The 51,552-nt window shown below is 57.3% G+C and carries 49 protein-coding genes and 3 pseudogenes; 30 read left to right on the top strand and 22 right to left on the bottom strand.

All coding sequences use genetic code 11. From position 1 onward, the window contains the following. The 6 genes from Q4577_RS20095 to Q4577_RS20120 form a co-directional block, all read right to left on the bottom strand. The coding region (locus tag Q4577_RS20095) for an alcohol dehydrogenase catalytic domain-containing protein (protein ID WP_303472284.1) at positions 1 to 356 on the bottom strand (356 nt) is incomplete at its 3' end. A gap of 4 nt (positions 357 to 360) precedes the next feature. After that, entirely contained in the window at positions 361 to 1,203 is an 843-nt protein-coding gene (locus tag Q4577_RS20100) for an amidohydrolase (RefSeq protein ID WP_303472285.1), read from the bottom strand. Next, the gene (locus tag Q4577_RS20105; protein WP_244689135.1) at positions 1,200 to 2,033 is read right to left on the bottom strand and encodes a carbohydrate ABC transporter permease; all 834 of its coding nucleotides are present in this window, start codon (positions 2,031 to 2,033) and stop codon (positions 1,200 to 1,202) included. The genes Q4577_RS20100 and Q4577_RS20105 overlap by 4 nt, the downstream gene beginning before the upstream one ends. Before the next feature lies 1 nt (position 2,034). After that, positions 2,035 to 2,955, bottom strand: a complete 921-nt coding sequence (locus tag Q4577_RS20110; protein WP_244689133.1) for a carbohydrate ABC transporter permease — start codon at positions 2,953 to 2,955, stop codon at positions 2,035 to 2,037. A gap of 60 nt (positions 2,956 to 3,015) precedes the next feature. After that, positions 3,016 to 4,281, bottom strand: a complete 1,266-nt coding sequence (locus Q4577_RS20115) for an ABC transporter substrate-binding protein (protein ID WP_244689131.1) — start codon at positions 4,279 to 4,281, stop codon at positions 3,016 to 3,018. A 14-nt stretch (positions 4,282 to 4,295) separates the two neighbouring features. Continuing rightward, a complete protein-coding gene (locus Q4577_RS20120) occupies positions 4,296 to 5,477 on the bottom strand; it encodes a mandelate racemase/muconate lactonizing enzyme family protein (RefSeq protein ID WP_303472289.1) in 1,182 nt (393 codons plus the stop codon). Between the two features lie 153 nt (positions 5,478 to 5,630). On the opposite strand from Q4577_RS20120, the gene Q4577_RS20125 reads away from it, so the two are divergent. Both Q4577_RS20125 and Q4577_RS20130 read left to right on the top strand, forming a co-directional pair. Beyond that, positions 5,631 to 6,266, top strand: a complete 636-nt coding sequence (locus Q4577_RS20125; RefSeq protein WP_244689127.1) for a GntR family transcriptional regulator — start codon at positions 5,631 to 5,633, stop codon at positions 6,264 to 6,266. An 11-nt stretch (positions 6,267 to 6,277) separates the two neighbouring features. Next, entirely contained in the window at positions 6,278 to 7,357 is a 1,080-nt protein-coding gene (locus Q4577_RS20130) for an ABC transporter ATP-binding protein (protein WP_303472291.1), read from the top strand. A 105-nt stretch (positions 7,358 to 7,462) separates the two neighbouring features. Here the strand turns inward: Q4577_RS20130 and Q4577_RS20135 are convergent, their stop codons facing one another. The 3 genes from Q4577_RS20135 to Q4577_RS20145 are packed head-to-tail and all read right to left on the bottom strand — an operon-like array spanning position 7,463 to position 8,938. After that, positions 7,463 to 7,915 (bottom strand): nuclear transport factor 2 family protein, encoded by a 453-nt coding sequence (locus Q4577_RS20135; protein WP_303472293.1) that lies wholly within the window; start codon positions 7,913 to 7,915, stop codon positions 7,463 to 7,465. A 48-nt stretch (positions 7,916 to 7,963) separates the two neighbouring features. Continuing rightward, positions 7,964 to 8,362 carry a nuclear transport factor 2 family protein gene (locus Q4577_RS20140; RefSeq protein WP_303472296.1) on the bottom strand — a complete coding sequence of 133 codons (399 nt, stop codon included), beginning with the start codon at positions 8,360 to 8,362 and terminating at the stop codon, positions 7,964 to 7,966. A 36-nt stretch (positions 8,363 to 8,398) separates the two neighbouring features. Then, entirely contained in the window at positions 8,399 to 8,938 is a 540-nt protein-coding gene (locus Q4577_RS20145) for a peroxiredoxin-like family protein (RefSeq protein ID WP_303472299.1), read from the bottom strand. A 71-nt stretch (positions 8,939 to 9,009) separates the two neighbouring features. On the opposite strand from Q4577_RS20145, the gene Q4577_RS20150 reads away from it, so the two are divergent. Then, positions 9,010 to 9,621: a TetR/AcrR family transcriptional regulator gene (locus Q4577_RS20150; RefSeq protein WP_303472301.1), complete on the top strand. Its 612-nt coding sequence runs from the start codon at positions 9,010 to 9,012 to the stop codon at positions 9,619 to 9,621. 99 nt (positions 9,622 to 9,720) lie between these two features. Here Q4577_RS20150 and Q4577_RS20155 read toward each other — a convergent pair whose 3' ends face one another. Together Q4577_RS20155 and Q4577_RS20160 are read right to left on the bottom strand one after the other, a co-directional pair. Continuing rightward, a complete protein-coding gene (locus Q4577_RS20155; protein WP_303472303.1) occupies positions 9,721 to 10,320 on the bottom strand; it encodes a pyridoxamine 5'-phosphate oxidase family protein in 600 nt (199 codons plus the stop codon). 64 nt (positions 10,321 to 10,384) lie between these two features. After that, on the bottom strand, positions 10,385 to 11,419 hold the full coding sequence (locus Q4577_RS20160; RefSeq protein WP_303472305.1) for a carbon-nitrogen hydrolase family protein: 1,035 nt from the start codon (positions 11,417 to 11,419) through the stop codon (positions 10,385 to 10,387). Between the two features lie 177 nt (positions 11,420 to 11,596). On the opposite strand from Q4577_RS20160, the gene Q4577_RS20165 reads away from it, so the two are divergent. Then, positions 11,597 to 12,553 carry a helix-turn-helix domain-containing protein gene (locus Q4577_RS20165; RefSeq protein WP_303472307.1) on the top strand — a complete coding sequence of 319 codons (957 nt, stop codon included), beginning with the start codon at positions 11,597 to 11,599 and terminating at the stop codon, positions 12,551 to 12,553. A 2-nt stretch (positions 12,554 to 12,555) separates the two neighbouring features. On the opposite strand, the gene Q4577_RS20170 is transcribed toward Q4577_RS20165, so the two are convergent. Together Q4577_RS20170 and Q4577_RS20175 are read right to left on the bottom strand one after the other, a co-directional pair. Continuing rightward, positions 12,556 to 15,765 carry a reductive dehalogenase gene (locus Q4577_RS20170; RefSeq protein WP_303472308.1) on the bottom strand — a complete coding sequence of 1,070 codons (3,210 nt, stop codon included), beginning with the start codon at positions 15,763 to 15,765 and terminating at the stop codon, positions 12,556 to 12,558. A gap of 10 nt (positions 15,766 to 15,775) precedes the next feature. Next, positions 15,776 to 16,084 (bottom strand): hypothetical protein, encoded by a 309-nt coding sequence (locus Q4577_RS20175; RefSeq protein WP_303472309.1) that lies wholly within the window; start codon positions 16,082 to 16,084, stop codon positions 15,776 to 15,778. A gap of 164 nt (positions 16,085 to 16,248) precedes the next feature. On the opposite strand from Q4577_RS20175, the gene Q4577_RS20180 reads away from it, so the two are divergent. Then, a complete protein-coding gene (locus Q4577_RS20180) occupies positions 16,249 to 16,698 on the top strand; it encodes a MarR family winged helix-turn-helix transcriptional regulator (RefSeq protein WP_303472310.1) in 450 nt (149 codons plus the stop codon). 247 nt (positions 16,699 to 16,945) lie between these two features. Here Q4577_RS20180 and Q4577_RS20185 read toward each other — a convergent pair whose 3' ends face one another. Beyond that, positions 16,946 to 17,965 (bottom strand): LacI family DNA-binding transcriptional regulator, encoded by a 1,020-nt coding sequence (locus Q4577_RS20185; protein WP_303472311.1) that lies wholly within the window; start codon positions 17,963 to 17,965, stop codon positions 16,946 to 16,948. Positions 17,966 to 18,152: 187 nt separating this feature from the next. Here Q4577_RS20185 and Q4577_RS20190 point away from each other — a divergent pair, with 187 nt between their 5' ends. The 8 genes from Q4577_RS20190 to Q4577_RS20225 all read left to right on the top strand — a co-directional run bounded on the left by Q4577_RS20190 (position 18,153) and on the right by Q4577_RS20225 (position 30,050). After that, positions 18,153 to 20,057 carry an ABC transporter substrate-binding protein gene (locus Q4577_RS20190; RefSeq protein ID WP_303472313.1) on the top strand — a complete coding sequence of 635 codons (1,905 nt, stop codon included), beginning with the start codon at positions 18,153 to 18,155 and terminating at the stop codon, positions 20,055 to 20,057. Between the two features lie 182 nt (positions 20,058 to 20,239). Next, positions 20,240 to 22,270, top strand: coding sequence for a family 10 glycosylhydrolase (locus Q4577_RS20195; RefSeq protein ID WP_303472314.1), 2,031 nt, complete (start codon positions 20,240 to 20,242; stop codon positions 22,268 to 22,270). A 3-nt stretch (positions 22,271 to 22,273) separates the two neighbouring features. Beyond that, positions 22,274 to 23,260, top strand: a complete 987-nt coding sequence (locus Q4577_RS20200; RefSeq protein WP_244689116.1) for an ABC transporter permease — start codon at positions 22,274 to 22,276, stop codon at positions 23,258 to 23,260. A 10-nt stretch (positions 23,261 to 23,270) separates the two neighbouring features. Beyond that, positions 23,271 to 24,449, top strand: a complete 1,179-nt coding sequence (locus Q4577_RS20205; RefSeq protein ID WP_303472316.1) for an ABC transporter permease — start codon at positions 23,271 to 23,273, stop codon at positions 24,447 to 24,449. Beyond that, a complete protein-coding gene (locus Q4577_RS20210; protein ID WP_303472318.1) occupies positions 24,449 to 26,179 on the top strand; it encodes an ABC transporter ATP-binding protein in 1,731 nt (576 codons plus the stop codon). Before Q4577_RS20205 ends, Q4577_RS20210 begins: the two co-directional genes overlap by 1 nt. Before the next feature lie 12 nt (positions 26,180 to 26,191). Beyond that, positions 26,192 to 26,977 (top strand): 2-oxo-tetronate isomerase, encoded by a 786-nt coding sequence (gene otnI, locus Q4577_RS20215; RefSeq protein ID WP_303472320.1) that lies wholly within the window; start codon positions 26,192 to 26,194, stop codon positions 26,975 to 26,977. Beyond that, on the top strand, positions 26,974 to 27,846 hold the full coding sequence (locus tag Q4577_RS20220) for a 2-hydroxy-3-oxopropionate reductase (protein ID WP_303472323.1): 873 nt from the start codon (positions 26,974 to 26,976) through the stop codon (positions 27,844 to 27,846). The genes otnI and Q4577_RS20220 overlap by 4 nt, the downstream gene beginning before the upstream one ends. An 89-nt stretch (positions 27,847 to 27,935) precedes the next feature. Beyond that, positions 27,936 to 30,050, top strand: a complete 2,115-nt coding sequence (locus tag Q4577_RS20225; RefSeq protein WP_303472325.1) for a beta-galactosidase — start codon at positions 27,936 to 27,938, stop codon at positions 30,048 to 30,050. A 390-nt stretch (positions 30,051 to 30,440) separates the two neighbouring features. Here Q4577_RS20225 and Q4577_RS20230 read toward each other — a convergent pair. Further along, positions 30,441 to 30,578, bottom strand: a pseudogene (locus Q4577_RS20230) (IS6 family transposase); the annotation flags it as partial. Positions 30,579 to 30,725: 147 nt separating this feature from the next. On the opposite strand from Q4577_RS20230, the gene Q4577_RS20235 reads away from it, so the two are divergent. The 6 genes and pseudogenes from Q4577_RS20235 (at position 30,726) to Q4577_RS20260 (ending at position 36,158) form a co-directional block, all read left to right on the top strand. Next, positions 30,726 to 31,814 (top strand): mandelate racemase/muconate lactonizing enzyme family protein, encoded by a 1,089-nt coding sequence (locus Q4577_RS20235; protein WP_303472326.1) that lies wholly within the window; start codon positions 30,726 to 30,728, stop codon positions 31,812 to 31,814. Positions 31,815 to 31,837: 23 nt separating this feature from the next. After that, a complete protein-coding gene (locus Q4577_RS20240) occupies positions 31,838 to 32,827 on the top strand; it encodes a TRAP transporter substrate-binding protein (RefSeq protein ID WP_303472327.1) in 990 nt (329 codons plus the stop codon). A gap of 63 nt (positions 32,828 to 32,890) precedes the next feature. Next, on the top strand, positions 32,891 to 33,406 hold the full coding sequence (locus Q4577_RS20245) for a TRAP transporter small permease (RefSeq protein ID WP_303472328.1): 516 nt from the start codon (positions 32,891 to 32,893) through the stop codon (positions 33,404 to 33,406). A 2-nt stretch (positions 33,407 to 33,408) separates the two neighbouring features. Further along, on the top strand, positions 33,409 to 34,686 hold the full coding sequence (locus tag Q4577_RS20250; RefSeq protein WP_303472329.1) for a TRAP transporter large permease: 1,278 nt from the start codon (positions 33,409 to 33,411) through the stop codon (positions 34,684 to 34,686). A 9-nt stretch (positions 34,687 to 34,695) separates the two neighbouring features. Next, positions 34,696 to 35,442, top strand: coding sequence for a FadR/GntR family transcriptional regulator (locus tag Q4577_RS20255; RefSeq protein WP_303472331.1), 747 nt, complete (start codon positions 34,696 to 34,698; stop codon positions 35,440 to 35,442). Positions 35,443 to 35,751: 309 nt separating this feature from the next. Next, positions 35,752 to 36,158: pseudogene (locus Q4577_RS20260) on the top strand (DDE-type integrase/transposase/recombinase). 28 nt (positions 36,159 to 36,186) lie between these two features. Here Q4577_RS20260 and Q4577_RS20265 read toward each other — a convergent pair. Next, complete coding sequence (locus Q4577_RS20265; protein ID WP_303472333.1) at positions 36,187 to 36,405, bottom strand: hypothetical protein; 219 nt, start codon at positions 36,403 to 36,405, stop codon at positions 36,187 to 36,189. Positions 36,406 to 36,595: 190 nt separating this feature from the next. On the opposite strand from Q4577_RS20265, the gene Q4577_RS20270 reads away from it, so the two are divergent. Further along, on the top strand, positions 36,596 to 36,847 hold the full coding sequence (locus Q4577_RS20270) for a CopG family ribbon-helix-helix protein (protein WP_303472335.1): 252 nt from the start codon (positions 36,596 to 36,598) through the stop codon (positions 36,845 to 36,847). Next, entirely contained in the window at positions 36,844 to 37,152 is a 309-nt protein-coding gene (locus tag Q4577_RS20275; RefSeq protein WP_303472337.1) for a type II toxin-antitoxin system RelE/ParE family toxin, read from the top strand. The genes Q4577_RS20270 and Q4577_RS20275 overlap by 4 nt, the downstream gene beginning before the upstream one ends. 254 nt (positions 37,153 to 37,406) lie before the next feature. On the opposite strand, the gene Q4577_RS20280 is transcribed toward Q4577_RS20275, so the two are convergent. The 4 genes from Q4577_RS20280 to Q4577_RS20295 all read right to left on the bottom strand — a co-directional run bounded on the left by Q4577_RS20280 (position 37,407) and on the right by Q4577_RS20295 (position 41,387). Beyond that, positions 37,407 to 39,701: a calcium-binding protein gene (locus tag Q4577_RS20280; RefSeq protein WP_303472339.1), complete on the bottom strand. Its 2,295-nt coding sequence runs from the start codon at positions 39,699 to 39,701 to the stop codon at positions 37,407 to 37,409. 226 nt (positions 39,702 to 39,927) lie between these two features. Continuing rightward, positions 39,928 to 40,470 (bottom strand): IS6 family transposase, encoded by a 543-nt coding sequence (locus Q4577_RS20285; RefSeq protein WP_336623651.1) that lies wholly within the window; start codon positions 40,468 to 40,470, stop codon positions 39,928 to 39,930. Further along, entirely contained in the window at positions 40,455 to 40,625 is a 171-nt protein-coding gene (locus Q4577_RS20290) for a hypothetical protein (RefSeq protein ID WP_303472341.1), read from the bottom strand. Before Q4577_RS20290 ends, Q4577_RS20285 begins: the two co-directional genes overlap by 16 nt. A gap of 90 nt (positions 40,626 to 40,715) precedes the next feature. Continuing rightward, complete coding sequence (locus tag Q4577_RS20295; RefSeq protein ID WP_303472343.1) at positions 40,716 to 41,387, bottom strand: GntR family transcriptional regulator; 672 nt, start codon at positions 41,385 to 41,387, stop codon at positions 40,716 to 40,718. 192 nt (positions 41,388 to 41,579) lie between these two features. Here Q4577_RS20295 and Q4577_RS20300 point away from each other — a divergent pair, with 192 nt between their 5' ends. From Q4577_RS20300 to Q4577_RS20340, 9 genes and pseudogenes are all read left to right on the top strand, one after another. Continuing rightward, positions 41,580 to 42,359 (top strand): glucose 1-dehydrogenase, encoded by a 780-nt coding sequence (locus Q4577_RS20300; RefSeq protein ID WP_368397947.1) that lies wholly within the window; start codon positions 41,580 to 41,582, stop codon positions 42,357 to 42,359. 65 nt (positions 42,360 to 42,424) lie between these two features. Continuing rightward, entirely contained in the window at positions 42,425 to 43,657 is a 1,233-nt protein-coding gene (locus tag Q4577_RS20305; RefSeq protein WP_303472347.1) for an iron-containing alcohol dehydrogenase, read from the top strand. Then, positions 43,647 to 45,095 carry an NAD-dependent succinate-semialdehyde dehydrogenase gene (locus Q4577_RS20310; RefSeq protein ID WP_303472349.1) on the top strand — a complete coding sequence of 483 codons (1,449 nt, stop codon included), beginning with the start codon at positions 43,647 to 43,649 and terminating at the stop codon, positions 45,093 to 45,095. The genes Q4577_RS20305 and Q4577_RS20310 overlap by 11 nt, the downstream gene beginning before the upstream one ends. A gap of 6 nt (positions 45,096 to 45,101) precedes the next feature. Continuing rightward, on the top strand, positions 45,102 to 46,091 hold the full coding sequence (locus Q4577_RS20315) for a 3-hydroxyacyl-CoA dehydrogenase (protein WP_303472351.1): 990 nt from the start codon (positions 45,102 to 45,104) through the stop codon (positions 46,089 to 46,091). Next, positions 46,088 to 47,020, top strand: coding sequence for a 3-keto-5-aminohexanoate cleavage protein (locus Q4577_RS20320; RefSeq protein ID WP_303472353.1), 933 nt, complete (start codon positions 46,088 to 46,090; stop codon positions 47,018 to 47,020). The genes Q4577_RS20315 and Q4577_RS20320 overlap by 4 nt, the downstream gene beginning before the upstream one ends. Before the next feature lie 187 nt (positions 47,021 to 47,207). Then, the gene (locus Q4577_RS20325) at positions 47,208 to 48,269 is read left to right on the top strand and encodes a TRAP transporter substrate-binding protein (RefSeq protein WP_303472355.1); all 1,062 of its coding nucleotides are present in this window, start codon (positions 47,208 to 47,210) and stop codon (positions 48,267 to 48,269) included. A gap of 2 nt (positions 48,270 to 48,271) precedes the next feature. Beyond that, positions 48,272 to 48,913 (top strand): TRAP transporter small permease subunit, encoded by a 642-nt coding sequence (locus tag Q4577_RS20330; RefSeq protein ID WP_303472357.1) that lies wholly within the window; start codon positions 48,272 to 48,274, stop codon positions 48,911 to 48,913. Next, positions 48,910 to 50,271 (top strand): TRAP transporter large permease subunit, encoded by a 1,362-nt coding sequence (locus Q4577_RS20335; RefSeq protein WP_303472359.1) that lies wholly within the window; start codon positions 48,910 to 48,912, stop codon positions 50,269 to 50,271. Before Q4577_RS20330 ends, Q4577_RS20335 begins: the two co-directional genes overlap by 4 nt. Before the next feature lie 76 nt (positions 50,272 to 50,347). Then, positions 50,348 to 50,525 (top strand): annotated as a pseudogene (locus Q4577_RS20340) (IS6 family transposase); the annotation flags it as partial. Here the strand turns inward: Q4577_RS20340 and Q4577_RS20345 are convergent. Together Q4577_RS20345 and Q4577_RS20350 are read right to left on the bottom strand one after the other, a co-directional pair. Then, complete coding sequence (locus Q4577_RS20345; RefSeq protein WP_303567646.1) at positions 50,510 to 50,857, bottom strand: hypothetical protein; 348 nt, start codon at positions 50,855 to 50,857, stop codon at positions 50,510 to 50,512. The pseudogene Q4577_RS20340 and the gene Q4577_RS20345 sit on opposite strands and share 16 nt — an antisense overlap. A gap of 350 nt (positions 50,858 to 51,207) precedes the next feature. After that, a complete protein-coding gene (locus Q4577_RS20350) occupies positions 51,208 to 51,471 on the bottom strand; it encodes a hypothetical protein (RefSeq protein WP_303472361.1) in 264 nt (87 codons plus the stop codon). Positions 51,472 to 51,552: the final 81 nt, after the last annotated feature.

Genomic DNA, 51,552 nt, shown 5'->3' on the forward strand with positions numbered 1-51,552 from the left:
GTGTCGAGCCCGATGAATTTCAGGTTGTGGCTGATGTGATGATACCCCGCCTCGGTCGCCGGATTGGGCGCGCCGGGGTCCAGCGGGCGCACAACAATGGCGTCACCTTCGGACCAGCCCTCGACGCCATCGCCCACAGCCGAAATCACGCCGGACATCTCATGCCCGAGAATGCGCTCAAAGCCGACACGGGCGTCCATATTGCCGTGATAGGCATGCAGATCGGTGCCGCAGATGCCGCAATAGGCAACGCGCACCTGAACCTCGCCGGCCGCAGGGGGGCGGGCTTCGATCTCTTTTACTTCAAAGGTTTTGTTGCCGCGATAATAGGCGGCGGTGATGGTTGGGTTCGTCATGGTGTCAATCTGCTTTCGAAGTTTGTAGGTTCCCGGCGCGGTCGAGGCGGTAAATCCGCTCTGCCACGCCGCCGAAGATCTGTGCCCGCGCCGGGGGCAAAAGATCCGCCAGAAGATCGCGGCTTGTGGCGCACCAATCGCGGTAGGTCGATGTTTCGTTCAGCACCGGCCAGTCGCTGCCCCAGATCAGCCGCGCGGGGCCGAACAGGCGCACCAGGGTCGAGGTGACCTGAGTGAGCGATGGTCCTGACACACAGGCCGTCAGCCCGGACAGTTTGCAGCTCACATTGGAGCAACCGGCAAGCCGTTCCATGCCGTGTTCCCATGCCGCAAGATCGGCAGGATCGGGCTTGGCCGCATGATCCACCACCATCCGCACCCCAGGATGCGCTAGGGCCAGATCCAGCGCCGGCGCGAGGTGGTGCGGTTGCACCAGCAGGTCGAGCACCAGGTCCGCGGCCTCCAGCTGTTTCAGGACCGGAGAGCCGATCAACCGGCGCAGCCAATCCGCCTCTGGCTGCGGCTGGGCCATGGCGCGCACACCGACGAGCGCCGGATCTTGCGCCATCCGCATCAGATCATGTGCGCCTTCGGCGGTTTCAGGATCGACCCAGCCGACCACGCCGGCGATCCCCGGCGTGTCGCGCGCAAGGCCCAGCAGAAATTCTGTTTCCGCGACCTCTGGCACCGATTGCACCACGATGGTGCGTGCGATGCCATTGGTGATCAGTGACCCGGCAAGATCCTCGGGCATGTGATCGCGGTTCAGCACCGGTCTGTGCGGCCCGATCCAACCATATCCGCCGCGATCAAGCTGCCAGTAATGCTGATGCGCGTCGATGATCATTTTGTGGCCCCTGATGTCAGGCCCGAGACCAGCATGCGCTGCAATGGCAGGAACAAAAGCAGCGTGGGAACGGTTGCCACGACCGACCCGGCCATGACCGCGCCCCAATCGACCTGGACATCACCGAAATACTGGTAAAGCCCCAGCGGAATTGTCTTTTTGTCGTCCTTGGTGATCAGCGCCAGTGCCAAGAGATATTCCGACCAGCTTTGCAGGAAACCAAAGGTCGCCGCCGCCACCATGCCCGGCCACATGATCGGCAGCACGATGCGGGTCACCACAAAGAACCGCGAGGCACCGTCGACAATCGCCGCCTCGTCGAGGCTGCGGGGGATCGTCGTCAGATAGCCCACCAGCAAATAGATGGTGAAAGGCGTGATAAAGGCGGTGTAGCACAGGATCAGACCCACCTGGCTGTTGATCAGGCCCGCGCGCGCAAAGAGGATGAAGATCGGATTGACCAGGATGATCCAGGGAAAGAACTGCCCGCCCATGATCGAGCCGAACACCAGCATCCGGCCGGGAAAGCGGAACCGCGACAGGCCATAAGCCGCAAAGAGCGAGATCGTACAGGCCAGCAACGTCGCGGTGATGCAGACAAAGAGGCTGTTGATCACGTAGATCCAATACCCGTCGCTGAGCACGCGGATGTAATTGTTGAGGGTCCAGCCGCCCGAGGCCGCGCCGAGCGAGACCGAGATATTCTCGAACGAGCCTTTGAAGACGAACCAGGCGGGCGCCAGCAGGAAGACGGCGAACAGCGCAAAGAGCGCCAGCATGGAGCCATTCTCGATATACTTGGCGGCACCTTTCTTGTGGAAGGTCTGCATCTTATCCTACCTTGTCCTGCATGTCGGAAAGCCCGAAGAAGCGGAAATAGAGCGCGCCAAAGACGCCCATGACGATGGCCATTGTCACGCCGATGGCGGCGGAATAGCCGATACGCAGATCGACAAAGGCCTTGAGATAGACCTCGGTGGCCAGCACGTTGGTATAGGTGCCGGGGCCCGCGCCAGTGGTCAGCCAGACATAGACGAAGTTGTTGAAGGTCCAGATCACGCTCATCAACGTAAGCACCGAGATTGTCGGCATCAGGTAGGGCAGCGTCACAAAGCGGAACATCTGAAACCGGTTGGCGCCGTCGATCTCGCCCGCCTCATAAAGCTCGCCCGGCACGGTCTGAAGCGAGGCCAGCAGCGAGACACCGATCAGCGGCGTGGTGTTCCACACAACGATGGTGACAATCGAGGGCCAGACGGTAGCCAGATCTGCGGTAAAGGCGATAGGGTCGTCGATCAGCCCAAAGTTCAACAGCCAGCGGTTCAGCGGACCATTGGTCGGCTCAAACAGCCAGCGCCAGGCGATGACCGCGACAACCGGCGGCGTGGCCCAGGGCACCAGCAAGATCAACCGGGCAATGGTGGTCATCCTCATGTTGCGCAACACGTTGGAGTTCAGCAGCAACGCAAAGCCAAGTCCGAGGATCATGCGGATTGTGACCGACACCGCCGTCAGCCAGAAGATCGTGTTAAAGGCAATGTGGAAGGACGACGACGAGGTCAGGAATTCCCAGTAGTTTGCCAACCCAACCCAGTCGCCGCCCTGGCGCAGCTTGAGCAGGGTGATGTCGGTGAAGCTGAGTTCAAGGTTGTAGAGCGTCGGGTAGAGATAGAAGCCGACGAGTACCAGGAACGTCGGGAACAACATGGCAAAGACCGTCATCCGGTCGCGCATCAACGGGCTTAATTTCATCGGATCCGATCCTGATTGGCGTGTCGGGGGCCGGCGCGTATGGTCGGCCCCCCGGGGCATTTACTGGTCAAGCATCCGGTTGATCTCGCCCAGCAGGTCGGCAGCGGCCTGATCCAGCGAGGTTTGGCCCGAAAGCGCGGTGCCGAAGGCACGTGAGGTCACGTTCCACAGCGGCCCGACACCGACGCCGCTTTCGGCATAGGCGCCCCATGTGCGGGTGTGATCGGCCAACTGCTTGGCAAAGCCCATCTCTTCGTCACGGTATTCGATTTGCGACAGCAGGGTTTTCTGCGCCGGGAACTGATTGGTGTAGTATTTCTCGAACAGCGGTGCCGAAGCGAGGAACTGGACAAGTTTCCATGCGGCTTCCGGTTCATCGGTGTTGGAATTCACCACCAGCGTCCGCCCGCCCAAATGGGTCAGCGGAGCAGAGTCGCCAGCCATCATGACGGTCGACTGGAACGGCAAAGGTTGGCCGGGGTTGGTCTCTTCGTAGGCGCCCAGAAGCTGGCGGTAGGTGTTGGTGGGCATCGCAGCAAAGGCCTGATCGCCATCAAGCAGCGCCTGCATCAGCGCCGGGTCATGCGGCTGGTCGATCGACAGGATGGATTTCGGCGCCAGACCCTCGTCGATGTAGGTCTTGAAATAGCCCATCGCCGCAGCGAGCTGATCCTGCGACACGCCGATGTCATAGCCGCCGTTGCCGTCGGCGCTGATGAACTCAGCCCCGTTCGACCACAGGTAATAGTTCACCGGGAACCAGACCTGGTGCGCGGCGGGAAAGGCGAATCCGGTCTTGCCGGTCGTTTCCTTGATCGTGCGGCTGGCGGCCAGAAGTTCGTCCCAGGTGGTGGGGGCTGCGACACCGGCCTCTTCCAGCACGTCGGTGCGCATCACCATCGCCCAGGTGTCGGCGCTCCAGGGCAATCCCCAGTGCTGGCCTTCGTAGGCCGTCAAATCCGTGGCAATGAAATCATCAAAGCCGTTGGGCAGCGCGCCGTATTCCTGTAGCTCTTCGATGGGCAAGACGGCCTGGGCTTCGGCCATTTCCTGGGTCCAGACAAAGGCGATATGCACCACGTCCGGCCCCTGACCGACCGCGGATTCGCGCAGGAACTGGTCGCGGCTGTCCTTCCACGAGATGGTTTCCAGCTCGACCTTGATGTCGGGGTTTGCCGCTTCGAATTCGTCCAGGGCCGCGCGCATTTCCTCGCGCTCGCTGTCGTTGAAGCGGAATGTGATGTTGGTCTCGGCGGTGGCCGAAACGGCCATCAGCCCTGCCAGCGCCGTCGAGAGCGTTAATGCCTTCAGCGTGGTGCGTTTCATGATGTTTCCTCCCATCAGTTTCTTGTCACTGTCGTTTCCGCAACGCAGAATCTGCGCAGCGCATCGGGATCGGGTTCGAACCCGATCCCCGGTCCGTCCGGCACGGGCAATCTGCCCGCGTTCGGACGCAATTCCATGTCTCCCAAATCGGTGCGCAGCGGGTTGGGATTCGCGTCCAGCTCGACCCTGCCGTCACATTTTAGCGCCGACATGACATGTAGCGAGGCCGCAAGGCCCAGCGCCGTCCCCATATAGTGCAGCATCACCTGTGCCCCCTGGTCCAGCGCATCGCGCCCGACCTCCATCGCGCCAGAGATCCCGCCCCATTTCGCCACGTCCGGCTGGACCACGCCCAACCTGCCTTGCCCGACCATATCGGCGAACTGCCGGGCCGAGGTAATGTTCTCGCCCGCTGCAATCGGCACCGGGGTGCCCGATGCCACCTGGGCCCAGTCCCTGAGCGGGTCCAGCGCAAAAATCGGTTCTTCGACAAAAGCCAGATCATGGGCCGCGAGCAGGTTGATCACCTCCGCCGCCTCTTGTCCTGACCAGTTCTGGTTGGCATCGACCCCCAGCATCATGCCCGCCGGGTCGCCGGCGCGAAACCGTTCAAGCAGGCGCTTGTCGCCAGCCGCATCAAAGCCGACCTTCAGCTTGACGCCGGTGTGGCCCAATTCGATCAGCCGCTGAGCAAGATTGTCCGGGTTCTCGACCCGCGGCGAAGAGGCATAGACCGCCACATCGCCGGACGGATCTGTCGACAAGAGCCGCGCCAGCGGCACATTTGCCGTTTTGGCCGCCAGGTCCGCCGCTGCCATGTCGATCGCCGACAGACAATGGTTGAATGGCCCCGGCTCGCCGGTATGGACAATCATCCGGGCCCATTCCCGTTCCAGCCGGCCGCGCAGCGATGCCCAATCGCCGACATCTTTTCCCAAAAGGCTGTCACCGATCGGACCTTCGAACAGGGCGAGCTTTGCGAGATTGCCCTTGGGCGGATAGTTGCACCATGCCTCGCCCCAGCCAGTCAGGCCCGAATCCATCGTGAGTCGCACCAGCAACCCGTTGCGAACCGGCATCAGCGCCAGCGTCGAAACCGGCCCCTCTGGCACTTCACATGCAAGGGCAAAAACCTCGATCCGGTCGATGCGGCCTTCGACCATCTGGCTGGCCTTCAATGCGTTCCGAGCGTCCATGAAGTGTCTTCCCCGTTCAGTTGATGGGTGGATTAATTAGTGATTGACGAGTGATTGTCAACTGATTAATCAATAGTCCAACCAGTGAATGCTGGCCGATGCATCACGCGGCATGTTACCAAGGTTGCAAATTCAACAGATGGAATGAAGTCGATGTCACGTGCAGACGCCTATCATGAGTTTCGAGAACGCCTTCTGTCGGGCGAGCTTGCGCCGGGTCAGTTTGTTACCCAGAAGGAGCTGGCAAAGCTTGCCGGGGTTCCCGTGGGCACAGCCCGCGAGGCGATCCAGCGATTACAGCACGAATCACTGCTGAAGGTGCATCCGCAGCGCGGCATTCAGGTGATCGACCTGACCACCAAATTCATCCGCAATTCCTTTGGCTTGCGCATGGCGCTTGAACTGCACGCGGTAGACAATTTTGCCTCTGGCGAATTTGAGACCGAGGTGGACGCGCTGATCGATGCCACCGGGGCCATGCTGGAAGAAGCCCAGCGCACAACCGACCCAGAGGTTCTGAAACGTGCGGTGGATGTCGACTGGGACATGCACGACAAGCTGATCGAATGCCTGGACAATGCGCTGATCTCGGAGACCTATCAGATCAACGCCACCCGGTTGCGGCTGATCAAGGTCAGCAACCGCCTGTCGCCGGATCGCGTGCATTCGGCGCTGAAAGAGCACCTCGACGTCTTGCACCACTGCAAGGCGCGCGACGGAAACGGGGCCCAGAGAGCCCTGGCACATCATATGGACACGGCCCTGTCGCGCGCGCTTCAGGGAAAATAGGGAGCCTCGAAATGGCGCAGATCGAACTGAGTTCCGCCGTCAAGCGATACGGCAGTGTGGACGTTATCCACGGCATTGACGTGGATATCAAAGACGGCGAATTCGCCGTTCTAGTCGGCCCATCGGGCTGTGGCAAGTCGACCCTCCTGCGAATGATCGCGGGATTGGAGACGGTCTCGGACGGGGAAATCCGCATTGCCGACAAGGTGGTCAATGACCTGCGTCCAAAGGAACGCGGCATCGCGATGGTGTTCCAGAACTACGCGCTCTACCCGCACATGACGGTGCGCGAAAACATGGGGCTCTCGCTGCGACTGTCCAAGGTCGCGCCCGATACCATTCGCAGCAAGGTGGATGACGCGGCGGCGATTCTCGGGCTGGAGGCGCTTCTCGACCGCTATCCCCGCCAGCTTTCGGGTGGTCAGCGCCAGCGGGTGGCGATGGGACGCGCCATCGTGCGCGACCCTGCGGTGTTCCTGTTCGACGAGCCCCTGTCGAACCTCGACGCCAAGCTGCGGGTCAAGATGCGCACCGAGATCAAGGCCCTGCACCAGCGGCTGAAGACCACGATCGTCTATGTCACCCACGACCAGATCGAAGCCATGACAATGGCCGACAAAATCATCGTGCTGGAGGGCGGTCACGTCTCGCAGGTCGGCACGCCGCTCGATCTCTATGACAACCCGCGCAACCGTTTCGTGGCCACTTTCATCGGGTCGCCCTCGATGAATATTCTGCCCGCTACGACGGGTGAAAACGGCACCCTGGTTCTAAAGGACGGGGCAACGCTGACCATCGGGCATCACCTGCCGGCAGGGCAACAGGTCGAGTTTGGCATCCGCCCCGAGCACCTGAGCCTGACTGACACAGCCGACAACGCGCTGTCGGTGCAGGTCGTCGTGACCGAGCCGACCGGGGCCGAGACATATGCCGTGACCGACCTGCAAGACACCGAGGTTGTCGCCGTACTGCGCGAGCGGGTCACGCTCGAATCCGGCAGCCGGATACACTTTGCCATAGACACAAATCACTGCCATCTGTTCGATCCGGCGACAGGAGATGCCATCAATCGAAATCCGGGATTGCATTGACCTAATGGGATGAACGGCCTTCCCGTCAAACCCTCCAAGCAGCCAAAGCGGCCGACAGAATGAAGTAAAGAGGGCGGAACCAAGGTATTGCTTCCGCCCTGTTCATTATTGAGGCGCGTGTTGGTTGAACATGTCAACGACGATGTCCCACCCCTCGCCATTGCGCTGCAAAACGAACAGATACGTCCCTGCGGTCTCCATGCCGACAGCGGCAATACTGGCGTTGTATTCACCAATCATGACGGCCTGCGTGCCATCGGCTGACACGAGTAGCTCATCAAAGCTGTGAGTCAGCTTGCCTTCGTTTTGAATGATGAATCCAAACGTACCGCTGGGCACATCCAGCCCCACAATTGGTGCTTTGTCAGGTTCAATCCAGATTGGCGCATCGTTATAAAGTGCAACAAATGCTTCGAGGTCATAATCAGCAATAATCTGGTTATATGTGTCGTTGTAGGCTGTGAATTCAGCGCGCAGGTCATCCGCGGTATCTGCCAAAACTGACAGGCTGGTAAACAGCGTGAGGGCAAAGCCCGACAGGGAGGATCGCAAGAGCATGTCTTGTCCTTTCACGTTTAGATCAAATTTTTGGGGGAGTAAGAGGGTTCAGGCGGCTTCGGGCCGCAGGAAGATGACCTCTCGTTTGACTTGCCAGCGGTTGTCCTGAAATACGAGGTCGATGCTGAGGGTCAGATCCATGTCTGTTCCGTTCAGGTCATTTTTGCGTGACAATAATACATGGGCTGTGTCACCGCTTACGTCGATGCTGTGGTATTTTGCCCAGGTGTTCATCGGCGGATCATTGGCAGCGCGTTTGGACGCAAACAGACCTTTGAACGCTTCCTTGTTTGCGGTGTTCAGATTGTGTTCATGGTCGATCATGATGACGTGCAAATCGTCATGGTAAATGCGTTCAAGTGCGTCCACATCATAAGATGTCGCTGTTTCGATCAATTCATCAACGGCTTGGCGCACCTGGACATCGGTTTGGGTCTGCTCTGGCATTGGTCAGCCTCGTTTTTCAAAGATTGGGAATGGGCATTACGGGTGATTTACAGTTCCGCGGATCGGGTAGTTGTTGTCGGGGTTGCGCACAAAACGGAGACCCCCCAGCAGGACCTTAAGGTCAGGGCGCGCGAACGGCGCGTTCGAGATGTCGGTGATCTGCACCTTGCCCTCGTGGTTGATCACAAAGAGACCCGGCTCGGCAAAGTTACGGTCAGTCTCCTGCGCGGAACGCGGGGCAGACACGTACAAACCAAGGGTGTGCATTTGCGCCTCGGTCAGCCCGTAGCCGACGGGATAGTGCGGCGCGACCTCGGTCATTTGATCGGCGGCCTTGGTTTCAGGATCACCTGACACCGCAACCACATCAACGCCAAGGGCCTGAAAATCGGGCAGCAACGTGTTGAGCGTTTTGAGATAGCTGGTGCAAATCGGGCAATGTTTGCCACGGTATACAACAACCAGCCTCCAATCATGGCCGCCTTCGGGCTGACCGAGGTTCAATGTGCCGCCACCAAGACGGGGGACGTCTATATCGGGAAATTTGGCCCTGGCTTCCATTTTCTGAACAGTCATCCTGTTATCCTTGTCGTTTTGTTATGATCGTTATAAAACCTCCCCATCCAGCATGGTCAAGAGGTTTTGTAATGAGCACTACAAAAAAAGTCGGACGCCCCAAAAAATTCGACAGGGACGGTGCATTGCTCAAGGCGATGGGGGTTTTCTGGAAACTGGGATACGAGGGGGCATCAATGAAGCTGCTGACCGATGCCATGGGCATCAACAGCCCCAGTCTCTATGCGGAATTTGGCGACAAACAGGCTCTCTATCTCGAAGCGATTGATCGGTATTCCCTGAATGATGCTTGCGCTCCGCTTGTCGCCCTGGACGAGGAACCAGACATTACCTTGGCCGTGAGAGCGTTTTTCGAAGCGGTGATTGATTATTCAACCGAGCATGAAAGCGGTGCGCGCGGTTGTTTTCTGGCGTCATGTGTTGCGACCAGTGCGGGCCACATTGACGGCACGGCAGAAAAGTTGCGCAACGCGATTGAGGCGACCGATACCCGGATCGCCGCACGTTTTGATATGGAAAAGGCGCGTGGCACTTTGCCCGCAGACTTCCCGTCAATGCACCAGGCGCAAATTCTGTTCGACCTTCGACAGGGATTGGTGTTTCGCGCGCGTTCTGGCATTTCTGCCGAAGAATTGGCCGCCGCCATTGACCGGAATGTGCACGCTGTTCTGAAAACCGCCTAGGCCGCCATATCAAACCGCCCAGGGTTGTGGTGCACTTGGAAGGTTTCCCCGCGTATCCCGCCCGTCTTGGCCATGGTGTGGCGTCCGGCTTTGTTCAGCTCATTCCGAACCTTCCAACGCCTCTTTGATGCCAGGTTTCATTTTCCAGCTGGGCACTGGCTGTTCTTTTCCGTGTTGTGGAATGTGGGCGGACTGTTCCACCAGCGTCATCTCGGGAATGTAGCGTGGGCAGTTCAGGTAGATGTGCTGTGTTTCGACCTCAACGATACGTTTGGCACCTGCAAAATCCTGTTTGAGCGGATGATCGTCATGCACCGTTGCCTTGCCGTTGATGCGAACCCTCAAATAGCGATTGCCCTCTTCATTATCGAACCGCAAGAACAGCATGCCGATATTTGGATTGTCGATGATATTGCCCAGCGATTTATACATTCTGTTCCCGTCATAATCGGGAAAGATGATTGTGTTGGGTCCAGTGATCTTGATGAACCCTTCGGGGCCGCCTTTGAACGAGCAATCTGTGTTTTCACCCGATGACGTCGCAAGGAAAAAGTAGGTCGCGCTTTCGACAAAGTCGCGATAGCCGAACTGGTCGTCATCAAAGCTGCTGACGCATGTGGCCTTTTCGATTAGATCTGCGACATCGCGGGCATTGTAACGGCCCTGCAATGCGCGGCTGCCTTCGCCATACATAGCCATTGTCGTACTCTCCTTTGTAAATAAAAAGTCGCGCCCAGTTACGGGCGCGCAGGTGAGGGAGGTATTAATCCGTCAGGTCTTCGGCGGGTGAAAATCCCTTTGCGGTGATCTCTCCTGTCGGGTTTGTTGCATCCCCAAATCCGATAACGGGGCGGCGCGGGTTTTTGTTGTGCATCAATGCCAGCGCATCTGCCCGTGCATAATGTCCGGCGGGATCAGCAGCGGTTTTTGAATGTGAAATGAGGCCAAGATCAATGTCAGAGACGACAATGCCTTCTTTGTCGTGATCAATGTTTTCGCCAAATTCGGCGCCATTGGGCCCAAAGATGCGTGAATACCCGCCGCCGATCTCGACGAACTTTTCGTGCATCTCGTTTTTGACCAACAGATCATAGATCGGCTTGTCGATCACAGACGTCGCCGCGAGCACGAAGCACTGCCCTTCAACGCCGTAAATCTGGTTCACATTGATTGAGACCTCGGGGCTGAACGCCTTTGACAGCTTCGCATAGAGGCTGAACGCGGGCCAAGCGGCACAGTGGATTTCCTCGTCCTGGCTGAACATCGCATATTTCGACAACGGCTGAAGGTTTTCCCAGCAGCACAATGCGCCGATATTGCCCAATTCAGTTTTGTTGACGAACATGTCGGACCCGTCGCCTTCGCCAAAGACCGAGCGCTCCACATGGGTCGGCTTGAGCTTGCGACGGCGAGAGATCACCTGACCTTCGGGGCCGTAGTGCCATTGCGCCATATAAAGGCTACCGCCTTCGCGTTCGGAAACACCCATCACAACATGGATATTATTGCGACGGCAGGCAGCGCGCAGTTTCATGTCCTGTTCAGAGCCGGCCACCATGGCGTTTTGAAAGTAGGGTGCTGCAAATTGCATGTTGATGGCTGGCGGGTTGAACCAGATCCACCATGGATAACCGGGCAGCCATGTTTCCGGAAAGTTCAAAAGCTCAACGCCTTGTTTGCCCGCTTCGTCGATCAGCCCGATCGCCTTTTCGACACCAGCATCCAGATCCAGCAGGATCGGCGCGGCCTGTACGGCGCCAACTTTAACGATTTTACCTAGTGGACCGTGTCCAGCCATCTTAGTTCTCCCAGTGGTTTTATTTTCTCTAGCCAAGAGGATGGGCCATTTCAAAACGCGCCGCTTGCGTTTTCAGGCCAGAAAACATGCGTTTCCCGGCCAAAATACTAGTTATCAGTGGAAATTATTGCAAAGCTGCATTAAGGTACTTTGAGCCCGCTAAACGAAAGGTTTGCAATGCCCAAAGTTTACGCCACTGATCACCATCCCCGCGGCGAACGGTTCGCGTTTTGGCGCGATGTCATCTGCGAAGCCTATTTGCCGATCCATTGCGAAACACATGATACGCCCCGTTTTGAAGGACGTATCGAACTGGACCGTTTGTCCAAGCTCAACATTTCCCGCGTCAAAGGCAGCCCGCAGTGCGTGTCACGCCACAAAATGCAAATCGCGCGGAACACCGATGCGTATTTTATGCTTAGCCTCCAATTGACGGACCAAGGCCATCTGTCACAAAGGGGGCGTACAACAATGTTGCGTCCAGGCGATTTCGGGCTCTATTCCACGGCCGAACCTTACGAGATTTCCTGCAAGCAACCTGTGAACCAGTTAATCGTGCAAATCCCTGAAAAAGCCCTGCTGGAGCGGGTGCCGGATGCCCATGAATTGACCGGCTGCGGGGTCGCGGCCAACACGGAAATCGGGGGGTTGGTTTCGTCGCAACTGCGTGAAAATGCATCCAGAATCGCAGCGCAGAGCAGTCTCGTGCAATCGCATATGCAGGACATGATGGTTGACCTTGTGGCGACAGGCCTGTCGACCCTGATCAACCACAAGGTCGAACTGTCGCGCCCCGGTCATTTGTTGCTGACCCGCGCCAAGGAAAAAATCCGCGATCACCTGCGTGATGATGAACTTTCGCCTGCATTTATCGCCGCGTCGCTAGGGATGTCTCAGCGAAATCTTGCCCGCGTGTTCCAACGCGACGGCGACACCATTTCGAATTTCATTCGTCAGTCGAGACTGGACGCCATTGCAGCTGACCTGATTGATCCGCGTTTCGCGTCTCACTCGATTTCGCAGCTGGCGTGTAAATACGGCATCACAAATTTTCAGCACTTCTCGACGATGTTCAAATCGCATTTTGGGATGTCGCCGCGCGCGTTTCGGACAACAAAGCGTAACTTGCAGTAACGCTAGAGATCAATTTCGATTACGCCGTCCTTTTCTGCTGCGCGGGACTGGCAGAGGATAATCCCGCTTTCCCGCTGGCTTTTTGACAGCACGAAATCGCGGTGTTCGACATCACCGGACACCAGCCCGCACTTGCATACGCCGCAAATGCCATCGGCACATTTCACATCCACGCGCACCCCGTTTTCAATGAGAACATCCGACGCGGTTTTATCCGCAGGCACCAATAATTCCTTGCCGGATTTGGCAAGTTTGAGCGTAAAGGCATGGTTTTCATAATCGGGCTGTTCGGGCACCGAAAAATATTCCAGATGGCGCGCGTCTTCGGGATAGCCCGCGCGTTCTGCGGCCTCCATCACCGACGTCATGTAGCGGTCCGCGCCACATGTATAGACATGCCAACCGTCACGATAGCCCGCCAGAATTTGGTCCATATCCGCACGGCTGCCTTCCTCTGTGATATGCAAATGAACGCGGTCAGCCCAAGGGAAGGCTGCGATGTCATCCAAAAGGCCCATACTCGCGCGCGTGCGTCCGGAATAATGAACCACAAAGTCGCGCCCTTCCGTGTATAATTCATGGGCCATGGCGATCATCGGGGTGATCCCGATCCCGCCCCCCATGAGCACCGATTTGGTTGCTGAATTGTCCAGCGGGAAATGGTTGATTGGGTGCGAGATGAAAATCTTGCGCCCTTGGGTAAAGATACGATGGAGCAAGGCTGATCCACCGCGTCCTTCGTCCTCGCGCAGCACGGCGATCTGGTATTTCGAACGATCCGCAGGATTGCCGGACATTGAATATTGACGCAGAAATTCGGGCGCAACGACAATGTCCAGATGGGCGCCAGCGGTCCATTCCGGTAAATCACCACCTGAAACGGGCGTGAATTCATATTTGGTCACGCCAACGGCGGTTTTTTCGGCTTTCGTGATTTCAACCTGAATGACAGGGCTTTCGCCATCCGCCGTATAGACATGCAGCACGCTTTGGTCGCCGCGCGCGCGCCGTGCCTTGTACTCATCCGCGGTGATCATGGCCTGATAGGCTTCAATACCCGCCTCGCGGTCCATCAGATGCGGGTAAGGATAAGGGTGGGGGGCCAATGGGGCGGGATAGACCGCAAGTGTTTGGTCCTCGTACTTTAGATCGAGGTCCTTTTGCAGCGCGCGCGCGTTTACGGGGTGCTTTGTCGGGCGATAACCGCCGTCTTCGTTGATCTCAAGATCCCACCACCATTTCTTGACGGGGTTCAACGTGCCGTTTTCAACAACATCATCAAGCCTGGCCAGTACCGGTGCCAATTGCGGCACATTCATTGCCGCCCAGCGGAACGGCTTTTCCTTGAAAATACCTTCGAGGTTCCAAGGGCAGGTTTTCATGCACCGCCCACACATCGCACCCCCTGGTGTGGTTATGCGATAGGTTGCGCATTTCTGGCTGTCGGATTTCCATATCTCATAGCCATTGAACATCAGCTTTGGGCCAGTGGTAATCGCGCCGGAGGGGCATTCGCGCGCACATTTATTGCAGCTTTCGCAGAATTTTTGCAGGCCAAAATCAATCGGCTTGTCGTGCGCCATGGGCAGGTCCGTTGTGACCGTGCCGGATTTCAATCGCGGGCCCAGATAGGGGTTCAGGATGACCTCGCCGATCCGACTGACCTCTCCCAATCCAGACAGCAAAAGCAGCGGAGGTTGCAGGACTTCGCCATCCATCACCGTGTGGGCTCTGGCTTTGTAGCCCAGATTCCTGATTTGCTTGGCGATGACACCCCCAAGCAGGGAAAAGCGCAAATAGGCGCGCATGGATTGGGCGACTGCGATCCAATCGTCGCCGGATGACCCTTCCATTGTTTCATAACCCTGATCAATAATCATGTTGATCGCTTGGTCGTGGGGCGGGTCAATCACATCGCCACGCGCGTCATGGGAATACCATGCCCAGTCAGGACAACGCGATATCCCAACCGCATCAACCCCCAACCAATAGCTTGTGGCCTTGACCAGATTTGCGGCTTCTTGCGGGTCAATCTTTACTTTTTCTGGTAGGGGCTCGCCGTCTTGAAGAAGGACAAAAGCACCCAGGGCGCGACGTTGCGCCATTGAAGGTGCGGCCTTGCGCACGTAATGCCCGCCCTTTGCGCCATCCTGGGTCTTTTTGCCCATATCGCCAAACTGCGCACGCGCAAACATGTCCGCCCGTTTGGGGACCCGCGCGACGTTGGGCTCATCAATATAGGTCGTGGGTGTATCAACGCGCTTGAGGTTTTCGAAGGGGTGCGCGCCGTCCACAAACCGCCGCTTGGCAAAAGGCACGGCGTTTGCCGCATTCTTGCGAGACGCTGCGCCAAATTTCCAAGCCGCACCAAAAGCGGATTTGGGTTGGGTTGCCATTGGCGCAAGGGGCAGATCAGCAGCAATTTCAAATGTGGTTGTAACTGCCGCGAGGCCAAATCGGGACCCGATGTAGGGATGACCAAGAACGCCGTCTTCAACCGTCGCAAGGCCGGATGCCACGGCAAGCTTGCCAAGATCGACATCAGTGCTTGAGACCGTATGCCCCCGTGAATCGTAGCCCAAAAGGCGCAGATAATTGGCTAGAACAACCGCTGTTTCGGCTGCCATCAATCCGGCGCGATGGGCCTGGGCATCTTGAATCCACGCGCCACCCACTTCGTCATGCTCTGGTGCGCGTGGGTTTTCGTACAAGAGAACCAGCGCGTGCGTATGGCCATCAATGCCGCTGGCAGGTGCCTCCATCGAATCCTTGAGATCCGCCATTATTATGTCGATCCCGGCCGCCAGAGTCTTGGTCTGGCGAGTTTTCAAATCCTGCGCCAACCGCCCGACATCCGCATTTGCGAAAGGCCGATCCAAAACTGCCGCGTCCGGCAGTTTGCAGACACCGACAACAGCAGCATCCGCAAAATATCCGAACGCCTTAAGATGGTCGGCGCGTTCTTGGGGGTCACGGGGCGCTTGCGCAACCGCCTCATTGATCAGTCCGTCACGTATCGCATCCAGCATCGCCTGGTGCTCGCGCATGGCGTTGATGACAGAACGCGGATCATTTGCCCTTTCGAAGTGCAGCTGCTGCATCGCCGGCACACCAGTCAGATCAGCCGCCCCCGAAACACGCGCAAGGCGTTCGGTTGGATATGGCCCCATATGGACGGGACGATCCTTATCGGAGAAAAAGCGCATTGTCATACTGGGGACCTCAATTGAACATGGTGTTGCGAAGACGCGATGCAACGTTCGGAATTGTCAAATTAACGATGGTTTTCGGGCTGCTTTCCTGCGCCATCCCGATCTGAGGAATCATGGCATAGGTTTCACCCGCGCCAGTCGACAAATCGGATTCTGTGACACGGTGAATTGCGGCCTTCTCCTCCTCGCTCATGGGCGCAAGGAAACCGTGGTTCATCGGGTGGTTGTGGCCCATAAAGTAGGCCATAGACATGTCATCAGCATTCGCCTGACCAGCAAGAAAAGCCCCCGTCAAAGCCGCAACTTTCATGAGTATCATTTTGCCTCCCGCTGGCTTTGTTTACTTGAAATAATAGTTCAACATGGTAATTATTTAGTCAAGTAATATTTGTGGCCGATCATACTTGCCAGTATTGTCATCCAGAATGCAGGCAAACAGGCGAGTCAGATTCATTGGAGCAAGAGCCGAGAGATTTCGAAGCAATGCCAAAGGACTATCACCTTCACGAACGTCTTGGCTTTAAGCTAAGTCGGCTTTCGCGCCTGATGCAGAGCCGCCTGGAGGCAGGCCTGGCCGAGCATGGTTTAACGCGCTTGAAGTGGTGCGTTCTAGCTGGTGTAGGTATGGAAGGGCACAGCGCGCCGTCCGATCTTGCCGATCATCTTGGAATCACCCGCCCAGCGATTTCGCGGCTTCTCAAAGCCATGATAAAGGACGGCTTGATCGAGCGCAGCCTGGTTGAAGAAGACGGCCGTTCACGGCAGATTTCCATCACCGAATTTGGTCAGCAAAAGCTTCAGACCTGTTGGCCTATGGTCGATGCAAATCAGGATCACTTTTTGCAGAAACTGTCAGCCCAACAGCGGCAGGATCTGAACCAAACGCTGAGTGACATGATGCAGGGCGAAGCTGATGCGTTTGACGACCTTTAGTAAATTATGCTCTGAAACTTGGCTGGGGATCGTCAAGGTGCTATGTTAGGCTAAGGACCTGACAGACAACACTATTTCAGGCGGTCACCTCGGTTCCGGCGATAGGTTGTTGCGGTCCTTGTATGGCGGCGGAGGTGGAACAGGTTTGCGGTTTCATCATGGACGGCCAGGAGCCTTTGTGCGTGACGGGAGGATTTGCACCGGGATGCCGAGAACCTCGCCGTTGCTTTCCACGCACAGCAGGATTCTACGGGAAGATCTTTCCAAACAGCCTTTCTTGCGTCTGAACAGAAGGCGCAGGCCCGGAAGAGTCGCGCTCTATCAAGATATTTGGCACCCGCACTCGCCACGACATGTCGGGCCAATCCGCCACTGTCAGTCGCGAATGGATCAGCCGCACCGCCGCGCGGCCCATATCGATGCAATTGGTGTGAATGGTGGTCAGGGGCGGGCGGATGTAGCGCGCGGCGCTAAAATCACCGAATCCGACAACCGAAATATCCTCGGGTATACGCCACCCACGCGCCATCAGGTCCGTCACCGTGGTCAGCGCCAAATCGTCGATGGCGCAGAAAAATGCCGTCGGACGCGCGCCTTCGGCCAACAGGGCGTCAAAACGCTCGGAAAATCCGCCGCGGGTTTTCCAGGTCACGTCATGAACCAACGTTTTTTCGGCCATCAGGCTCAAGGCAGCTGTCATCCCGTTAAGCCGTTCGCGCCGCCCCCGCAGATCGAACGTCCCATGTATATAGGCGAACTCCCTGTGGCCCAGACCATAGAGGTGCTTGGCGACCGCCTCGCCTGCTTCGTGGTCGGTGCCGCCAACGGAATCGGCCTGGTCGAGCGGTTCCAGCCAACCGTTGCAGACAATCGGAACCTTCAGCCCACGCAGCGCATTCAGATACCTTTCGTGGGTCACATTCACCGTCACCAGCCCATCACATTTGGAGGCAAAGCCCATCATTTCGTCAAAATCATGCATCCAGTGCACCTGTGCATCGTAGCCGACATTATTGGCCTCGATCTGTATGCCGGATTGGATTTGCGTGTGGATTTCGCCGTTGAAGTTGCCACCATCCCAAAAAATGGCCCCGATCACCCGCGACTCCTGTCGCGTAGGCAATTGGTATCCCAGCCGTTCCGCCACCGACAAAACCCGCTTCCGCGTCTTTTCGCTGACGCCTGATTTGCCGGCAAGCGCACGGGAAACGGCGAATTTCGACAGGCCGGTTTGTTCGGCAATTGTCTTCATTGTGACCCGCGACATGATCGAACCGTACCTTTCATACTAACCTAACGACGTTTAGTGAGTCAGATAAATACCTGTAAATATTACCTATTTCAAAAACCTTCGTCAGATCGAAAGAAAATTTAGCCTAACTCTTTACCTAACGTTTGGTGAAAAGCAAGAATAAGTCACACAAGAACAAAAAACGCCACCAAGGAGGAAAACCATGCAAAGTCTGACAAGACGTCACTTTCTATCCACGGCAAGCGCGCTGGTTGGCGCGGGAACATCAGGGGTGTTGTTTCCCGCAGCGGCCGCATTTGCGCAGGATCTGCCCCCGCTAAATGAGCGGTTGCCGGAAAACCCGCTTGTGATCACGCCGACCGACCGACCCGGCAAACGGGGCGGGACATGGAACCATGCGCTTGTGGGTGGCGGATCGCTGTCGATGCTGGTGCGGTATCAGGGATACGAACCGCTTGTCCGATTTGACCCTGCCTGGACGAAAATCGAAGCAAACGTCGCCGAAAGCTGGGAGGTCAGCGCAGATTCCAGGACCTATACCTTCAATCTGCGCAAGGGTCACAAATGGTCCGACGGCACAGCCTATACCACCGAAGATATCCGGTTCTGGTATGAGGACCTTCTGCTCGACCCGGAAATAACATTGGCCAACCAAAGCTATTGGTCAACCGGCGGCGAGATCGGCAAGCTGGACGTGATCGACGAAACCAAATTCAGTGTCACCTTCTCGGAACCTAACGGTTTCTTCCTTCAAAACCTCGCCTGGGCGCAGTTCGATCAGCTGACCCGCGCGCCCTCGGCCTATCTCAAGCAATTCCACGCCAAGTATAACCCCGACGCCGACAAGCTGGCGCAGGAGCGCGGGTTCGACAGCTGGGTTGCCTTGTTCCAGCGGGAACATGGGCTGCATCAGGACAATGTTTTCTTTCAAAATTCCAGCCGTCCAACATTGAACGCATGGGCCTTTACCTCGGCCCCCGGCGAAGACACCGAACGCGCCATCGCCGTGCGCAACGATTACTATTTCAAGGTCGATACCGAAGGCACCCAGCTGCCATATTTTGACAAGGTAATGTACCAGATGGTCGCGGACCCAGAGGTTCTGTTGCTGAAGGCGTTGCAGGGTGAAGTTGATCTGATGGATCAATATATTGGCACCCCAACCAACAAACCTGTCCTGTTCGACGGTAAAGCAGACGGCGATTATGACTTCTATACGCTGAAAGAAAGCGCCGCCAATGTCATGGTATTTCAGCTTAACCTGAACCACACCGACGCCACCAAGCGCGACTTGTTCAACAAACGAGACTTCCGCGAGGCGCTTTCGATTGCCATCGACCGTCAGGCATTGATTGATGCGGTCTTTGTCGGGCAGGGCAGCCCCGCGCAGCCGTCAATCAGCGAAAGTGATCCGCTATATAACGAACGGCTGGCCAAACAGCACACCGAATATGATCCGGATCGGGCGAACGAGATCCTGGATACCCTTGTGCCCGACCGGGACAGTGAAGGCTATCGTCTGGACGCCGAGGGCCGTCGTCTTTCGATTATCTTTGAAATTGACCAGGTGCGCACGACCTTTCTTGATATGTTCGAACTGGCGCTGCCGATGTTCCAGGACGTCGGGATTGATGCCCAAATCCGCACGATGGATCGGTCGCTTTGGGAAACCCGAGTGCGCAATGGCCGGGATTTTGACGCCTCGGCCCACCAGTTCGGCGCCAATGCCGGGATCGCTGCAATGATTGACCCGCGTTACTTGGTGCCGTTTTCGTCAAACTCGATCTATGCACCGGGCTGGGCGCGTTACTATATCGACCCGACCGCAGGCGATGCCGAGGAACCGCCCGCCGAAATCAAGGCGCAGCAGGAATTGTATCGCAAACTGCTGTCGACGGGCGATCCCGATATGCAAAAGGAATTGTTCGGTCAGATGCTGGACAATGCGGCGGATCAGTTTCTGGTCTTTGGGGTCAGCCTGCCGCCGGATGGCTACGGTATCGTCAAGAACGACATGGTGAACACGATGGACGTCATGCCAAACAGTTTTGGTTGGCCGACCCCCGGTCCGGCGCGTCCAGAGCAGTTCTTCAAGTCGTCGACTTGACGACAAACTGGTGAGCGGTCCTCCCCCGCTCACCTCCTTTTCTTCAATTTTCCAAAATCACCGGCAGGGGTTCTCTGCCGCATACCAAAGGTCTGTCCATGTTCAACGCGCGAAAAGATACAGAAACTACGCTCAGAACCCCACATTGGTATCGCAGCGCGACCCGTTGGACCCAGCTCACATTGGCTGAGGATGACCCGATCAAGTTTGATCCAGAGCAGTGGATCGACATTTTCAAACGCACGAAATCCAACGCGACCTGTCTGTCTGCGGGGGGCTATATCGCCTTTTATCCGTCCAAGGTGCCGTTGCATTACGTCAGTAAATATCTGGGCGACAGCGATCCGTTTGGCCAATTGGTGGACGGCGCACGCGGGTTGGGCATGCATGTCATGGCGCGTGTCGATCCGCATGCGATCCACCAAGAGGCCGCGGATGCGCATCCCGAATGGGTGGCCGTCGATGCCGATGGCAATCCGCGGCGCCACTGGGCCTATCCCGATGTCTGGGTGACCTGTGCCTATGGCAGCTATAACCGGGATTACATGCCGGAAATTGTCCGCGAACTGGTGCGGGATTATGACATTGATGCGGTGTTCGCCAACCGCTGGCAGGGGCATGGCATCTGCTATTGCAAGTCTTGTACAACCGATTTCGCCGCGACCACCGGTTTCGACCTGCCGCGCAGCACCGACACCGCCGATCCGGCGTGGCGCGCATGGTCCAAATGGCGCCGCAGCAAGCTGACCCAAATGGTTGTGGAATGGGATGAGGCGGTCAAGGCGATCAAACCCAACGCCAGCTTCATCCCCAACATGGGGGGTGCATCGCTGATGGAGTTTGAGCTGTCGCTGATTGAAAAGCATTGTCCTTTTCTTGTGGTTGACCATCAGGGCCGCGACGGGACAGAAGCGATCTGGAAAGCTGGCCGCAACGCCAAACGAATGCGCGCCACATTCCGCGAACGGCCCGTCATCCTGATCACCTCGGTCGGGCCAGAGGATCATCGCAACCGGTGGAAGGATAGCGTCACCACCGGGCCAGAGATTGAAAGCTGGATCACCGATGGCGCGATGCATGGCATGTTGCCATGGTTCACCAAGTTTAACGGGGTTGTGCCGGATGAACGCTGGATCGCGCCGGTGGCCGATGCATTCGATCTGCATGCCAAGGTAGAGCCGCTTTTGACCGCATCGTCTACTGCCACGGAAATCGCCGTGCTTGATGCCACCACAACCCTACGCCACTACGATTGGAATGATCGCGCCGCCGCCGAAGCAGACGAATTGGGCGTGGATCACGCGCTTATCGAATCCGGTCTGCCGTTTGAATTCATCTCTGACCATGCGATGAGCGCCGAACTGCTGGATCAATTCCGCCTGATTATCCTGCCCAACGCCGTATGCCTGTCTGATGCGCAATGTGGGCTGCTATCGGATTGGGTCGGGCGTGGCGGCAATCTGGTGGTGATGGGGGCCTCGGCCACCTGTGACCAGGACGGCACCCCGCGCGACGATTTCGGTCTGGCCGATGTGTTGGGCAGCCATCTTGCCAAGGGCCCGCGCGGCCCGCTGAAAAACACCTATGTTGCCTTTGCCGACACCGATCATGCGATCTGTCAGGGATTTGGACCGGCGAAACGGATTATCGGCGGCACCCGGCTGACCGATGTGACCGTCGAGGCCGATACCGGCGCGCCCGTGCTTTACGTTCCCGATTTCCCCGATCTTCCGATGGAAGAGGTCTATCCGCGCGAGGAACCGCATGGCCCGGCGATCATCACCCGCGAACATGCGTCTGGCGGGCGCACGGTGCATATTCCGTGGAACATCGGGGCCACGTTCAATGATGTGTTTGCCGAAGACCACAAGATACTGATCGAAAACGTTGTGCGCTGGACGCTGGGCACCGCGCCGATGCTGGACGTCACCGGCAAAGGCGTGATTGATCTGGCGGTGCGCACGACCGAAAACGGCGTGCTTGCGCTGATGACAAACCTGACCAATCCGATGATGATGAAGGGGCCAATCCGCGACATCTGGCCCGTTGAAGACATCACACTGCGCGCACGCCTGCCCAAAGGGGTCAGCGGTGCCAGTGCCCGGCTGGCTGTCGCGGGCCAAGATGCCAACGTGCGTATCGCGGCGGGAATCGCGCATGTCACGGTGCCGCGCATCGCACTGGCAGAAGTCGTGTCGATAGACTGGAGCTGAACTATGTTTGGGTACGTCCTGAAACGAATTGTGCTGATGATCCCGACGATGATCGGCATATCCTTTATTGCGTTTTTCATCATACAGTTGCCGCCGGGTGATTACCTGACGTCCGTCATCGCGTCGATGTCGGACAGCGGCCAGGACATGCACCCCGACGAGGTGCGCCGCATTCGCGCACTTTACGGCTTGGATGAGCCGATGATCGTGCAATATTTCAAATGGATCACCGGCATCTTGCTGCGCGGCGATTTCGGCTATTCCTTCGAATGGGGCCGCCCGGTCAGCGAGCTGATCTGGGACCGGATGGGCGCGACATTGGCGGTGTCCATGGCGTCGCTGTTATTCGTCTGGATCGTATCGCTGCCCATCGGTGTCTATTCCGCTGTGCGTCGCCATTCGATTGGCGATCATGTGTTCACGTTGTTTGGTTTTTTGGGTCTCGCGATCCCCAACTTCATTCTTGCGCTGACGCTGATGTACGTGGGGTATAAATACATGGGGCAAAGCGTTGGCGGATTGTATTCGCCAGAGTTTGTCGGTGCCCCTGCCAGCCTTGCCAAGTTCTGGGATTTGCTGAAACACTTGTGGATTCCGGTTGTGGTGATTGGCACCTCGGGCACCGCATCTCTGATCCGTATTCTGCGCGCCAATCTGACGGACGAGTTGTCAAAACCCTATGTCATCACTGCCCGCGCCAAGGGTTTGCCAGAGCATCAGGTCATCATGCGCTATCCGCTGCGTATCGCGTTGAACCCGTTTGTGTCGGCCATTGGCTGGGTTCTGCCGCAGTTGATTTCCGGCGTGACGATTACCGCCATCGTGTTGAACCTGCCCACCGCCGGACCGCTGCTGCTGCGCGCGCTGGTGGCACAGGACATGTATCTGGCGGGCAGTTTCATTCTGTTGATGGGCATTCTGACCCTGATCGGGATGTTGATTTCCGACCTACTTCTTGCGGCGCTCGATCCCCGCATCCGGTTCACCTGAGGAGCGTCCCATGACCCTTGTATCGCATTATGACGATCTGGCCGAAGAAACCGGCCCGGCAATTTCGCCCCTGAAACCCGGCGACGACCCCGACAAGATCGCGGTCGCCAGCCAATGGCAGCTGATCCGCGCCCGGTTCTTTGCCAATAAGGTCGCGGTGGTGGCGGGCATCATTGTCCTGCTGTTCTATTTCGTCGGGCTGTTTGCCGAGTTTCTGGCCCCGACAATTCCGTCCAAGGCGCAGCCGCGCTTTACCTATGCGCCGCCGCAAAGTCTTGCCTTCTTTGTCGAGGATGCGGAGGGCAACCGCCGGTTTCAACTGCATGTCAAAGGCTATGCAATGTCGGTTGACCCCGAAAGCCTGCGCCGCAGCTTCACCATCGACCCCGACAAGATCGTGCCGGTCGGCTTCTTCGTGAAGGGCGAACCCTATAAAATGTGGGGGATGTTCGAGATGGAGCGCCGGCTCCTTGGGGCAATCAACAAACGCGACCCGATGAACCTGTTGGGCACCGACAGTCTTGGGCGTGATCTGCTGAGCCGGGTGATCTATGGCACGCGGGTGTCGATGTCGATCGGGTTGATCGGGGTGGCGTCGAGCCTGATCATCGGCACTGTTCTGGGGGCTTTGTCAGGGTTTTATGGTGGTTGGGTCGATCTGTCGGTCCAACGGTTGATCGAAATCATCTCGGCCATGCCGACCATCCCGCTTTGGCTGGGTCTGGCAGCGGCCATTCCGATCACCTGGTCGCCGCTCAAGGTCTATTTCGTGATAACGCTGATCGTGTCGCTGCTGGCCTGGACCGGGTTGGCCCGAGAGGTGCGGGGAAGGTTCTTTGCCCTCAAAGGCGAGGATTTCGTGACCGCCGCCACGCTGGATGGTTCCAGCCAGCGCCGGGTGATCTTTCGCCATATCCTGCCGTCGCTGACCTCGCATATCCTCGCGGTTGTGACGCTGGCGATCCCGACGATGATCGTGGCGGAAACCGCGCTCAGCTTTCTGGGAATCGGGCTGAAAGCCCCGGTTGTCAGCTGGGGTGTGCTGCTTCAGGACGCCCAGAATATCCGCACCGTCGCCACCGCACCCTGGCTGTTGATTTGGCCCTGCCTTGCGGTCGTGGTGTCGGTTCTGTCCTTCAACTTTCTCGGAGACGGGTTGCGCGATGCCGCCGATCCCTATGGTCACTGATGCAACAGACAGCCAACATACATGAACACACGGCCGCAGACGATCTGGCCCTTACGGTACGCAATCTAAGTATCGACTATCACTTGCGGTCGCACATTCTGCATGCGGTGCGCGATGTCAGCTTTGACTTGGTCAAGGGCCGCACGCTGGCGCTGGTCGGGGAAAGCGGATCGGGAAAATCCGTCACCGCGCGGGCGCTTTTGCGGATCATTGACGCCCCGGCGCGGGTCACATCGGGCGAGATCACGCTGTTTGGCCCCGACGCGCCCTTGCGCGTGGATGAAATGGGTGAAAACAGCCGCGAAGTGCGGGCCATTCGCGGGAAACGCATTGGTCTGATCTTTCAGGAGCCGATGTCGTCGCTTTCGCCGGTGCGCACCATCGGGGCGCAGATTGTGGAATCCCTGCGCCTGCACCGCAAAATGACGGTTGCCGAGGCCAAGGCCGAGACGGTCAATCTGTTGCGTCAGGTTGAAATCGCACAGCCCGAACAGATGGCTGACCGCTATACCTTTGAGTTTTCCGGGGGTATGCGGCAACGGGCGATGATCGCCATGGCGCTGGCCTGTGACCCAGAGGTTTTGATCGCGGATGAACCGACGACGGCGCTGGATGTGACCACACAGGCCGAGATCATGGATCTGATTGCGCGGCTGCAACATCAGCGTGGCATGGCGATGATGTTGATCACCCATGATCTGGGTCTGGTTGCGGAAATGGCCGATGATGTGGCCGTCATGCGGTTTGGCCGGATTGTCGAACAGGGGCCAACAGATGCGATTTTTCACGATCCGCAGACAGCCTATACCCGCAGATTGATCGACGCGACCATGCGGCTGGAAACCGGGCACAACCGACCGCCGCCGCCAATGGACGGGCCGCCGCTTTTGTCGGCCAAGGAGGTCAGCAAATACTTTGGCGAGGCCACCTGGCGGGGCAAGAAAAAGTGGGGGATCACCGCAGTCGACGGCGTCAGTCTGGATCTCTGGCCGGGCGAAAACCTTGGCATTGTGGGGGAAAGCGGATCCGGCAAGACAACGCTGGGCAAGATGCTGCTGCGCATTGTCGAACCCAGTACAGGCAAAGTGATCTGGCGGCCGGGTGCGGGCAATGGCGACGCGGCGGAACGTGACGTGACCGCCATGCCGAAAGAGGCGCTCAAGGGGTATCGCCGCGCTGTGCGCTTGGTGTTTCAGGATCCCTTTGCGTCGCTCAATCCGCGTATGACCGTGAAACAGGTTGTTGGTGATCCGCTGATCGTGGCCGGGTTGGCCAGTGGGGCCGCGCTGGAAGACCGGGTAGCGGAATTGCTGGACATGGTGGGCCTGCCACGCGACGCGATGGAGCGTTATCCGCACGCCTTTTCCGGCGGTCAGCGTCAGCGGATCGGGATTGCCCGGGCGCTTGCGCTTGACCCTGAAATCATCATCGCGGATGAGGCGACCAGCGCGCTTGATGTGTCGATCAGAGCGCAGATCCTTGATCTGCTGCTTGATCTGCAAAAGCGGTTGAACCTGTCCTTCGTGTTCATCGCCCACGACATTTCTGTCGTGCGCTATTTCTGTGATCGGGTCGCGGTGATGCATCGCGGCAAGATCGTTGAAACCGGCACCGCCGAACAGATCATCACCGATCCGCAGCACGACTATACCCAGTCGCTGATTTCGGCGGTGCCCAACCCGGATCCCCGCAACAAACGCATGGCAAGCCGTATTCGGTTTGCCAGCTGACAAGAGGATATTATGCCCAGATTTTCCGCCAATCTTTCCATGCTCTACAGTGAACATGGCTTTCTTGACCGTTTTGGCGCGGCTGCCGATGATGGTTTCAAGGCCGTCGAATACCTTGGTCCTTACGATGAAAACCCGGATGCCGTGGCCAAGGCGCTGGCTGACAACGGTTTGCATCAGGCGCTGTTCAATCTGCCGTCGGGTGATTGGGCCGGGGGTGAACGTGGCATTGCCGCGCTGCCGGGGCGCGAAGAAGAGTTCCAAGCGGGCGTCGCCCGCGCCATCACCTATGGCCGCGCCATTGGCTGTACACAGATAAATTGTTTGTCTGGTATCGTGCCTGCCGGGGCAGTGGCCGCCTGCGAAGCGGTATTGGTCGAGAACCTGAAATTTGCCGCTGATCATCTTGCCGAGGCTGGCATTCGCCTGTTGGTCGAGCCGGTGAACACCCGCACCATTCCGGGTTTTGCGATTTCAACCACTGACCAATGGGAACGGATCGCCGCCGCCGTCGGCAGTTCGAACCTGTGGCTGCAATACGACTTCTTTCACATGCAGATCATGCAGGGTGATCTGATTCCGACGTTTGAGCGACTGCAACCGCGCATCGCCCACGTCCAAATCGCCGACACCCCCGGCCGCCACGAACCTGGCACGGGCGAAATCAATCATCCCTTCCTGTTTCAACGGCTGGATGCGCTTGGCTACGACGGCTGGGTGGGCTGCGAATATGCGCCACGGTCCGGCACGACCGAGGGACTGGGATGGATCAACGACATGACAGGAGCAACAGCGTGAAGATCGGATTTATCGGCCTTGGGGTCATGGGACGGCCCATGGCGAAACACTTGATTGATGCGGGTCATGAGGTCGCGGTGTCGCGGGTCAAGGAAGCATCGCGTTTTCTGATCGACGCGGGCGCGCGTGAGGCGGCAAACGCCGCTGATGCCGCCCGCGAAGCAGAGGTCGTGATATTGATGCTGCCGGAAACCGAACACGTCGAAGAGGTGCTGTTTGGCGCAAATGGCGTGGTTGCGGCGCTGTCGCAGGGCGCGCTTGTGATCGACATGAGCTCCATCTCGCCCGTTGCAACGGTGGGTTTTGCCGAAAGAGTTGAGGTGGCAGGTGGTCTATGGGTGGATGCGCCAGTTTCCGGCGGTCAAAAGGGGGCCGAGACCGCCAGCCTGTCGATCATGTGCGGCGGATCTGACGCCGCGATGGACCGCGCGATGCCCATTCTGGAAACGCTGGGCAAACGCATCACCCATGTGGGCCCGGCCGGTGATGGGCAGACCGCCAAGGTCTGCAATCAAATCATTGTTGGCCTGAACATTCAGGCGGTGGCCGAGGCGCTGACCCTGGCCGAAGCGGCGGGGGCGGATGCAGCCAAGGTGCGCGCCGCGCTGTTGGGCGGTTTTGCCGACAGCACGATCCTGCAAGTGCACGGCGAACGCATGATCAACCAGACATTCGATCCGGGTTTCCGCATTCGGCTGCACCGCAAGGACATGACGCTTGCCGTTGAAGCGGCCAAGGCACTGGATCTGATGCTGCCCAACACCGCGAATGTGCAGGGCATGATGAACGCAGCCGTCGGGCGTGGCGATGGCGATCTTGACCATTCGGGAATGATCCGAACGCTGCACGCGCTGTCCGGGCGCGGCTGACAACACAACGAAACGGCGGGGGGCTCGCTCTCGGTTCGGCGCTTTGGCCGCACCGCTGGGGAACCCTTTGCCCAAACCAAGGATAGAAGATGACCGCCAAGACACCGCAAATCCCGTTCGGAGCCGTCTATTTCCGCAAATCCAATCCGCCGCGCGAAGACTGGTCGCGCGACTATGGTATTGCGTCACAGGATGGGTTGAACACCTTTCGCCACTGGTTCATGTGGTCCGCGATCGAGCGCAAGCCTGGCGTCTTTGACTGGGACGATTGCGACCGCCAGCTGGATCTGGCGGCAGAAAACAACATGGCGACGGTGATCGCCGAATTCACCATGGCCGCGCCGGATTGGCTGCAACGCAAATATGCGCAGCACCGCCAGGTCAGCATTGACGGTAAATACATGGCCTCGACCCTCAGCCCGTCGGTGGCGGTGGGCGGTTTCGGGCAGGGCCTGGGCGGGGCGGGCGCGCTTACGCTGAATGCACCCGAAGTGCATGAAGCGGTGATGGAGTTCCTTACGACCCTGGCCACCCGGTACAAGGATCATCCCGGGCTCTACGGCTATGACGTGAACAATGAAGTCAACTATCAGCCGGATTTCGATTTCTCGGACGCCACTGCCGCGGCATTCCGTGTCTGGCTGCAAGAGAAATACGGATCCCTCGATGCCCTGGCCGAGGTCTGGCACCGCTATTCCTATGCCGAATGGGACGACATCATGCCGCCACGGCAGGTCCAGCCCTATGCCGAATGCTACGATTGGCTGCGGTTTCGTCGGGACAACTTCTATGGTCATGTAGAGGACAAGATCGCCACGATCCGCGCCGTCGATCCGCATGCCAAGATCATCTCGCACGGGATTGCCGGGGCTGTGACTGCGCTGGGTCGGCATGGCTGTGACGATTGGCGCGCCGCCAGTCAGGTGGATATCTACGGCTACACATGGATTGCGGCGCGCAAGGGCAATCAGGCCTGGCGCAACTTCTTTGCCGGGGATTTGATCCGTGGCGCGTCACGGGGCAAACCGTTCTGGCATGCCGAGCGTCAGGGCGGGCCGCTTTGGATGCAGCCGCAGGTCATGGGCCGTGACAAAGACGATGCCCGCGTTGCGGAACCTTCTGATATTCGCCTGTGGTCATTGGCCTCTTTCGCCGCTGGGGCACGGGGGATGATGAACCTGCGGTATCGCCCGCTTCTGGATGGGCCGTTGTTCGGGGCGTTCGGCAGCTATGGCATGGACGGCAGCCGGACCGAACGGTCCGACATGGCCGCCAGCATTGCGCAATGGACAAACGCCCCAGAACAAGCCGATGCAATGGCCGCAAAACCAATGCGCGGCGAGGTCGGCCTGCTGTTCGCAGATGAGACACAGATGTTTGACAGCCTGTTGTCGGCCGAGGGTCAGTTCAAGACCTTTCAAGAGGCAATGTGGGGCGCCTATCGCGGGTTCATGGACGCTGGTTTGCAGCCGGACTGGGTGCATCCCGATGACATGGACGGGTACGACGTGATCTATGCGCCATACCCCGTTATGTGGCCTCGCGCTGTGGCCGAGCGCATTCGCGATTGGGTCGCTGCGGGTGGCACCCTGATTTCCGAGGCTTGCCCGGCCTATTTCGGCGATCATGGTCGGGTGGGCGTGCATCAACCGAACTTCGGTCTGGATCAGATGTTCGGCGCGCGCGAGGTTGAGGTGGAGTTCATGCCCGACATTGCCGATCACGCGCATTTCGAGTTGAATGGCACGCGCATGACCTGTGGCGGGTTTCGGCAAGCCTATGATGCGCCCGAGGCCGAAGTTCTGGCGCGTTTTCCCGATGGCAAAGCCGCCATCGTGGCCAATACACATGGGGCGGGTCGCACGCTTTTGGTGGGATCGCATCTGTCGGCGGCGGATTTCCAGGCCAGAGAAACGGGCGGTTCAGGTGCCCCCGGCTGGTGGGATTTCGTCTGCGATTGGGCAGGGGTTACAGCCAATGTCACCTGTACCAACAGCGCCGTGATCACGCGGCTACACTGTTCGGATAACGCCAGATATGTCTGGTGCATCAACCCCACAAACCGCCCGCAGACCTGCCGGATCTCCATTGATGGCGCGCCGGTCGAGGGCAGGCCGCTCTGGCTGGACGGCACCGACCGGGGGGATGGCACCTTCGATCTGACGGACCGGGGGGCATTGGTCGTGTCTGTGCCCGTCTCCTAGAAATGGCGTTCTGGACTTGTAACGGCCCGGTTAGGGGGGTATCGCAAGATGCTCTGCCGCTAACCGGGCCGTTTGATGTTGGAGTTTCCGGTTAAACTTCCCTGGCTGGGAGGGGCGCTGAGAACGATGCAGGGCCTTGCCAACTTGGTGTCGCGTGCCTGAGAAGAATTCCCCCGGGTTCTCGAACGGCCATTTCCGCTGCATAGGTTTTTCAGAGGTCAAAGGCATCGGCCCTGGCCTGGCGAATAGGCCTGAAATAGCTGCGCAACTTGTCCGTCCAATGATCGGCCGCGCGCCGAACCGGACGATCCGTCGCTTTTGGAAACGTCGCGCGGCCGTTGCCTTGCGCTGATGATGCGCGGGGTACGTCCAGCGCATCCCGGCTCACGTCACACCTCGTTCTGCGAGCAAATCTTCGACATCAGCCGTGCTGAGGGCGAAGCGGTGATAGAGCCGGACTGCATAGGCGACGATGACGCGTGGGAAGCTATGACCTTTCAGCCGGGTCATGATGGATGGAACGCCCATCGTAAACACTTGGACAGCCACGAGACCTCAAACAGGTTGCCAGAGCCTCCGTCCAAATCCCATAAAGATACTAATTAATTTCATTGCCGCTTGATTTACCTGTCAGGCAAGCATAGTAAGTACCTCCAAATACCAATGGAGGATTCGATGCCAATCGAAAAGGTATCCATAGATCACTACAAGATTCCGCTTCCACGGGTTCTTACCGATGCGAAACATGGTGAAATGCGTGATTTCGGTTTCGTCGCCGTGCGGATCACCGACCATGAGGGGCGCACCGGGCTCGGCTATACTTACACGGTCAATGCCGGCAGCGGGGCGGTCGCAGCGCTGGCCAGAGAGCTGGAATCGCTTCTGATAGGCAAGGATGCCGACTGTATCGAGGCCCTTTGGCAGCAAATGTGGTGGCGCCTGCATTTCGTGGGGCGCAGCGGGCTGGTCTCTTTCGCCATTGCTGCAATCGACACTGCACTTTGGGATCTCAAGGCGCACAAGGCGCAGATGCCTCTTTGGAAGCTCTTGGGCGGTCACAACCCCAATGTTGTCGCCTACGCTGGGGGTATTGATTTGTATCTTCCGCTCCCGGATCTTCTGGAGCAGACGCGCCAGAACCTCGCCTCGGGCTTGCGCGCCATCAAGATGAAAGTCGGACGGGACAACGTATCCGAAGACATTCAGCGGGTTGCGGCCATGCGCGAACTGATCGGCGACGACATTCCATTGATGGTTGACGCCAACATGGGCTGGAGCGTTGACAAGGCGATCATTGCCGCGCGTCAACTGGCCGAGCTGAACGTGACCTGGTTGGAAGAGCCGACCGATCCCGACGATTATCAGGGCTATGCCCGCATCCAAGCCGAAGGCGGGATGCCGATTGCCGCCGGAGAGAACCTGCACAGCCTATTCGAGTTCCGCCAAATGATTTCGGCCGGCGCTGCGACCTTCATCGAGCCCGACGTGGCCACCTGCGGCGGCATCACGCCCTGGATGAAGATCGCGCGGCTGGCTGAGGCCCACAACCTGCAAGTGACCTCGCACGGGGTGCATGACCTGCACCTGCACCTTCTGGCGGCGATCCCCAACGCCAGCTTCCTCGAGATCCACGGTTTCGGGTTGGAGCGTTTCATGCACAACCCGCTCACCTTTACCGAAGGTCGCGCCCGCGCAGGCGACGTGCCGGGCCACGGCATCACCCTTGATTTCGAAAAGCTAGAGGCCTTCCGCGCCGACAGCTGAACCCATGTCCGGAGGAGAATGACATGACCAAGACCCTTTCCGCCCTCGCGGTGCTTTTGCTCGGCTCCACGTCCGTGATGGCCGCAGACTATGAGCTCAAGCTCGGCCACGCCGCCATTGGTGCCGAAAACCCGGTGCATCTGGCACTGGAGGCTTTTGCCGAGGATATCGCCGAATCCACCGACGGTCAGATCGAGGTAACGATCTTCGGCGGCGGCCAGATGGGCAACGACCGCGAGCTGGTGGAACTGGCGCAGGAAGGCACGATCGACATCGCGGTCCCCACCGTGTCCAAGCTATCGGCCTGGGACCCGGCCTTTGCCGCGCCCGAGATTCCTTACGTCTTTCCCAACCGCGACGTTGCGCTTTCAGTTCTGGGCGGCGCTTATGGAGATTTCCTGGAGCCCAAGCTGAACGACCTTGGCCTCACCACGGTGGGTTGGTTCGAAAACGGCTTCCGGCACGTGACGAATAACCTGCACCCAATTTCCAAGCCCGAGGACCTGCAAGGCATCAAGCTGCGCACGATGGCGGTGGAGGCCCATATCGAAGCCTTCGGCCATCTCGGCGCCAACCCGACGCCGATGGCGTTCTCTGAGCTGTATTCGGCGCTGCAACAGAACGTGGTCGACGGGCAAGAAAACCCGCTGACCAACATCGTCAACAACAAGATGTACGAAGTGCAGGATTACGTTTCCCTGACCAACCACGTCTACAGCGCCTACATCGTGGTGATGAATCAGGGCGCCTACGAAGACATGCCGGAGGAGCTGCAAACCCAGCTGCGCGAGGCGCTGGCCCGGGCATTGCAAACCGAGCTCGACATCATTGATGCGGATGAAGCCCGCAATCTCGACGTGATCGAAGAGGCCGGCGTGAAAGTGAATGCGCTGTCCGATGCAGAGGTCGCGGTTTTCCGTGAGACTCTCGGCGCGCTGTCGGGCCGGTTCGAGGAACTGGTCGGCGCAGACGCCTATCAAGCGCTCACCGCTGCCGTTTCCGAAACGCAATAAAGCCTGAAGACGGGGCGGCCTTCGGGCCGCCTCTTGCCCATCGCAAAGATCTGGGAGGAAACGATGCGTGCACTGAAATGGTTTGAGGCCAACTTCGAACGGACGATCCTGGCGTGCTGTATGGCGCTCATGGCCGCCCTGATCTTTGTGCAGGTGATCATGCGCTACGTGTTCGAGAACTCGCTGGTCTGGTCCGAGGAACTGGTGCGCTGGCTCTTCATCTGGACGATCTGGGTCGGTATTGCTTATGCCTTTCGCTCTGGCGATCACATCCGCATCACCATGTTGTCCGATCGGCTCTCGTCCCGGGCGCGGCACTGGCTGGAAAAGATCATCTGCGGTGCGATGATCGCTTTCTTCCTCTGGATCGGCTGGCTGGGCGTGCAACAGGCCACGTCGCCCATCGTGGCGCGGCAAAGCTCGGTTGTTCTGCACTGGCCGTTCAGCGACACCAAGGTCAGCCTGACATGGCTTTATGCCACCTTGCCATTTGGCAGTTTTCTGTCGGCGATCCGGCTGCTGCAACACCTGTTCGCGCACCCAGGCGATCGCGACACCATTGCGCATGGCGAGGTTTGATCATGGCGACTGCTTTCCTTTTCTTCTGCTTCTTCGCATTAATCCTGTTTTCCGTCCCGGTCGGTGTCGCCATCGGCGCGGCCACGCTTCTGGTGATGGAATTCGTGCCGGGCACGCCGCCCGCCTCCCTGCTGATCAAGAACGCCATCGTGGGGTCCGACAACTTTCCGCTTGTCGCGGTGCCAATGTTCATTCTTGCCGGAGAGATCATGCTCGCCGGCGGGCTATCAGAGCGGATCGTTGGCATGGCGGCGCGGGTCGTCGGGCGGATGCGCGCGGGTCTGGCTTATGTAAACGTGCTTGCGTCGATGTTCTTTGCCGCGATCTCGGGGTCGTCCCCTGCCACCGTCGCGGCCATCGGCTCCAACCTGATCCCCGAGATGGAGAAACACGGATACCGGCGCGACTTCTCTGCTGCGCTGACCGCGGCATCAGGCATGCTTGGGGTCATGATCCCGCCGTCGATTCCACTGATCATCTACGGTGTCGTGGCAAATGTTTCGCTCGGGTCGCTCTTTATCGCGGGGATCGTGCCAGGCATTCTGTTCGGCATAGGTTTCATGGTCGTGGCCCGCATAGTGGTCTCTGAAAATGTGACCGAGCCAGTCGTAACGGACGAAGACCAGACCGATGGCGCACCGATCCGCGGAAAACGAGGCGGCATCTGGGCGCTGTTCGTCCCCGTCATCATCCTTGGCGGCATCTACGGCGGCATTTTCACCCCCACCGAGGCCGCAGGTGTGGCGGTGGTCTATGCGCTGTTCGTCAGTCTCGTGATCTACCGCGAGATGGGGTTAGTCGATTTGCCGGGTATCTTGGTGCGCAGCGGGCGGACCACGGCGACGATCATGATCATGGTCGCGATGGCCTTTGCCTTCGGCCGGTTCCTGACCATCGAGAGCGTGCCGGCCGATATGGCCGAGCTGATTACAGGGGCCACCACGAACCCGATTGCCATCCTGCTGTTGCTCAACCTGGTGTTGCTGGTGGCGGGCATGTTTCTCGAGCCCGTGGCGGCGATCATAATCCTGGCGCCGATCCTGCTGCCGATCGCAAAGTCTGCGGGCGTTGACCCGGTACACTTCGGCATCATCATGACCTGCAACCTCGCCATCGGCTTCTGCACGCCCCCGGTCGGCATAAACCTCTTTATCGCAAGCTCCATCGCCAAGGCCCCGGTCGAGGCCGTGATCCGCAAGGTGCTGCCCTTTATGATCGCGATGTTCATCTCGATGGCTCTCGTCACCTTCCTGCCAGCGCTTTCCCTTCTGTTCCTTTAGGTGCTATTCATGCAAACTGCGGCAATTGAACTGGAAAAGGGCAGGAAGCGGCGCGTGGCCAGAAGCTCGAAACTCACGGATGCGGCCTATCACGACATCCTCAGCCGCATCGAGACCGGCGAATACTCCGTGGGCCTGAGACTTCCCTCCGAGCAAGACCTGTGTCGCAAGATCGACGTTTCGCGTACCGTGGTCCGCAAAGCGATCTCGCGTCTGCGCGACGAGGGGATCATCGAGACGATCCGCGGCTCCGGCGCCTTTGTCCTGGAACGGCCTAAGGGCGGACCCGGCCCATCGCCGTCAGTACCCGGCATTGTCGTCGAATCCATGGCTGATGTTCTGGAATGCCAGCAGATGCGCATGTTGATAGAGGGCGAGATGGCGGTGCTCGCGGCGGAACGCTGGCGGCCGGAAGATATGAAGCGGCTGGAAAGCGCCCTGAACCAGATGGCGCGCGAGGACGAAGATGCCCTGGGCACCGTGGACGAAGACCTGGCCTTTCACGAAGCCATCGTGGCTGCGTCGCATAATCGGGTCGGGATCGCGCTGTATGCCACGATGATGCCCGGCATACGCATCGGGATGACGATGCAGCGCGGGCTCTACAAGCTCTTGCCGAAATCACGCGGGCCGAATGGTTTGAAGGAACACCGGGCGCTTCTGGACCTGATCCGCGAGCGCAAGGCGGCTGAAATTCGCGACGCCATCCACAACCATATTTCCTACTTCCACTCTGACCTGCGCCGGTACGGGTAAACAGCCCTTTGTACCCGATCGCCATACTCGGTCGTCGCCAGCGCGGTGACAATCGGCATTGAAGTTTGGCCCTGGCGCGCATTGTGTGATGCTTCGCGCCATTACCCCTACATTTGGCGTGGATTCTGAAGGGGATCATAGAGGTCGTCCAGGTTTTTCGACCAGTTTTCCGCCGGGCTAGGGCGGGTGATTTTTGAAGCCACATGTGTGTATCACCGGCTTGTCGAAACGGCTTTGGCCGAGCACGGTATCAGCTTTGCGCGGGTCAAGTAGGGCTACCTCTGGCGTGCCATCGATGCCAACGGCCAGATGGTCGATTTCCGCCTCACCGGGCGACGCGATGCCAAGGCTGCAAGGGCCTTTCTCAACAAGACCATCGAGCCTGTGCGATTGCACCGACCAGCTACAATCGTAACGGACAAGACGCACAGTTATCGACGCGTCATTCGAGAGATCAATCATCAGTATGATCCTCTTTTTGACAGCATCCGACATATCGATCGAAAGTGGCGAAACAGCCTATCGAGAACGATCACGCGGCCATGAAGCGGCTACTCGGATACCGGCAGCGCTTTCAATCCTTGCGATCGGCCAAGGCGACCCTCAGTGGCATCAAGACAATCCGCACTATCAAACGTGGGCACATCTATCACAAGAAACCAGGCGTCAAAGGCGAGATCGAATTCATTCGCGGGTTGTTCGAAAACGCTGCGTGACCCTGCCACCCTCCCGGGCTACCGCGCGCTAGCAGGAATAATGCAACAGTCCCGCTTTGTGCGCGTTAAAAGCGGCGAGATAATCGCGGTCGTCCTCTGCCTTTGACCAGGCGAGGCCGAAGCCGGGTTCTGCATCCTCACGGACACGGGCCTTGCCGGTCTCGTCGTGACGCTGCGCATGGAGGGACGCCCCGCGAAGCCGGGCGATGGTGGTCATCTTGTTGACGCGGATAGCTGCCTTGAACATAGGGGCAGCGTAGGGAGGCTGGGGAGAATTGTCATTTCAAATGACAACCCACTAGGCAATTCTCTGCGAGCCGCTCCGCTAATTGCCGTTGGGCCGGAGGCGCTGCGCCTTCTTGGACCTCCCGCGCGGCAGCGCTTGGAAATGGGGATGATCCGCCTTATGATTACAGGTGATTGCAACGAAGCACACCATGCCGCAGCGTGCCACATCCGAACCTATCACCATCCGCACTGCCAAGGTGTCCGAGATCGACGCTCTGGCAGCCGCGATGGATCGGTCCCGCAACTACATCGTCAACCAGGCCATCGAGCAGTATCACGAAGCCAATGCCTGGCAGATGGAACGGATCACCACCGGCATCGCTGCCGCGCGTGAGGGCAAGGTCGTTCCTGCTGATGAGGTCTTTGCCGGGATCGCCAGAAAGCACGGCTGGTCGCGTTGAAGCACCTCGTCATTGCCGAACCAGCTGCCCACGATCTGGAAGGGATCGTGGACTACATCGCGTTAGACAATCCTGCGGCGGCCGAGGGGGCCTATCGCGGAATCATCACCGCCGCGTACAAGCTGCCGCAGTTTCCGTCCCTCGGGCGTCCAGAACGTCACCCCGAAACGCGGGAGCTGAGCGTATCGGGATTGCCCTATCTGATCGTCTATGAGGTCAGCGCCGAGGCCGTGACGATCCTTGCCGTATTCCGTACCGCCCGCGAACTGATCCAGGCGATACGAGAGCGGGCGAAAGCCAACTAAATCATCCGGGAGGCTTATCCCTGTACGGATCTTACCTAGGCATCCAGATGCTCGTAGCACACTTAGCTCAGGCCTGCTTTCGCGGCCTGCCGCGATTGCGCAGCGGGGCATTGTAGATGGACCAGTTCTCCCTGCGGTAACGGGCACGCTCGTGCTACCCGTCTGCCCGATTGGATTCGCTATTTGAATTCAATCGGGCAGAGCTCCACAACAACGCCCATCAAGATGGATTTTCCTCTTGCCTTGATCTTTCATCAAACAAACTCAAACGTAATGTCGCCCTGCGCCAGCACCACGCCTTCGAGCACAACACTATCGCTTCCATAGCTGATCGTGGTGTCCGTGCCGTTGTCCGTGACCGTCACGGTGGTGCCTGCGGAAAAGTGCAAGACATCCTCGGCGGCGGCGAAATCGGTGATCTGGTCCGCGCCGTCCCCGGCGGCAAAGACAAAAGTGTCCGCGCCTGCGCCGCCGGTCATACTGTCGTTTCCAGTGCCGCCAATCAGCCTGTCGTTGCCGTTGCCGCCGAACAGCCTGTCGTCGCCCGAACCTCCATTGAGTTTATCCGTACCGCCAAGCCCGATAAGAGTGTCGCTGCCTTCATCGCCATAGAACACATTTCTGAATTCATTGCCCGTCAGTGCATCATCAAATCTTGTCGCAGACACAATTTCGATGTTCGCGATCACGTCGTTTTCAGCCCAACCGCCATTTTGTGTTTGATCACTCAAATCCACCTGTACGGCAGCATAGCTGTCTTCGTAACTCAGCCAGTCTTCTCCAATTCCGCCCAAGAGCGTGTCATCGCCTTGCCCGCCAATCAAAGTGTCTGATCCGTTAGCGCCTTGAATGGAATTGTTGCCATAAGAGCTTCTGAGCAAATCGTCGCCGTCACCGCCATGGAGCCGGTCAAAACCACCGTACCAGCTCCCGCCTCCGCCTTCTAACGTATCATTGCCCGCCCCTCCAAAGAGACGATCCGACGATCGATTTCCGCCAGTCAAAAAGTCGGCCCCTTCGCCGCCCAACAAAACATCAAATCCCGTTCGTCCAACCAGAGTGTCGTCGCCAGACTGACCAAATACGATGTTCCGACCTTTACCGACCTGCAGATAGTCATCACCTGCTCCGCCATCGACCGTGTCGTTGCCATCGCCAGAATAAATGGAATCTGAGCCATCATTTCCAAAGATGACGTCATTGCCGGTCAACCCAAAAAGCAGATCATCCCCTGCGCCGCCGTCAATTTCATCACGCCCTGGCCCGCCGTTCAACTTGTCGTCGCCGTCTTGACCGTCGAGTGTGTCATCGCCGGCAAATCCGTAGAGCACATCCGATGCGTCTTGCCCGATAAGAAGTTCGTCACCAGGTCCTGACAAAATCGTGTTTTCATCGAAAAACCGCGCATATGCGTTGGTTGAGTATCCATTGCGGCTGGAGTGCCACGTTACAAGAAATGACCCGTCTTCATTTGCAGCGACGCTTGGGCTTCTCTGGTCCCCCGCAACAATTGTGTTGACCTGAAAAACCTCTCCGTCTGGCTCTCCTGTCTGATCGAAGATTCGCCCAAAAACTCCATACTCATCGCCATCCAATTCGTCTTCGGTCCATACAACGACAAATTGTCCGTTTGGCAGCAGTGCCACTTCCATTTCACCGCCGATTTCGTCCAAAGAAATCTTGAAAGGATCGCCGACGGGGCTACCGGTGTCGTCGACATTTTGGCCATAGATCCCTTCTTCCCCGGAGGATCTTGAATAGGAATTGTAAAAAAGCACTGAGCCGCCCCCTGGCAGCGCCAAAATCTCCTGTAAAGATGTCGAAGTATCGGATGTACTGGGCGGGGCGACAACGCGGGAAGCATCTCCGAGGGGAATGCCGTCAACTCCGACGTTCATCGCGTAAATGCCAAGCTCAGTCCCGCTTGGGTCATGGGATTGCCAAGTGATAAGGAATGACCCGTCGGATAGGGTGGTTAAAGCAGCGTTCGCATATCTGTAACTGACCGTCGTGTTGGTAGGAACCGTCACGCTGCTGAGCGCTCCGGACGTGTCAAACCGGTTCAAAATGAACTCTGCGTCGCTGCCAGGTTGCCCTTCGACCCATTGGAGAAAAACGATATCCCCATTGGGTGCTGTGACAAAATCTGGGAACTCATGCGGTCCGCGGCCCTGAATGTGAGTTTCGTATTCTAACGGAACCACCGTGCCACCGATGCCCGTTGGGTAGATCCATATGTAGTCGTCAAAATTAACGAATCCGTCAAAAACGCGTGCTCCTACAAAGAATCCTTCCGCTCCGATTGCCCCAATCTCGTATGCGCCGGAATCAGTTAAGTTAGGGCCGAGAATCCTTTCGGGAGTTCCTACTCGGTTACCGTGCTCGTCAACGTATCTGACTGCGACCTTGTAAGTGTAATAATAGTGATGAAGTGTCGAGTTTAGGTAAGTAATAGCAAAAGTGCCGTCGGCCAAAGTGGTGACCTCAGGTCGCGAAGTAAACCGAGGCTTGCTTCCATCTAAAAGAAATTCTGGATGCAGTCGCACCATAACTCATAAACTCCAATATCTGTTGTCTTTCAACGGTCGTCGCGTAAACGAAATATGCATATAGTATGGCATTCTAAGCATCGGAAACCACAGCGCAAGATGAGGCCCGAACATTCTCCGAAAATCTCAACCCAGTGGTAGCTGTATCCTCGTTATCATTGAATTCATGAAAGGGGACTGTTGCATTATTCCCGCTAGCGCGCGGTAGCCCGGAAGGGTGGCAGGGTCACGCAGCGTTTTCGAACAGCCCGCGAATGAATTCGATCTCGCCTTTGACGCCTGGTTTCTTGTGATAGATGTGCCCGCGTTTGATAGTGCGGATTGTCTTGATGCCGCTGAGGGTCGCCTTGGCCGATCGCAACGATCGAAAGCTCTGACGGTATCCAAGGATCCGTTTCATGGCCGCGTGATCGCTTTCGATGAGGTTGTTGCGCCACGTCTTGTCGATGTGCCGGATGCTGTCAAAATGTGGGTCGTATCGACAATTGATCTCGCGGATCACACGTCGATAGGTCGGAGCTTTTTCTGTGAAGATGGTGACCGGGCGATGGAGTCTTACACGCTCAATCGCTTTGTTGAGAAAGGCCCTGGCTGCCTTGGCATCTCGCCGCGCAGTCAGGCGGAAGTCGATCATCTGACCGTTTGCATCGACAGCCCTCCACGGATAGCGCCATTTGCCGTCGACGCGGATGTAGGTCTCATCGACATGCCAATCGACGCTTGCCCGGCGCAGATGCTTCTCGGTTCGCTTGATCAGTTCCGGACCCAGCGATACACCGTAGAGCGATCAACCGTGATGTCGCGCTCTTCCAGCAGATCGACGACATCTTGGTAAGACAGTGGATATCGCAGATACCAGCGTACGGCACGCAGGATGATCTCACGTGGAAAGCGGTGATGCTGGAACGGTGATTTGCGCGGCATGCTCGACCTCAAAAATCGCAACGTCCACAAGAATTGCGATTAACGAAACAGTCCCCTTGTTTTAGTTGCAAATTGAGCTGAATGCATTGCTTAAAAATGTGGCTCCAATCTGTTGCGAGAAGCAACTATATGGCTTTGCATCGCTTTCTTTGCTGCACTAGGACGTCGGTTTTTGATGGCCTGTAGTATCTCTCGGTGTTCTTCGTTTGCTTGATCTGCTACCGATTTATGAAAGTGTAGCCGGAACAAGTGATTGTGGACTGTTAACCTTTGAATTGCGTTTTTTGCTATTCGATTGCCTGAAATGCTCAGAATTTGATTGTGAAATTTGTCATCTTTTTGAGCAAACTTTCCGTAATTCCCGAGGCTGCCACGCTCCGAAATCAACTCCATATCTAATAACAGTTTCTCCATTATTTCCAATTCTTGTTTAGTTGCGACTTCAGCAGCTCTTGCTGCTGCCAGAGGCTCAATCATCAAGCGAAAATCGAAGATTTCGGCCATCTCGCTAGCATCAGGTAGGGGGGGGGTACTGTAACCAACATTGACTTCTCGAACCACCAAGCCCTGCGTTTGCAATTTCACTAAAGCCTGACGAATCGGGGTCTGCGAGACATTTAGTTCTCGAACCAACGCATCGACGGACAGACGGCTTCCGGCAGGCATTTCAGGAGAAGTGATCAGGTTTAAAAGGCGATCATATACCTGATCAGCCAGGGGCTTAGACTTTCCGACTTGTCGTAGCTTTGCATGTTTTGCCATCTCGCGCGGGCCTCAATTCTTTGATTTTCGAAATTTCTTGACCGAATCAAAATTTACTTTTATTCGGTGTTCAGGTCAAATCCGATCGGATCGGATATCGTAAATTGACCCGGTGCAGACGCTGGGCGTAACATCAGGCAGAGACTGCCAGCGATGTTGCTGAGCCCCCACTGCACTTCTGAGGAGGAAGAAATGACAAACGAAACACCAATCCCTCGAAAGGGTGAAGCCAAGGTTGTCCTGATCACAGGCAGCAGCCGCGGAATTGGTGCCGCTACGGCGATCACAGCCGCTGCAAAAGGTTACGACGTGGCGATTAACTATGCAGGCAACAAAGCGGCTGCGGACTCCGTCGCTCAGCAAGTACGTGATCACGGCCAGAACGCGATTGTTGTTCGGGGTGATGTAGCCCGCGAAGAAGACGTTTTGGCAATGTTCCAGGCGATTGACGCGGAATTTGGACGTCTGGATGCTTTGGTGAACAACGCGGGCGTTGTGGATCTGGTCAGCAAGGTCGAAGACATGACCGCCGAACGTATGCGCCGTGTGTTTGATGTAAATATTCTGGGCGCTTTCATGTGTGCTCGTGAAGCGGTGAAGCGTATGGCGGTCTCCAAGGGCGGGCAAGGTGGTTCGATTGTGAACCTTTCTTCTGTTGCAGCGCGTTTGGGTGGTCCGAATACCCAGGTTGACTACGCTGCCTCAAAAGCTGCGGTCGAAGTCCTGAACAAGGGGCTCGCCCATGAGGTGGGTGGTGATGGCATTCGCGTGAACGCCATTCGCCCGGGCATGATTGAAACTGATATTCATGCCTCGCTTGGCAATCCGGACCGTATCAAAGGTCTGCTGCACACCGTACCAATGGGCCGTTTCGGCACCGCCAGCGAGGTTGCGGATGCGATTGTCTGGCTGATGTCAGACGAGGCTTCCTACGTAAATGACGCCATTCTGGATGTAAGCGGCGGCCGGTAGCGGCCACGCTGGAACGAAAATGCACTGAGACCAAGGGGTTTCAGATCAAAGGGAAGACGAAAGAAATGAACACTTCATTTGGTATCATGCGCGCCCCCGATGCGGTTCTGTTTGGCTCTGGCCAACGCCAGGCATTGGGTCGCGTTGCGGCTGAATTTGGTACCTCAACACTGATCTGCACCGACGAGCGTTTTGCCGATTGCGCGGAAATGCAAGAGATGTTGACTTCACTGGAGACAGCGGGTGTTGCGGTGAAAGTGTTCTCTGGCACGCAGCCAGAATTGCCGATTGATGGCATCGTTGAATGCCAGAAAGCCTATGCAGATTATCGCCCTGACAGTGTGATCGGTGTGGGGGGTGGCAGTTGCCTAGATATGGCGAAATTTATCTCTTTGCTGATGACCCATGGCGGCGATCTGTCTGACTACTACGGTGAGTTCAACGTGCCGGGTCCGATCATTCCGGTGATTGCGATCCCAACCACATCCGGCACCGGTTCCGAAGTGACCCCGGTTGCGGTTGTCGCGGACAACGCGCGCGATCTGAAGGTGGGTGTGTCCAGCCCATATATGATCCCGAAAGTCGCGATCTGTGACCCTGAATTGACGCTGACCTGCCCTCCGGGCCTGACAGCGGTGGCCGGTGCAGATGCGCTGACCCATGCGATCGAAGCCTTCACAGCAATCAATCATGAAGCGACACCAGATATTGGCTATGAGCGCGTATTCGTTGGTAAAAACCTTCTGAGTGACCAGTTTGCACTGAGTGCCATCACTGAAATCAGCGCCTCTTTGGTTGAAGCTGTTGAAAACGGTAGCAACCTCGAAGCGCGCAGCCGCTTGATGATGGGTGCATTGCTTGCGGGTATGGCCTTTGGCGCTGCGGGCACCGCTGCCGCCCATGCAATCCAATATCCGGTTGGCGCGATTACCAAGACTGCGCACGGCTTGGGTGTGGCCTCCCTGATGCCATACGTTATGCGCTTCAACGCGGATGGTCGCGAAACAGAATACGCTGAAATTTCCCGCGCGATGGGTTCTGAGAGCAAAGACGTCAAAGTCTTGGCCGAAGAAGCAATCGAGCGCGTCCGCGCGCTGTTTGCTGAAGTTCGCATTCCAGAAACGCTGGCAGATCTGGGACTGGAAGAAGACCGCCTGGACTGGGTGGCCTCGCAATCTATGTCCGCAGCCCGTCTGATCAATAACAACCCTCGTAAACTCGATATCGAAAGCATCACCACACTGGTGAACTCTGCTTTCCACGGAAAGACTGAACAGGAACTCGCAAATGCCGTTTGAATCCGCAAATCTCCCGACAAACCTATTCATTGGTGGCGAATGGATTGAAGGTTCAGCCGGAGATCGTATCGACGTCCTGAACCCTTCTGATAATGCGAAATTGGCGGATGTTGCTGATGCCACCATCGAAGATGGTATTGCGGCTGTGAACGCGGCGGATGCAGCAGCGGGCGCCTGGAAAAACACAACCGCCCGCGCGCGTTCGGACATTCTGCGTCGTTGCTACGATCTGATGTTGCGCGATGCTGAATCCCTCGCGCGTCTGATTTCTTTGGAAAATGGCAAGGCGTTGATCGATGCACGTGGCGAAGTGTCTTACGCTGCAGAATTCTTCCGCTGGTATGCAGAAGAAGCGGTGCGCAACATTGGCGAAATCAGCACGGCCCCAGTAACAGGTGCACGCATTGTTGTTCAAAACCAACCCGTTGGGATCGCGCTTCTTGTGACACCATGGAACTTCCCTGCCGCGATGGCGACCCGCAAGATCGGTCCCGCATTGGCGGCGGGTTGTACCTGTATCCTCAAGCCAGCGACCGAAACACCATTGACGGCCTATGCAGTTGCGGCGCTTCTGGAAGAAGCTGGCGTACCGAAAGGCGTCGTGAACGTGATCACCACCACGCAAACCAGCAAGGTTGTGAGCGCAATCATGGATGACGCTCGTGTGCGCAAGATTTCCTTCACAGGGTCGACTGCGGTTGGCCGTATCCTTCTGAAGAAGGCGGCTGAAACCGTAATGAAATCATCCATGGAACTGGGCGGCAACGCTCCGTTTGTGGTCTTTGACGATGCCGACATCGACAAGGCGCTCGACGGTGTGATGATCGCGAAAATGCGCAACGGTGGCGAGGCCTGCACAGCTGCAAATCGCATCTATGTTCAGAAAGGCGTTCATGACGAATTCGCAAAACGCCTGACCGAACGTATGGCGGCCCTGACCGTGGATGACGGAGTGCTGGAAAGCACGCAATGTGGCCCACTGATCAACGCTGACGCCGTTGAACGTGTGAACGGATTGGTCGAAGACTCGGTGAAACGCGGCGCGAAGGTTCTGACCGGCGGTAAGCCGCTTGAACGCGACGGCTGCTTCTTCCCGCCTACCGTTCTGTCCAATGTCTCTGCCGATGCAGAAATGATGAACGACGAAATCTTTGGCCCAATTGTACCAATAGTCTCCTTTGACACAGAAGCAGAAGGCATCGCAGCCGCCAACGATACGGAATATGGCTTGGTTGCTTACGTCTATACCAAAGACCTTAGCCGCGGCATGCGGGTTTCAGAAGCCATCGAAGCAGGCATGATCGCGCTGAACCGTGGTCTCGTGTCTGATCCAGCTGCGCCATTTGGTGGGGTCAAGCAAAGTGGTCTGGGCCGTGAAGGCGCGCACCACGGTATGCTGGAATACATGGAACAAAAATACATCTCGGTTGAGTGGTAAGCACAGATGACTGAGATGACGCCGTCCCCTTCCAAAGTAGCGATCGTTGGCATTGGCCTGATCGGTCGCGCCTGGGCCAACGTCTTTGCCCGCGCGGGCTGGGACGTGGCTTTGTGGGATGAAAATCCAGAGGCCTTGGCGGCGGCGCCGGCCCTTGTGCGGGACTCGCTTTTTGAATTGACAGAACATGGTCTTGTGCAAGACCCTGAGGCCGGAGCAGGACGAGTCCGTGCGGCGTCTTCGCTTGAAGATGCTGTGGGCGATGTTGATTTCATTCAGGAAAACGCACCTGAACGTATTGAAATCAAAACAGCGCTGTTTGAGCGTTTGGACTCTCTGGCTCCTGCTCATTGTATCATCGCGTCCTCCGCGTCAGCGCTGGTGGCGTCGCGGTTTACCGAGGATCTCCCGGGCCGAGCACGTTGTGTGATTGGTCATCCCGTAAACCCGCCGCATGTTATTCCCGTTGTGGAAATCTGCGGCGCGCCCTGGACTGATCGGGATGTGATCCGCCGCGCGACTGAAATCTATCAGTCGGTGGGGCAGGAAACCGTTGAGATCAAGAAAGAGATAAACGGCTTCGTCCTGAACCGGATGCAGGCGGTGTTGCTGGCCGAGGCCTTCCGCCTTGTCGGCGAGGGCTATGTCTCTGCCGAAGATCTGGATAAAACCATCAAGCACGGTCTTGGGCGCCGCTGGTCCTTCATGGGGCCAATGGAAACCATTGAATTGAACGCGCCTCAGGGCATCGCCGATTATTGCAACCGCTACAGCGAAATGTTGTTTGGTCTGTCCAATACCCCGGTTGAGGCTGAGATTTGGGGCGAAGAAAATTGTCAGCGCGTGGCTAACAGCTGGGGCGCGGCCCCGACACAGGAATTTGTGACGCAAAAAAGCGTTTGGCGCGATGATCGCCTCGCGGCTTTGGCTGCATATCTGAAAAAACAGGGTGCTTACACGGCGCCTCGTTCCGCAGGAAAGGGCTCGGAAGAATGAGCAAGAATAACAAAGTCATTATCACATGCGCGGTTACCGGATCAATCCACACACCGTCCATGTCTCCGTACCTGCCGGTCACGGGACCCGAGATTGCAACCGCTGCGATTGAAGCTGCCGAAGCGGGCGCGGCGATTGTGCACCTGCACGCCCGGAACCCAGAAAATGGCGAACCGGACCAGAGTGTTGAAGCGTATGAGCCGTTCCTCGGTACCATCAAGCAAGCCACTGATGCGGTTCTGAACCTGACAACTGGCGGGTCTCAGACGATGACAGTTGAAGAACGCGCGCAGCCTGCGATTGTGTTCAAACCAGAAGTTGCCTCTCTGAACATGGGGACCATGAACTTCGGCCTGTTCCCAATGCTCGACCGCTATCCTGATCTCAAGCATGAATGGGAGCGCGACTATCTTGAAGGTTCCAAGCACCGTTTCTTCCGCAACACCTTTGCGGACATGGAATTTATCCTGACCGAATGTGCGGCCAACGGTACCCGTTTTGAGATTGAATGCTATGACATTGGGCACCTCTACACACTGGCGCATCTGGCGGATCGTGGCCTGGTGAAACCACCGTTCTTCGTGCAATCCGTGTTCGGTATCCTGGGCGGTATTGGCAACCATGAAGAAGACATCATCCATATGCGCCGTACAGCGGACCGCCTGTTCGGGGATCAATACGAATGGTCCGTGATCGGCACTGGTCGTCACCAGATCCGCGTCGGCACAATTGCCGCCGCTCTGGGTGGCAACGTCCGCGTTGGTCTGGAAGATTCCCTTTGGGCTGGTCCCGGTAAACTTGCGAAAAGCAGTGCCGAGCAGGTCCGTACCATGCGCACCATTCTGGAGGCGCAGGGGCTTGAACTGGCGACGCCAGCAGAAGCCCGAGAAATGCTGCAGCTGAAGGGAGGCGACCAAGTCAACTTCTGACGGCAGCATATAGAACAAATCAAAATGGTTGATCGAACTTCCGTCAGGTGGGCTATATTTGATTTGCGATCTCAGATCACAGAAAATGATCTGTACCTGATCGTCAAAAGAAGCCCTTGAGGGGTCAGTTCAAAGGAGCTGCGACTTTTTGGGGAGGAAAGTAAGTGAATGACAATGGAGGGCAAAAATGTCTGAAACTAATAGAAGCAAGCTGATGTCGCTGACCACTCTGATGGGTGCCGCAACCGTGGCCTTGTCCACTTCTGTATCTGCGGGTACGACTAAAATCGACGTTGCAAGTGTTTTCGGCACAAGCAACTATTTGGGCCAAGCTCTGCTGCGCGTGACTGACGACATCCGCACAATGACCGACGGTGAGCTGGACATGAAAGTCCACAATCCAGGCGACCTTGTTCCACCACTGGAAACATTCAACGCTGTTTCTTCCGGCGCGGTTGAAGTCGGATTTGACTGGGTCGGTTACTGGTCTGGTACAGTTCCTGTGGTTTCCGTCTTCGGCGGCCTGCCATTTGGTCCAAACGAAACCGTAATGAACTCTTGGGTGTTCGATGGTGGCGGTAAGGAAATCCTGAACAAAGCCTATGAACCCTATAACATTCACGCTGTACCTTGCATGATCTCCCCACCGGAAACCGGTGGTTGGTATTCCAAAGAGATCACTGGCCCAGAAGATTTTGACGGTCTGTCCATCCGTATCGCGGGCTTCGGTGCGAAAGTTCTGAACAAATTGGGTGCATCCACTCAGCTGATCCCAGGTGGCGAGATTTATCTTGCTCTGGAGCGTGGTCGTGTTGACGCGGCAGAATTCGCTACACCAATGATCGACATCTCCATGGGCTTCAATGAAGTTGTAGATCACTACCACTTCCCAGGCTGGCACCAGCGCGCAAACTGGGACACCCTGATGTTCAACAAAGCGACCTGGGACGGTTTGTCTGACAGCCACAAGCGCACTGTTGAAGTTGCATGCCGTGCAAATATTCAACGTGCACTGTCCGACCATATGCCGCTGCAAGCAGCTGCGATGGAAAAATTCCGTGCCGAGGGCGTTCAATTCCACCGCTTCCCAGACAGCGTTCTGGCTGAGCTGAGCGCTGCATGGGCTGAAGTTCGCGCAGAAGAATTTGCGGACAAGCCACTGCTGAAAGAAGCATTTGAATCCCTGGCAGCGCATGAAGCGATGTTTAACGACTGGGATCACCTGCAAAGCCTGAAGCACGGAGAATAAGAATGGAACAAACCGGTACTGCGCCATTGAACGTGCGCGGTGCGGTCCTCTGTTCGAACCTAGCCCGACCATTGGTCGGGCTAGGGCTCTATGTGGGCCGGATCACAAGTTGGCTAGTCTTGGCGGTGATGCTGACCGTTCTGACCACAGTCATTATGAATGCCATTGGCGCGAATGAAATTGCGCACTGGGAAGACAAGGTTCTTCTGTTTGGCAAAGCCATCACCATCAACTCTGTCACAGAGCTGCAATGGCATTTTTTTGGGGTTCTTACCCTGTTTGGCAGCACTTATGCGCTGCACAAAGACACCCATGTCCGTGTGGACCTTTTGTATCACAACCTTAGTCCGCGCGCGAAAGCGATCGTGGATATCACCGGGCACCTGATTTTCTTGATCCCGTTCTGCCTTGTCATTGCGTGGCTGTCGCAACACTTTGTCAAGATTGCCTATTTCTCAGGTGAGGAATCCACCTATGGTGGCCTGACCGATCGGTACCTGATCAAAGCAATGCTGCCCATCGGGCTCGTGTTCCTTGCGATCGGCGCGATTGGGCAAATCTTCCAGAAACTCGCGGTCGTTCTGGACCCCGACACTCACTACAAGCCTTCCGAGGCCGAAGAAATTCCCGGAGTTCTCGCATGATTGAGTTCATTTCCGAGTACCATATGGCGATCATTATGGTGCTCTCTTTGCTGACAGGGATCTTCTCTGGCTATCCGGTGGCCTTTATCCTCGGTGGTCTTGGAATCCTCTTTGCCATTATTGGCGGCATTCCATTCGCCTTCCTGGGCACTGTCGGTTCGCGGATTTTTGGGGGCGTCATCGAGAACTGGCTGTTCCTTGCGATCCCGCTCTTTGTCTTCATGGGGCTGGCGTTGGAAAAATCCGGAGTGGCAAAGAACCTACTGCTGACGCTGCAAAGACTATTTGGCAAAACGCCTGGAGGTTTGGCGATCTCTGTGGCGATCCTTGGTGTGGTCATGGCTGCATCTACAGGCATTATCGGTGCGTCCGTTGTGATGCTCGGTTTGTTGTCGCTGCCGGTGATGCTGAAACAAGGCTACAAGCCTGAAATGGCCTGCGGCGTGATCGCTGCATCTGGCACCTTGGGAATCCTGATTCCACCATCGATCATGCTTGTGATTATGGGGTCCATTCTCGAAATCTCTGTAGGCGCATTGTTCAAAGCGGCCTTCATCCCGGGATTGATGCTGGGCGGTCTCTATGTGGTGTACATCTACACGACTGCGGCCATTAAGCCCGAGTGGGCTCCACCCGCAGATATAAACGATGAAGACGCAGATCGGACACCGCTTATATTTGCGTTGATGCGTGACCTGTTGGGTCCGGTGTTCCTGATCGCTGCCGTTCTGGGTTCCATCATGCTGGGTATTGCAACGCCAACAGAAGCCGCCGCGATTGGCGCGATAGGCAGCTTGCTTTTGGCTGCTTTCGCGCGCGAGCTGACCCTCAAGAACCTGCGTTCCGTCGTCAGAAGCACGTCTGACACCTCAGCGATGATCCTCTTTGTTGTGATCGGGGCGACTTGTTTTTCTGTGGTCTTCAAGCGTCTTGGTGGCGACAGCATGATCGAAGATCTGATCACCGGCACGGGCCTTAGCCCTTACGGCCTGCTGATCCTGCTAATGGGTCTGATCTTTGTTCTCGGGTTCTTCCTGGAATGGGTTGAGATCAGCTTTGTGATCCTGCCATTGGTTGTCCCGGTTGTGGAAGTGCTGGAATTTGGAAACGGCCTGTCCGGTCAGCCGCTGATGGTTTGGTTCGCTATTCTGGTTGCGATCAATCTTCAAACCAGCTTCCTGACGCCGCCCTTTGGCTATGCGCTTTTCTACCTGAAGGGTATCACGAAAGGTCAGATCAGCATCGGGACCATCTACCGTTCGATCCTGCCGTTTGTTGGCTTGCAGGTTTTTGGCTTGGTACTTTGTATTGTACTGCCACAGATCGTACTTTGGTTACCGGGAATGATCCCGCAGTAAGCGATGGAACTGACTTTAGATGGGAATATTGCATTAATCGGTTGGTCTGGCCTGTTTCACGCTTTTGAGGTTGGACTTGCCGCGCAAATCCCCGTTCAAGCATCATCGCTTTCCGCGTGAAATCATCTTGTGTGCTGTGCGTTGGTACCTGCGTTAACCCACTATCCTATCAGGATGTGGTTGATCTCCTGGCAGAGCGCGATGTCACCGTTGACCGGTCGACCATCTATCGCTGGGTTCAGAAATTCGGCCCGGTGCGGCGTGTCACCTGCTCCTCGGCGTGGGTGCAGCGCTGCCGGTTGTCGCGCTTGCGGTGCTGCCAAAGCTTTTCCGGCAAATCCGGCCAGCGGGTGCATTTGAACGCCTCCAGCTTCTCCACCAGTTTGGTGAATTTTGCCTTTGGCACCCGCACCCGGCGCGGCGATCGCACCTCATTGGCCGATATCACCAAATGCAAACGCGGATGCTCGGTCTCCCAATGCACCCGCCCCCAAACAAGCTGGCGCGGTGCACGCTTGGCCACATAGGCCTCGGCCAACTCAAACAGCACCGCCTCGCCCTCTGTCTTGGTTTTTTCCTTCACCACCTTTGGAAGTGCAATGATATCATGATAGCACCAGTTGCTCCCCTGTCGCGGACGCAAAAACCGGGCGTTGTCTTCAAAGGCCCGCGTCACCACGTCCAGATCACCGATGTCCCCTATGAGGTTGCGGCTGAAACTACGGCACGGGCTATCTCACGCGCCCTGCCCTTCAGCTCTGCCCGCCTCAGCGCCGCGCGCCACATAGGCCACGAGCTTGCCGAAGGAGCGCGTTTTGTGACCAAGCGATCTGAGGATCATCGCCGGAACGGGGTCAGAAAGTGATCAAGGCCCGCCCGCATCTGGTGCAACCGCTCCAGCGTCTCGGGCAAGACACGCGTGCGCCCCAGCGGACTTTACCGCATTGCGGTCAGCAAATCATAGAGCCGCAACATGATGGCAAGAAGCCCGTCGATCCGCTTGGCCACGGCCTCGGGCGGCAAGTACCGATCTTCGCGGTAGGCCTGTGCCTCCAGCCAAAGCTGTTCGCCTGGTTTTCGCAAACGCCCCGCGCGCGCCTTGAGGGCGCGGTATCCACTTGGGGACAGCATGATCGTCACACGCTGTTTGCGCGCTCGATACTGCTGCCAGGACTGCCTGTGGTATTCTGATCGAGACATGGATGTTGACCTGCCCCCTGCTGGTCCCTCATTCATAATGAGAGTCTGCAGGTTGAATCTGGGTATTCGGCTTCCGCGTCT

The organism is Marinovum sp. 2_MG-2023 (assembly GCF_030548265.1).
Classification (GTDB): Bacteria; Pseudomonadota; Alphaproteobacteria; order Rhodobacterales; family Rhodobacteraceae; genus Marinovum.

Bases quoted from the DNA above. Each gene is read 5' to 3' on its own strand.
- Q4577_RS20250 (WP_303472329.1), top strand. From the start codon at position 33,409: ATGGCGACTGCTTTCCTTTTCTTCTGCTTCTTCGCATTAATCCTGTTT.
- Q4577_RS20170 (WP_303472308.1), bottom strand. From the start codon at position 15,765: ATGACAATGCGCTTTTTCTCCGATAAGGATCGTCCCGTCCATATGGGG.
- Q4577_RS20150 (WP_303472301.1), top strand. From the start codon at position 9,010: ATGAGCACTACAAAAAAAGTCGGACGCCCCAAAAAATTCGACAGGGAC.
- Q4577_RS20190 (WP_303472313.1), top strand. From the start codon at position 18,153: ATGCAAAGTCTGACAAGACGTCACTTTCTATCCACGGCAAGCGCGCTG.
- Q4577_RS20115 (WP_244689131.1), bottom strand. From the start codon at position 4,281: ATGAAACGCACCACGCTGAAGGCATTAACGCTCTCGACGGCGCTGGCA.
- Q4577_RS20350 (WP_303472361.1), bottom strand. From the start codon at position 51,471: ATGTCTCGATCAGAATACCACAGGCAGTCCTGGCAGCAGTATCGAGCG.
- Q4577_RS20135 (WP_303472293.1), bottom strand. From the start codon at position 7,915: ATGCTCTTGCGATCCTCCCTGTCGGGCTTTGCCCTCACGCTGTTTACC.
- otnI (WP_303472320.1), top strand. From the start codon at position 26,192: ATGCCCAGATTTTCCGCCAATCTTTCCATGCTCTACAGTGAACATGGC.
- Q4577_RS20255 (WP_303472331.1), top strand. From the start codon at position 34,696: ATGCAAACTGCGGCAATTGAACTGGAAAAGGGCAGGAAGCGGCGCGTG.
- Q4577_RS20210 (WP_303472318.1), top strand. From the start codon at position 24,449: ATGCAACAGACAGCCAACATACATGAACACACGGCCGCAGACGATCTG.
- Q4577_RS20245 (WP_303472328.1), top strand. From the start codon at position 32,891: ATGCGTGCACTGAAATGGTTTGAGGCCAACTTCGAACGGACGATCCTG.
- Q4577_RS20225 (WP_303472325.1), top strand. From the start codon at position 27,936: ATGACCGCCAAGACACCGCAAATCCCGTTCGGAGCCGTCTATTTCCGC.
- Q4577_RS20235 (WP_303472326.1), top strand. From the start codon at position 30,726: ATGCCAATCGAAAAGGTATCCATAGATCACTACAAGATTCCGCTTCCA.
- Q4577_RS20130 (WP_303472291.1), top strand. From the start codon at position 6,278: ATGGCGCAGATCGAACTGAGTTCCGCCGTCAAGCGATACGGCAGTGTG.
- Q4577_RS20295 (WP_303472343.1), bottom strand. From the start codon at position 41,387: ATGGCAAAACATGCAAAGCTACGACAAGTCGGAAAGTCTAAGCCCCTG.
- Q4577_RS20145 (WP_303472299.1), bottom strand. From the start codon at position 8,938: ATGACTGTTCAGAAAATGGAAGCCAGGGCCAAATTTCCCGATATAGAC.
- Q4577_RS20270 (WP_303472335.1), top strand. From the start codon at position 36,596: ATGCCGCAGCGTGCCACATCCGAACCTATCACCATCCGCACTGCCAAG.
- Q4577_RS20310 (WP_303472349.1), top strand. From the start codon at position 43,647: ATGCCGTTTGAATCCGCAAATCTCCCGACAAACCTATTCATTGGTGGC.
- Q4577_RS20180 (WP_303472310.1), top strand. From the start codon at position 16,249: ATGCCAAAGGACTATCACCTTCACGAACGTCTTGGCTTTAAGCTAAGT.
- Q4577_RS20120 (WP_303472289.1), bottom strand. From the start codon at position 5,477: ATGGACGCTCGGAACGCATTGAAGGCCAGCCAGATGGTCGAAGGCCGC.
- Q4577_RS20205 (WP_303472316.1), top strand. From the start codon at position 23,271: ATGACCCTTGTATCGCATTATGACGATCTGGCCGAAGAAACCGGCCCG.
- Q4577_RS20105 (WP_244689135.1), bottom strand. From the start codon at position 2,033: ATGCAGACCTTCCACAAGAAAGGTGCCGCCAAGTATATCGAGAATGGC.
- Q4577_RS20290 (WP_303472341.1), bottom strand. From the start codon at position 40,625: ATGCCGCGCAAATCACCGTTCCAGCATCACCGCTTTCCACGTGAGATC.
- Q4577_RS20155 (WP_303472303.1), bottom strand. From the start codon at position 10,320: ATGGCTATGTATGGCGAAGGCAGCCGCGCATTGCAGGGCCGTTACAAT.
- Q4577_RS20320 (WP_303472353.1), top strand. From the start codon at position 46,088: ATGAGCAAGAATAACAAAGTCATTATCACATGCGCGGTTACCGGATCA.
- Q4577_RS20110 (WP_244689133.1), bottom strand. From the start codon at position 2,955: ATGAAATTAAGCCCGTTGATGCGCGACCGGATGACGGTCTTTGCCATG.
- Q4577_RS20100 (WP_303472285.1), bottom strand. From the start codon at position 1,203: ATGATCATCGACGCGCATCAGCATTACTGGCAGCTTGATCGCGGCGGA.
- Q4577_RS20300 (WP_368397947.1), top strand. From the start codon at position 41,580: ATGACAAACGAAACACCAATCCCTCGAAAGGGTGAAGCCAAGGTTGTC.
- Q4577_RS20240 (WP_303472327.1), top strand. From the start codon at position 31,838: ATGACCAAGACCCTTTCCGCCCTCGCGGTGCTTTTGCTCGGCTCCACG.
- Q4577_RS20140 (WP_303472296.1), bottom strand. From the start codon at position 8,362: ATGCCAGAGCAGACCCAAACCGATGTCCAGGTGCGCCAAGCCGTTGAT.
- Q4577_RS20200 (WP_244689116.1), top strand. From the start codon at position 22,274: ATGTTTGGGTACGTCCTGAAACGAATTGTGCTGATGATCCCGACGATG.
- Q4577_RS20160 (WP_303472305.1), bottom strand. From the start codon at position 11,419: ATGGCTGGACACGGTCCACTAGGTAAAATCGTTAAAGTTGGCGCCGTA.
- Q4577_RS20280 (WP_303472339.1), bottom strand. From the start codon at position 39,701: ATGGTGCGACTGCATCCAGAATTTCTTTTAGATGGAAGCAAGCCTCGG.
- Q4577_RS20315 (WP_303472351.1), top strand. From the start codon at position 45,102: ATGACTGAGATGACGCCGTCCCCTTCCAAAGTAGCGATCGTTGGCATT.
- Q4577_RS20165 (WP_303472307.1), top strand. From the start codon at position 11,597: ATGCCCAAAGTTTACGCCACTGATCACCATCCCCGCGGCGAACGGTTC.
- Q4577_RS20125 (WP_244689127.1), top strand. From the start codon at position 5,631: ATGTCACGTGCAGACGCCTATCATGAGTTTCGAGAACGCCTTCTGTCG.
- Q4577_RS20330 (WP_303472357.1), top strand. From the start codon at position 48,272: ATGGAACAAACCGGTACTGCGCCATTGAACGTGCGCGGTGCGGTCCTC.
- Q4577_RS20325 (WP_303472355.1), top strand. From the start codon at position 47,208: ATGTCTGAAACTAATAGAAGCAAGCTGATGTCGCTGACCACTCTGATG.
- Q4577_RS20185 (WP_303472311.1), bottom strand. From the start codon at position 17,965: ATGTCGCGGGTCACAATGAAGACAATTGCCGAACAAACCGGCCTGTCG.
- Q4577_RS20265 (WP_303472333.1), bottom strand. From the start codon at position 36,405: ATGTTCAAGGCAGCTATCCGCGTCAACAAGATGACCACCATCGCCCGG.
- Q4577_RS20175 (WP_303472309.1), bottom strand. From the start codon at position 16,084: ATGATACTCATGAAAGTTGCGGCTTTGACGGGGGCTTTTCTTGCTGGT.
- Q4577_RS20305 (WP_303472347.1), top strand. From the start codon at position 42,425: ATGAACACTTCATTTGGTATCATGCGCGCCCCCGATGCGGTTCTGTTT.
- Q4577_RS20335 (WP_303472359.1), top strand. From the start codon at position 48,910: ATGATTGAGTTCATTTCCGAGTACCATATGGCGATCATTATGGTGCTC.